Raw genomic sequence first — 54,995 nt, forward strand, 5'->3', positions numbered from 1 at the left:
GCATCTCTTCGTCGGAGGTGATGTAGGCGGGCATGGTATAAAGCCATCGGCCGAAGGAACGCAGCCACACTCCGCGTGAGCGGGCGATGTCTGCCGCATGGGCAAGAGCGGAGGCATCGTGCACTTCGATGACTCCGGTAGCTCCCAGCACGCGCACGTCAGCGACAGCAGGATGCTGGCGCAGACTGTCGTCGCCGGCAAGCTCACGGGTCAGGATGGCATTGAGGTGCGAGATCTTGCCCAGGTAGTTCTCCTCCTCGAACACTCGCAGGCTCTCCAGCGCGACCCGACAGGCCAGCGGGTTGCCCATGAAGGTGGGGCCATGCATGAAGGCATGCAGCTGGCTGTCACCGATGAAGGTGTCATGGACGCGGGTGGTGGCCAGGGTGGCGGCATGGCCCAGGTAGCCGCCGGTCAAGCCTTTGGACAGTACCATGATGTCAGGCGTGATATCGGCATGGTCGGCGGCGAACATCTTGCCGGTGCGGCCAAAGCCGGTGGCGACTTCATCGAACACCAGCAGGACATCAAACTCGTCACATAGCGCTCGTGCGCCGCGCAGATAGTGCGGTGACGTCATGTTGAGACCACCCGCCGCCTGCAGCAGGGGTTCCATCAGCAGGGCGGCTATCTCGTGGTGGTGCTGCTCAAGCACGCTGCGTAGCGCCGCCAGATCTGCCTCGACCTGTTGCGCAGTGGCGCCGTAAGGCGCCTTGGGTGCCGGCGCGAAGTGGTGTTCGGGCAGGTAGCCGGCAAACAGCGAGTGCATGCCTTCCTCCGGGTCGCACACTGCCATGCAGCCGGCGGTGTCACCGTGGTAAGCCTTCATCAATGACAGCATCCGGCGCTTGCCCGTATGGCCACGCAGATGGTGGTACTGGACGGCCATCTTCATGGCGACTTCCATGCCGACGGAACCGCTATCGGAGAAGAACACGTGCTCGAGTCCGTCGGGTGTGAGTCGCACCAGCTCCCGCGCCAGCTGATCGGCGGGATCGTGGGTCAGCCCGCCCAGCATGACATGGCACAGTGTGTCGGCCTGTTGCTTGATGGCGTCGACCAGGCGCGGATGACCGTAGCCATGAATCATGCACCACCATGAGCAGGTCGCGTCGAGCAGAGATTCGCCGGTGTCCAGGGTGAAGCGGGTGCCGCGCCCGCCGACCACCCTGGGGGCGGCGGCTTGTGTCTTGAGATGGGCGTAGGGGTGCCAGACGGGAGAGGGCATCTCGGCTCCTGAGGGTTTAGTAAACCAAAAATATTTCGGCGAGTTTACCATTGCTCCCGCGGCTCCCACCAGCCGGGTAGGCTCCGTCAGGCTATTCAGGGATGCTGGGCGTCGACGCGCTTGAGGAAACGCTCGAACAGAAAGGACTCCTCGTTCTTGAGGGACCGGCTGAGGCAGTCGATGAACTCCCGGCGTGGATAGGTGAAGACGCGCGGGGCCTTGTAGGCATCCAGATCGATGGCGATGATCGTACCGTCGACCACCAGGAAGTTGTCGGTATGCAGGCCTCGACAGTGAATGCGGTCACGATACAGCGCTTCCAGGATGTCCAGGTAGCGCTCCTGCAAGGCGGGATCATCGAGTACCAGCTGTTTCAGCGCCACACCATGGACGTTGGCGGTGACCAGACGGTAGCGCTGAGCGTCAAGAATGGTGGGCGTGTCGATTCCCAGGCGCTCCAGGCGACGGGCTACGTAGCGAAAGTTGTGTCCCGGGTAGCGGCGAATGCCCAGGCGGTAGCGCCAGCGATCGCTCGCCTTGGGTGTGAAGGTCTTGATAAAGGCATCCTGGTCCGGGTCGTAGTGGACCTCGGTGTACTTGCCAGTCTGGATAAGCTGCATGATGTCCTTTGAAGCGAGGCGAAATCGGAGGGTAGGGCAGGGTCAGCGTAGTGGCCGAGGGCCTTAGGCGTCTTCGTCGAAGCGTGCGACGAACAAGGCCTCAAGGGCGTCGAGCACCGCATCGGCGTCGGGACCTTCTGCTTCCAGGGTCAGCACGGTGCCGCAGGGGGCTGCCAGCATCAGCAGGGACATGATGTTGGCGGCATCCCCACAGCGCTGACCGTGGTGCACGGTCACGGAGGCGTCGAACGCCTGACAGCAGGTGACCAGGCGAGTGGCCGCCCGAGCGTGCAGCCCGCGGCGGTTGGTAAGGGTCAGTTCGCGTCTGGCCACGCTCATTGTGCCCCGCTGTCCAGACGACGTTGCTGGCCAAGCTCGCGGTGGCGCAGGCGTATTCTCGGGTGGTCATCGACCAGCGCCGCGGCGATGCTCTCGGCCAGATAGACCGAGCGATGCTGACCCCCGGTGCAGCCTACGGCCACCGTCAGATAACTGCGCTGGCTGGCCTGATAGCGTGGCAGCCAGTTGCGCACCCAGGTCAGGATGTCGCGCTTCATGTCGGCGACGTCTTGATAGTGCTCAAGGAAGGTGATCACGCTTTGATCGCAGCCGTTGGCATCCCGCAGCGATGGTTCCCAGTAGGGGTTAGGCAGGCAGCGTGCATCGAACACGATGTCGGCGTCGGGGGGCACGCCACGCTTGAAGCCAAAGGACTCGATGGTCAGGCTCAGCTGGCCGCTGCGATGATCGGCCACCTGCTCGGCGATGCGTGAACGCAGCTCATGTACGGACAGGCGGGAGCTGTCGATGATCAGATCTGCCAGGTCGCGAATGCCAGACAACGCCTTCTGCTCGGACTCGATGGCCTCGGCCAGGGTCATGTCGGTATTGCGGGTCAGCGGGTGGCGGCGTCGAGTATGGGAGTAGCGTTCCAGCAGAATCCGCGCGTCGCTGGTGAGATAGACGACCTGACAGTCGATGGGACCTTGCTTCAGCCCCGTCAGCTGCGCGGGAAAACGCTCCAGCGCCTCGGGCAGATTGCGCGCATCGACACTGACGGCAATGCGCTGTGAATGTCCATTCTCCAGCTCTTCGACCAGTGACCCCAGCAGCGTCGCTGGCAAGTTGTCGATGGCATAGAAGCCCAGGTCTTCGAGAGCCTGAAGCGCCACGGACTTTCCCGAGCCAGAGCGACCACTGATGATCACGAGCTGCATGTCCTGTCTCCTTGGCAGGGGGCGATAAGAGGGCAGTTGGTGTCAACCGCGCGGTGACGGCCAGATCACGCTCGATCAGAGCGTACTATCTAGCTAGATGGTGATCAGCTAGATGGTAATCAGCTAGAGGTTAATCAGCGAGGCGCCATTCCTTCAAGGCGCCAGGCAAGGCGTGCGCCATCAAGACATAGGATCAAGGCGCTTTCGCTGCGTGCCGTCAGCTCGTGGCGTCGCCCGGGGCTTGCTGGCGAATCGCTTCCTGCAAGCGCTCGTGCAGCTCGCGCTGGGACGTCGCGTGGCGCAGACGATGTCGGGTATCGGCGTCATTCATGACCCCGGCCACCTGGCCCAGCAGGGCTAGGTGAGCATCATCCGCTTCTTCAGGCACCAGCAAGACAAATACCAGGTCCACCGGTTCGCCGTCGATGGCGTCGAAATCAATCGGCTCTGCCAGCTTGAGAAAGCCAGAGATAGGGGCCTTGCAGTGAGGGTTGCGAGCATGCGGAATGGCCACGCCATTGCCGATGCCGGTGCTACCCAGACGTTCGCGGCCGATCAGGCGACTGAAGACTTCCTGGCTATCCAGGCTTGGTGTGTTCTGCGCAATGAAGGTGCTGAAAAATTCCAGCACCCTCTTCTTGCTGCCCCCCGGGACGTCAAATAGCGTGCGCTCGGGGGGGAGAATGGCATCCAATGTCATGAGAGGTCAGCGAATTCCGGCGCCTTGGGCGCGGGCTTGGGATTTTTCCTTGTGCTTGACGAGCTGGCGGTCCAGCTTGTCGGCAAGGGCGTCGATGGCGGCGTACATGTCGCCGTCCTGGGCTTCTGCATGCAGGTCTGCACCGGCAGCGTGAAGCGTACAGGCAGCCTGTTGGCGCTCCTTCTCCACCGAGAGGGTGACCTGCACATTGGTGATGTTGTCGTAATGGCGCTCCACACGGGCGAGCTTCTCTTGTACGTAGTCACGCAGGGGATCGGTCAATTCGACGTGGTGGCCGGTAATGTTGACTTGCATGACAAGGCTCCTTGCTCTTGCGGGTGGTAGCTCGATTGTAACCCTTTTTCCGATCCTGCAAACCCCCCTGCTTCTACGCATTAAGACGCAGATGTCGTGCGATATTTCAAGCGCTTGCGCTTTTCATGCAACTGCGCTACGCACTCTGCTCGCCGCCTGTCTCGAGCCTTCTGACCGGGCTCAGCGCAGGCGCTTGCGCTCGCTCGAAGAGGGAATATTCATCGCTTCTCGATACTTGGCGACGGTGCGTCGGGCGACGTTGACACCGTCTTCGGCGAGCAGCTCCACCAATTTGCTGTCAGACAGCGGTTTGCGAGGCGGCTCCTGCTGGATCAGCGACTTGATCATGGCGCGTATGGCAGTGCTGGAATGGGCATCCCCATCCTGGCCCACCTGGCTGGAAAAGAAATACTTGAGCTCGAACACTCCCCGTGGCGTATGCACGAATTTCTGGGTCGTCACCCGTGAGATGGTCGATTCGTGCATCTCCACCTTGGCCGCAATGTCTGCCAACACCAGTGGTTTCATGGCGGCTTCACCCTGCTCGAGGAAGTCGAGCTGCCGCTCCATGATTTCGCGTCCGACCCTCAACAGGGTGTCGTTGCGGCTTGCCAGGCTCTTGATCAGCCAGCGCGCCTCCTGCAAGTGGTCCTTCAGAAACTGGTTGTCCTGGCTCTTGTCGGCCCGTCGGATCAACGCCGCATAGTCGGGTTGAATGCGCAGGCGTGGCATCGCCTCAGGGTTCAGCTCGACGCGCCAGCCTTCTTCGGTGTGGCGGACCACCAGATCGGGAATGACATAGTCGTTGTCGCTGTCGCCGTACTGGCTGCCAGGCCTAGGGTCGAGGCCACGGATCAGTTCGATGACATCGTCCAGCTGCTCTTCGGTCAGGCTCAGGCGGCGCTTCAGCAGACGGCGATCACCGCTGGCCAGCGCCTCGAGAAACTGGCGTACCAGTCTTCCCGCCTGGGGCAGAAGGGGGGTGTCACGGGGCAGGCTGTCCAGTTGCAGCTGCAGGCATTCGCGCAAATCTCGGGCAAATACACCGGTAGGTTCGAATTGCTGCAGCCTGGCCAGCACCGACGCCACGTCCTGCAGGGGCGGGGCAGCAGCGTCGTCATCGGCCAGGCCCTGGGCGATATCGTCAAGGTGTCCTACCAGGTAGCCATCGCCGTTGACCGCGTCAATCAGGCACTCTGCGATGCGCCTGTCATTATCATTGAGGTCCAGCAGGGCCAGCTGCCAGCTAAGGTGGCCATGCAGGGATTGCCCGCTGGCCTGGCGCTCGAAGTCAGGCGCCTCGGCGCTGCCGGCCGGGGCGGTGCCAAGGTCTTGATAGGTATCGGACCAGTCGCTGTCGACCGTTAGCTCGGAGGGGATCTCGTCGGCCCAGTCGTCGTCCTTGCTGTCCTTGACCTGCAGCTCGCCGAATTCATCCTCCAGCTCGAGCATCGGGTTGGCCTCGAGCGCCTGCTGGACTTCCTGGCGCAGGTCCAGCGTGGAAAGCTGGAGCAGGCCAATTGCCTGTTGCAGCTGAGGGGTCATGGTCAGCTGGGTGCCGATCTTCAGCTGCAGTGACGCCTTGAGGGCCATGATGTGACTTCCGTTCGTGGAGCTGAAAAGCCTTACCCTAACGGCGGGTCAGGTACCATGCAAGCTTCTTGCCAACTTGTGGGCAGGGGGTGGCGCGCAGGGCTTGCAGTGCCCCGCATGCGTGTCAGTGCAAGGTCGAGCGGGCGCCATGAAGACCCTGCCAACATAGCGGCCCGGCAGCGCCCATGGTGGTTAAAGGCGAAAGTTTTCGCCGAGATAGACTTCCTTGACGCGCTGGTTGGCAAGGATCGACTCGGCACTGCCTTCGGCGATGATCTGGCCGTCGCCGACAATGTAGGCGCGGTCACAGATGTCCAGCGTCTCGCGCACGTTGTGGTCGGTGATCAAGACGCCGATGTCACGAGCCTTGAGCTGGCGAATGATCGACTTGATCTCGCCAACGGAGATCGGATCCACCCCGGCAAAGGGTTCGTCGAGCAGAATGAAGGCGGGTTCTGTGGCCAGGGCTCGGGCGATCTCGACCCGACGTCTTTCCCCGCCGGACAGGCTCATGCCCGGGTTGTCGCGAATGTGGCTGACATGGAAGTCTTCGAGCAGTTGCTCAAGGCGCGCCTGGCGACCTTCCCGGTCGAGGTCCTTGCGGGTCTCGAGGATCGCCATGATGTTGTCGGCTACGGACAGCTTGCGGAAGATGGAGGCTTCCTGTGGCAGGTAGCCAATACCCGCCAGTGCCCGCTGGTGCATGGCCGCGCGGCTCAGGTCGTCATCGTCGATGCTGATGGTGCCAGCATCCGCCCTGACCAGTCCGACGATCATGTAGAAGGAGGTGGTCTTGCCTGCGCCGTTGGGGCCCAATAGGCCCACGATGCTGCCCTGTTCGATGGACAGGCTGATGTCCTGGACGACGCGGCGCTTCTTGTAGCTCTTGGCCAGATGGCGAGCGTGGAGAGTCTTCATCAGTTTCCTTGGCTTTCCGGCTCGAGGGTCATGCGAATGCGCTGCTGGCCGTCGACACCCTGTGCGCTGGAGCGAGCCTGGACGACGCGGCGATCCAGAAAGTACTCCAGGTAGGCGCCGTCGAAGGTGTCATTGGCCTTGTGCAATTCCGCCTGGTCGATGAGTTCCATGCGGCGCTCGGCAACATGGTAGACCACCTTCTTGCCCCAGCCCTTGACCACCGGCTCTTCCGGCGAAGGCTGCTGCTCCAGATAGGCACGGGAGCCAGTCGCCGTGGCGCGGGATAGCTGACCCTGGTCGTTGCGCTGAATTTCCACACGCTCACCGGTCAGCAGCATGCTGCCCTGCTGAATACGCACATCGCCGGTATATACCGCTGTGCCTGCGCGGTCATCCAGGTCCAGTTGGTCGGCCTCTACCTGAATGGGGGCGCTGCGGTCGCTTTCCAGCGCCAGGGTGACGGTGCTGGTGGCGACGCTCGTCAGGCCCAGGGCCAGGGCGAGCAGTAGCGCGGGACGGGGACGCATCATGGAAGTGACTCCTTGTTAGGGCTCGGGCTGAGTGTGGCTCTGGCTTATTGAGGCTCTGGCGGATGATAGCCGGTGACATTGTCGGTCAGACGGGCGGTATTGTCATGGATCCAGGCATCGAAGCGCTCGCCTCGCATTTCCTGGGGGGGCTGGCGCAATACCGCAGGCGTCTCACTCCAGGCGTGGCCTGAATCGCTGTCATAGACCAGTACCTCGGTATCCAGCTGCCAGCGCTCGGCAGGGGCCTCAAGGTGGGCATCTCCGGTCAGTGTCAGAGGGTTGCCGTCCGGGCCAAGTTCGCCGTCGGTGGCAGTGGCGATCCACAGGCGGCCACTGTCATCGACAAGCTCCATGTCAGGTTGGTCGACGCGGGTGATGTCATCCAGCGGGGTGTGCACCAGACGTGGGGTCGTGATGCGTTGATGGGGCGCACCCTCGGTGTCGAAGCGCGTCAGGGTGGCATCGATCAGGTAGTAGTCCGGCTCGCCGGCCTGATCGTCGGTGATCAGGTCGGGCACAGTGCCGTCCCGCGGGTCGAGCAGGGCCAGACCACCGCCCAGCACCAGCAGCAGGATGACCAGCCAGAAACGGAAACCGGGCCGCAGTGCACGCCATGTCATATCAGGGGTCCGTCCTTCAGATAGCTGTCCACCACGCCGTCGAGGCGGCCCTGGGCCGCCAGCAAGGTATCCGTGATTTCGCGTACTGCGCCATGACCGCCGCAGCGCTCGGTGACCCAGCGGGCGCGTTCGCGAATGTAGAACGGGGCGCCTGGCACGCTGATGCCCACGCCACAGCGGTCAATGCACGGCAGGTCGGGCAGGTCGTCTCCGCAGTAGGCCACCTCTTCCAGTGACAGCGACAGCTCGGCGCACAGCGATGCCAGCGCCGGCAGCTTGCGTTCGACACCTTGCTGGACGTGCTGGATGCCCAGCGCCTTGGCGCGCTGGGAGACCATGGGTGAGCTACGCCCGGTGATCAGGGCGACGTCGATTCCCGCGCGCCTGGCCAGCTTGATACCGTGGCCATCGAGGGTATTGAAGGCCTTCAGTTCCGTACCGTCGGCATGAAAGATAAGCTGCCCATCGGTCAGCACGCCGTCCACATCCAGCGCCAGCAGCTTCACGCGGCCAAGTCGTTGCACCAGGTCAGGGGAGAGTGAGGCAAGTGGGTCGTGGGCCATCATGGCGATCCTTGATGTTGAGTGGGCAGAAGGTGTGACGGCAGCTGCCCGGCGGTAGCGCCCGGAGTGCCGCCAGGCCAGGCGTCAAATGACACCTGCTGCCAGCAGGTCATGCATGTGTAGCGCGCCAACCGGGCGCTGCTGGTCATCCACCACCGCCAGAGCGGTGATGCGACTGTCTTCCATCAGCTTGACGGCTTCCGCCGCCAGGGTGTCGGGACGGATGCGCCGTCCGGGACTGGTCATGACATCGTCCACGCTCAGGGTGCTGAAATCCTGGTGGCGGTCAAGGGTTCGGCGCAGGTCGCCATCGGTATAGACGCCCGCCAGGGTACCGTCATCGGCCACTACGCAGGTGAAACCGAGGCCCTGGCGGGTGATCTCGAGCAGAGCATCCCTGAGCGGTGAGCCAGTCGCCACGACGGGAAGTCTGTCGCCGGTATGCATCAGGTCTGCCACCGTCAGCAGCAGGCGTTTGCCCAGGCTGCCGCCGGGGTGGGACAGCGCGAAGTCTTCCGCGGTAAAACCGCGGGATTCAAGCAGTGCGACGGCCAGGGCGTCACCGAGGGCAAGCGCTGCCGTGGTAGAGGACGTGGGGGCGAGGTCGAGCGGGCAGGCCTCGCGTTCGACGCCGGCATCCAGGTGAGCCTCGGCGTGGCGCGCCAGGGTCGATCCGGGCCTGCCGGTCATGCTGATCAGCGGAATGCCCATACGCTTCAATAGAGGCAGCAAGGCGGTAACTTCGGCAGTCTCGCCGGAATTGGACAGCGCCAGGACCACGTCACCTGGGGTGATCATGCCAAGGTCGCCATGGCTGGCCTCACCGGGATGAACAAAGAACGCCGGGGTGCCGGTGCTGGCCAGAGTGGCGGCAATCTTGCCGCCGATGTGGCCGGATTTGCCCATGCCTGTCACCACCACCCGTCCTTGGCAGGCCAGGATCAGCGTGCAGGCGCGCTCAAAGGCCTCATCGAGGCGCTGAATCAACGCATCGACCGCGTCGCGCTCCAGCTCCAGCGTGCGTCGGGCGATAGCGCGAACATTGATGGGTCTCGAGGGCGACGCCCCGTCGGGAAATTTGGTCATGGCCATGATTGTTGCCGTTTACCACCGTTGTCACAAGGGTCAGGCTGTCAGGGAGGTACCCAGCCAGAACAGATAGAAGGCGTAGCTGGCTGCCAGCAGCGCGCCGACGATGCGTCCGACGCGCCCGCGGCGCTGCCACAGCAGGATGGCCGCCAGCGCCAGCGTCAGGCCGAGCATGACCGGGAAGTCGCGCCCCGCGGCGTCAGGGTCGGTGGCCCCCGGTGCCAGCAAGCCAGGTACGGGCAGCACGGCCAGCATGTTGAACAGGTTGGAGCCGATGACATTGCCGATGGCGAGGTCGTGGTGACGCTTCAGGGCGCTGGCAACACAGGCGGCAAGCTCGGGCAGGCTGGTGCCGATAGCGACGACGGTCAGGCCAATGACCAGCTCGCTCACCCCGAAGGAGCGTGCCAGCTCGGTTGCGCCCCAGACCAGCCCGCGGGAGCTGGCGATCATCACCGCCAGGGTCACGACCAGCCAGACAAGGGCCTTGCCCAGCGCCATGCCGGGGATCTCGCCGGCGACCGCCTGCTGCCCTTCGTCTGCGCGAAATAGCCACCAGATGCTGAACACCAACAGGGCCAGCAGAAGGGCCGCGTCGACGCTGTTCAGCTGGCCATCGGCCAGGGCATAGCCGGCCAGTCCGGTCGCGCCCAGCAGTAGTGGCAGTTCGCGACGAACGATGCTGAAACGCACCGGAATCGGCACGACCAGGGCGGTCACGCCCAGTACCAGCGCGATGTTGGCGATGTTGGAGCCCAGCGCATTGCCGGTAGCAAGGTCAGGCGTGCCATCCAGGGATGCCATCACCGACACGACGATCTCCGGGGCGGAGGTGCCGATAGAGACGATGGTCATGCCGACCAGCATGATGCTCATGCCGGCGCGATACGCGGTTGCAGCGGCCGCGCCAACGAAGCGATCGGCGCTCCATAGCAGGCCAACAAGACCAAGAGCGACAGCGACGAGCGGTAACAACATGCGGACAACCTGATGGTGAATATCGAGGGCGCCCATTGAACCCTGCCAACATCCTGCGCGCAAGCGCGCAGCCGCTGCACTGGCGTGGCATGTTTCAGTTAAGATACGATGTTCGAAAACCGAGCGCATGGCAACGCGCTCTATCATGTTTCCTGGTTCCATGGTCGTGGCGGAGCCCGTCTGCGTTTTGCAGCGAGCGAGGCAACGGCGTTTGTTTCATGGCGACCATCATTGTTTGGGGACTGCGATGACGGCTTCCTCCTTGGTGGAGGTGGAGAACCTGCATTTCACGCGCGGCGATAGAGATATCTTTCGTGGCGTGGATCTCTCCATTCCCCGCGGCAAGATCACGGCCATCATGGGCCCCAGTGGTACCGGCAAGACCACTCTGCTGAAGTTGATCGGCGGGCAGCTGGCGCCGAGCGCCGGCAGGGTGCTGATCGACGGGCACGATGTGCACCGACTGTCGCGCAAGGATCTGTTCCAGATGCGGCGACGCATGGGCATGCTGTTCCAGAGCGGTGCGCTGTTCTCCGACCTTAGCGTGTTCGAGAACGTGGCGTTTCCGCTGCGCGTGCATACGGATCTTCCGGAGAGCATGGTGCGCGATGTGGTGCTGATGAAGCTCGAAGCGGTCGGGCTGCGTGGTGCTCGCGATCTGATGCCTTCGGAGCTGTCTGGCGGGATGACGCGGCGAGTGGCGCTGGCGCGTGCGGTGGCCCTCGACCCCGAGCTGATTCTGTATGACGAGCCATTCGTCGGTCAGGATCCGATCTCGATGGGTGTGCTGGTTCAGCTTATTCGTCGTCTCAACCAGGCGCTGGGCTTGACCTCGGTGGTGGTCTCCCATGATATCAAGGAAACCTTGTCCATTGCCGATTATGTCTATGTGGTAGCGGACGGAAGAGTCATGGCCCACGGTACGCCCGCTTCTCTGGACGTCGAGCAGGACCCCCGCGTCAGCCAGTTTGTGCATGGCGAGCCGGATGGGCCTGTCCCGTTCCATTATCCGGCCAATGATTTCTATGACGATATTCTGGGGCAGGAGGAAGCATGATCGAGCGGATCAGTCGCCTTGGGCGGCGTGGCTGTGACCTGCTCGAGGCAGTGGGCCGGGCAGGGCTATTTCTAGCGCAATCGATGTTTGGCCGTCCCACCATGGGGGGCATCAGTCTGTGGATTGCCCAGGTCTACATGGTCGGTGTGCTGTCGCTGGCGATCATTCTGGTATCTGGTCTGTTCATCGGCATGGTGCTGGCGCTGCAGGGCTACACCATTCTGGTCGACTTTGGCGCGGCGGATGCGCTGGGGCAGATGGTGTCCCTGGCCTTGCTTCGCGAGCTGGCGCCGGTGGTGGCGGCACTGCTGTTTGCGGGACGCGCGGGGTCAGCGTTGACCGCCGAGATTGGCCTGATGAAAGCCACTGAGCAGCTGACCAGCATGGAAATGATCGGCGTTGATCCGCTGCGTAGAATCGTGGCGCCCAGACTGTGGGCTGGCTTTGTCTCGCTGCCGCTGTTGACCATCGGTTTCAGTGTAGTGGGCATCTATGGCGGTTATCTTGTCGGCGTCGAGTGGCTGGGGGTGTTCGAGGGCTCCTATTGGGGCAACATGCAGGCCAGCGTCGGGTTCTTCAACGACATTGGCAACGGCATCGTCAAGAGCCTGATGTTTGCCTTGGTAGTGACCTGGATCGCCGTGTTTCAGGGTTACGACCTGATCCCGACCTCCGAAGGTATCTCGCGGGCGACCACCCGGACCGTAGTGTATTCCTCCCTGGCCGTACTGGGCTTGGATTTCGTGTTGACCGCCGTGATGTTCGGCGGGCTTTCCTGATTTTTCGGAGACTGCCCATGAAGCGCAGCAAGACAATGGAATTGAGTGTTGGCCTGTTCATGCTGGCCGGCATATTGGGCCTGGTGTTCCTGGGGCTCAAGGTCAGCGGGCTCGACCTGCAGCGCGCCGACGATACCTTCGAGCTACGTGCCAACTTCGCCAACATCGGCGGTCTCAAGCCGCGGGCGCGGGTGACCATGGCGGGCGTTACCGTGGGTCGGGTCGAGAGCATTGACCTGAATACCGAGTGGTATGACGCCGAAGTCGTGATGTCTCTCGATAACGAACTTTCCGGCATGCTGCCGGACGACAGCACGGCGGCCATCTTGACGTCCGGCCTGCTGGGCGAGCAGTACATCGGTTTGTCCGTCGGCGGATCGCCGGAGATGATCGAGGACGGCGGTGTCGTGCGAGACACTCAGTCCGCGCTGGTGCTAGAGGAACTCATACAGCAATTCGTGTCCAACCTGACGAAAGACTGATCCGGCAGTTTCCGGACTGACAAGGAGGCTTCAATGACCCGTTCTCTGCACGCCATGGTTCAGCTGCGGCGCTGGATGGTAGCGCTGATGATGGTGCTGGTCAGCTTGCCCGCTCTGGCCCAGCAATCTCCCGAGCAAATGATTCGCGACAGCATCGATGGCTTGATGGGCAAGATCGATGGCCGTGAGTCGTACTATATGGAGCACCCTCAGGAGCTCAAGCAGGTGGTGGACGATAGCCTGCGCGGTGTTGCCGACTTTCGCTACATAGGCGCCAGCGTGATGGGGCGGTACTTCAACAACGCCACCCCGCAGCAGCGCTCTCGCTTCGTCGACGTCTTCAAGCAGACGCTGCTGGATACCTATGCCAAGGGCCTGGTGACGTTCGAGTATGACTCCATTCGGGTGCTCGATAACCAGTCGGCGGCTCGCTACGAGGATCAGGCCAGCGTCGACATGGAGGTGGTGGCGACCGATGGCACGGTGTACCCGGTCAGCTACACGCTGCGTCAGTCCAACGGCAAGTGGCAGGTGGTCAATGTGATCGTCAATGGCATCAACCTGGGCCTGACATTCCGCAATCAGTTTGACCAGGCGATGCGCCAGTACAACCGCGACTACGACGCAGTCATCAACAACTGGAGCCCCGACGTGGGTGTCGACGAGCTGGAGCGTGGTGCGTGAGCGTATTGATCGAAGTGGCGTCGGCCCGGTTGCTTGAGGACGAAGGCACCCTGAGGGTCTGCGGCAAGGTCAACTTCGAAGGCGCTGCCGAAATGGCGGAAGCAGGGCGTGAGTGGCTCGAAGAGCGGGCGCCGGGCTCCCCTGTGTGTCTCGACCTCAGTGAGGTCGAGCACGTGTCCAGCGCCGCGCTGACGATGATGCTCGAATGGGCGCGAACCATGCGTCGCGCAGGACTGTCGTTGAACAGCATCAAGCTGTCGCCGCCGCTATGGCAGTTGACGGAGCTTGCGGGACTCGACGATCTGTTGCCGTCGACCTGCGCACGCGCCTGACCGCTGTCGTCACTATCGTGCATGCCGCGCCCCCGAATGCGATGCGTATTCGGGGGCGCGCTGCTTTCGGGAGTCATCAGCGACAGGCCCCGTCGTGCCGTAGCCGGCTTGACCGCCGGCGGCACGTACCGAGCCTGGGGAAAGTGTCTACGTCATCGCCAAGCGCGTCGCTTTTCTTTACCATATGCCCTTTGTGTTTTTTCGGGCGCGGCGCACCCTCGTCGGCGCACCGTGTCTTACGCCAGTTGAAGGAGCAGGGGCATGCAACCCAGCGACGTTAAAGCGCTGCTCGAGAGCCGAGTCGACGGCTGCGAATTTCATATCCAAGGTGAAGGCTGCAACTTTCAGGTCATCGCCGTGGGCGAATGCTTCGCCGGACTGACGCCGGTCAAGCGTCAGCAGGTTATCTACGGCGCATTGTCAGAGGAAATTGCCTCTGGTGCCCTTCACGCCGTCAGTATCAAGACGTTTACCCCTTCCCAGTGGCAATCGGCCGCTGAGAACACTGGAGCCTGATGGTAGCGCCCGCATGGACAAATTGATCATTACCGGCAACGGACCCGCCGAGGGCGATGTCTGGGCCAGCGGTGCCAAGAACGCGGCTCTGCCGATTCTGTGTGCCACCTTGCTTTCCGAAGAGCCGGTAACCATCGGCAATCTTCCTCATCTTCAGGACATCACGACCACGCTTGAGCTGCTTGGCCATATGGGCGTGCAGGCCGTGATGGGCGAGAAGATGTGTATCCAGCTCAATGGGGCTCAGGTCAGCGATTGTCATGCGCCCTATGAGCTGGTCAAGAAGATGCGTGCATCGATTCTGGTGCTGGGTCCGCTCCTGGCCCACTTCGGCAAGGCGGATGTGTCGCTGCCAGGTGGCTGTGCGATCGGCTCGCGTCCGGTGGACCTGCATATTCGTGGCCTGGAAGCCATGGGTGCCGACATTCGGGTCGAGGGCGGCTACATTCGCGCCAGCAGTGATGGACGGCTGAAGGGTGCCACCATCTTTTTCGATGTGGTCACCGTCACCGGCACCGAGAACCTGTTGATGGCGGCGACGCTGGCCGAAGGTACCACCATTCTGGAGAACGCCGCCAAGGAACCCGAGGTGGTGGATCTTGCCGAGTGCTTGATCAAGATGGGTGCGCGTATCCGCGGTCATGGAACCGACACCATCGTGATCGAAGGTGTCGAGCGCTTGCACGGGGCGCATCATGATGTGATGCCTGACCGTATCGAGACCGGAACCTTCCTGGTGGCAGCGGCGTTGAGCCGAGGTCGCGTCAGGGTCCGGCGTACCCGTGCGGACATCCTCGAGGCGGTGCTGGCCAAGCTTGAAGAGGCCGGTGCCAAGATCACCACCGGGGACGACTGGATCGAGCTGGACATGGAAGGGCGGCGACCGCGAGCCGTCAATATCCGCACCGCGCCTTACCCGGCCTTTCCCACCGACATGCAGGCCCAGTTCGTGGCCATGAATGCCGTTGCAGAGGGTTCCTCGCGGGTGGTGGAGACGATCTTTGAAAATCGCTTCATGCACGTACAGGAACTGAATCGCATGGGCGCGAAAATCGCCCTTGAGGGAAATACCGCGGTGATCACCGGCGTCGAACGTCTGTCTGGCGCCCCGGTAATGGCCACCGACCTGCGCGCTTCGGCGTCGTTGGTCATCGCTGCGATGATGGCAGAAGGTGAGACCCTGGTGGATCGGATCTACCACATCGACCGCGGCTATGAGTGCATCGAGGAAAAGCTGCATCTTCTGGGTGCACGCATCAAGCGCGTTCCAGGTTAAATGCGTTGGCGGGGGCGCCCCCGCCCCACGCGCGACACGCCACCTCGACATCCATCCCGACAACCGGGCGAGATCATGAGTAAGCAATTGATAGTGGCGCTCTCCAAGGGGCGCATCCTCGACGAGACCCTGCCGTTGCTGGCCGATGCGGGCATTCGTCCGGCGGAAGACCTGCGCAAGAGCCGTAAGCTGTTGTTCGACACCAACCTGCCGGACGTTAAGCTGGTGGTGATTCGAGCCACCGACGTGCCCACCTATGTCCAGCTTGGGGCTGCCGACCTTGGCGTCGCCGGCAAGGATGTGCTGCTTGAGCATGGTGCGGAGGGGTTGTACGAGCCGCTGGACTTGAACATTGCGCGCTGCAAGCTGATGACGGCAGGCATCCAGGGGGCTGAGCCGGCTCGGGCCAGGCGCCGGGTGGCGACGAAATTCGTCAATGTGGCACGACGTTACTATGCCGAGCAGGGTATCCAGGCAGAGGTGATCAAGCTTTACGGGGCGATGGAGCTGGCGCCGCTGATGAACCTTGCCGACGAAATCGTCGATATTGTCGATACCGGCAATACCCTGCGTGCCAACGGCATGGAGCCCAGGGAGCTGATGGCGCATATCAGCACCCGGTTGGTGGTGAACCAGGCCTCGATGACGATCAAGCATGATCGGATCAAGCCGTTGATCAAGCGCCTGAGTGATGCGGTGGACGCGCGTCGGCAAGCCGCTGGCTGATCGGCGGGCTTGAGCGCCGGGATCAGGTGGTATGCCCCTGCTGACACGGTGGCAAGTGACGTGATAGAGCGTGACACGAAGGCGGGTGAGAGAAGGTGGTTGGACAAGACTGCGGAGATGACCAGATGGCCCAGCAAGCGCCGATAGTGGCAAGACTTTCGACCAGTGATGGCGATTTCACAGCGCGGCTTTCCGAGCTGCTGGCGTGGGAGGGGGTATCCGACCATCAGGTGCAGCAGACGGTCAGCGATATCATCACCCAGGTTCGCGAACAGGGTGATGAGGCGCTGGTAGAGCTCAGTCGGCGCCTGGATCGTCTCGAGGTGTCGAGCATGTCTGAGTTGGTGCTCGGGCCGGAACGCCTGCAGGCGGCCTACGACGGCCTGGAGAGCACTCAGCGAGATGCGTTGACCACCGCTGCCGACCGCATCCGCCGCTATCATGAGCGCCAGAAGCCAGAGTCGTGGCAGTACACCGAAGCCGATGGCACCGTGCTGGGGCAGAAAGTCACTCCGCTGGATCGTGCTGGCGTCTACGTGCCTGGTGGCAAGGCAGCGTATCCCTCATCGGTGTTGATGAATGCGGTGCCTGCCAAGGTGGCGGGTGTGGGCGAAATCGTCATGGTCGTTCCTACCCCGGATGGCGTGGTCAATGACCTGGTGCTGGCAGCTGCCCATCTTGCTGGGGTCGACAAGGTGTTTACCCTGGGTGGCGCCCAGGCGGTGGCTGCGCTGGCCTATGGCACGGCCAGCGTGCCCAGGGTCGACAAGATTGTCGGGCCAGGCAATATCTATGTCGCCACCGCCAAGCGCGCGGTGTTCGGGCAGGTCGGCATCGACATGATCGCTGGCCCGTCGGAAATCCTGATCGTCTCGGATGGCAAGACGGACCCGGAGTGGCTGGCCATGGACCTGTTTTCCCAGGCCGAGCACGACGAGATTGCACAGGCGATTCTGGTCAGTTGGGACGAACAGCACCTGGCCGAGGTAGAGCAGGCCATGCAGCGCTTGCTGCCCAGCCTGGAGCGGGAAGAGATTGCCAGGGCGTCTCTGGCCAACCGCGGTGCGCTGATTGCCTGTCGTGATGAGGCGGAAGCGATTGAGCTGATCAACCGCATTGCCCCCGAACACCTTGAGCTGTCGGTGGAGAAGCCGGAGCTGATGGTCGACCAGGTGCGGCATGCGGGGGCGATCTTCATGGGACGTCACACGGCAGAGGCGCTGGGAGATTACTGTGCTGGCCCCAATCACGTGCTGCCTACCTCCGGCACGGCCCGCTTCTCCTCGCCGCTAGGGGTCTACGACTTCCAGAAGCGGTCGTCTCTGATCCAGTGCTCGCCAGAGGGGGCGTCAGTACTCGGTGAGACGGCGTCGGTGCTGGCCCGGGGCGAGTCGCTGACGGCTCACGCGCGCTCGGCAGAGTATCGCATCAAGCGCTGATCCTGGCGTCCAGGCAGGCGCTGCTCTGCTTGGTGGTAGAACACAAAAGGCCCGGAATTTCCGGGCCTTTTGTGTTCTTGGGCGTTGTTGCCTGAGCGTTGTGGTCAGAGCTTTTTATCAACGCCTTGTTGTCAGCGCTCTGGAGGGGGCAGGGCGCGCTGGGCAGACGCTGGGGCTGGCCCAGGGACGGTCCGCGCGGTTGTCCGCAAGGAATTTTCTACAGCGGCCTTTCCACAGCGGCCTTTCCACGACGGGCCTGGAGACTGCCCGCACAGGAGGTTCAGAGAGCAGAGGGGTGCCGGCAAGCCCCCGTCAGTTGTCGGGGGCGGTTTCCTCATCCTGCAAGGCCTGTGACTGTGGTGTGGGGCGCTCGCCGACTTCCAGCGTGACGTTCAGTCGCTGACCCTTGCGTGCGACGCTGACGCTGAGTTCGGTTCCCGGTGCAACTGCGGCGATATCGCTCATGGTCCGCCGGGGGTCGATAACGGCGCGTCCGTCGACCTCCAGCAGCACATCCCCGGGTTTGAGACCCGCCTGATCGGCAGGGCCGTCGGAGACGACGCCGGCGATGATGACCCCAGCGGGGACCTGCAGTCCGAAGGAGGTCGCCAGCTCCTGGTTGAGCTCCTGGGCCTCGATGCCGAGCCAGCCGCGGATCACGCGACCGTGGGTCACCAGCTCATCCAGGATGCTGCGCGCCAGATTGGCAGGGATAGCGAAGCCGATGCCCTGGGAGCCTCCGGAACGCGAAAAGATGGCGGTGTTGATGCCGACCAGTGCCCCTTCAGGATTGACCAGGGCGCCCCCGGAGTTTCCTGGATTGATAGCCGCGTCGGTCTGAATGAAATCCTCGTAGGCATTGAGCCCCAGATGACTGCGTCCTGTGGCACTGATGATGCCCATTGTAACGGTCTGGCCTACTCCAAAGGGATTGCCGATCGCCAATGAAACATCGCCCACCGCCACTTGGCGTGAGTCGGTCAGCTCGATCACGGGCAAATCGTCGAGATCGATCTTGAGCACCGCCAGGTCGCTTTCCGGGTCGGTGCCAATGACCTGGGCCAGTGTCTCGCGGCCATCGCGCAGGGCCACCTGTACCTGGTCCGCGCCGCTGATGACGTGGTGGTTGGTCAGGACGTAGCCGTCGGCGCTGACGATGACGCCAGAACCCAGGCTCGACAGCATGCGCTGACGGGAAGGGACGTCATTGTTGCCGAAGAACTGACGGAAGAAGGGGTCCGACATAAGAGGGTGTGTGTCGCGCTCGACCACCCGAGACGAATACACATTGACCACCGCGGGCGCCGCTTTTTCGACCGCCTCGGCGTAGCTGACCGGTCCGCCCTCGCGGCTGAGGGGCGCTGCCTCGCGCACTTCCGGCGCGGGCCGCGGGGACGTCGTCGGCTCGACCGAGAGGGGTTGTTCGGGTGGGGTCAGTACCGGCGGCGATGTCAGCGTGGAGGGCGTGCGGCCCAGTCTCTCCGGGAAGGCATTGATCAGCACAATGGCCAGGAGGATGCCGGTGAGGACTGGCCAGAAATAGAGGGAAAGGGTGCGTCGCATGCGGCGGAGGTCCTTGTTTGGCGGTCGCGGGCTGGCGAGGCGGTGCGTACAATGTGCGGCATTGTAGCATCGCTGAGGTGATGCTTGTCTGGACCTGCTTCAGGAGAACCTGCATGACGCAACGTGATGAGCTGGTGGCGGCCTGTGACCAGCTGCTGAATGTGTCCCGCTTCAAGGACTACACGGAGAATGGCCTGCAGGTCGAGGGCCGTGCCAGCGTTACCCGGGTCATGTCAGGCGTGACTGCATCCCAGGCGCTGGTCGATGAGGCGGTGCGCTGGCAGGCAGATGTGCTGCTGGTGCATCACGGCTACTTCTGGAAGAACGAGCCGGTGGCGATTACCGGCATGAAGCGCAAGCGGTTGGGTGCGCTGCTGGGCAGTGACATCAATCTGCTGGCGTATCACCTGCCGTTGGACGCTCACCCTGAGCTTGGCAATAACGCCATGTTGGCGCACCGACTCGGCCTTAGCGTGGCGGGTACCCTTGATGCCCCCATGGGGGAAGGGTTGCTGTGGCACGGGCAATTGAAGCGTCCGTCGACGATCGCTGAGCTGGCTGGGGCAGTGGGTCAGGCGTTGGCGCGGGAGCCCTTGTTGGTCGAGGCACCGTCCCAGGCGCCGGTCAGTCGGGTCGCCTGGTGCACCGGTGGTGCGCAGGACATGATTGCTCAGGCAGCGGCGGCGGGGGCCGAGGTCTTTATCTCGGGTGAGATCTCCGAAAGAACCACGCATATGGCCCGAGAGTTGGGTATCCACTACTTGGCGGCAGGCCACCATGCCACCGAGCGTTATGGGGTCGAGGCGCTTGGGGAGTGGCTGAAGCAGCGCTTCGGGGTGGAGCACCGCTTTGTGGATATCGACAATCCTGCCTGACGCCATGTCGTAACAGGAAAGATAGCAAGGGATGCGCTATATGAGCGTCTGGGCGGACCATGTGGTGCGGGCCCGGCGTCACCCTCGGCTTATGTCGACAGCCCTACGCAAGAGCCCGCATTATGCGGGCTCTTGCTGTTATGCGGGCGGGAGTGCGGTTAGCGGCTAGGGTCAGAAACGAGGCGGACGCGGCTCGTCCTCATTGGCGCTGCGCAGGCCGAAGTCTTCGGACAGTGTGCCACGGTTGCCGTCGGCGTAATCGCGAGGAATCGATAGATCTTCCTCGGCGGCAGCGGTGGGCTGCACGGTGTTCTCCTGGCTGATGGCCGTGCTGCCCAGCTGTTGGGCGGAGTCATGCAGCTGGCGGTTGAGTGCCTGTGCGTCCTGGCAGACTTTTTGTGTTAGCTGCTCCATGCGCTGAAGGTGCTCATCAACACCGTCCTTCCACTCGGTCAGCTGGCGTTCGCGTTCGGTCAGCTTGAGGCGCATGCGCTGGGCGCTTCGGGCGCCACCATTGAGCAGGTGGTAACCCAGTGCGCCGAGGCCGATGCCTGCCACCAGGCAAGCCGCTGCCAGGATCATGTTGAGGTTGCTTGGTTCCACTTGGTTCTCCCTGAGCACTTTCTGACGGCCGGGCGTCTCGCCCCGGGCGTCGGGCCATTATAGAGGCTTTGTCTCATAAAGGGTCAATGCCGTGTCCTGACCGTGGGCCCCGCCTGGGTGGTTACTCTCAGCACGGCGGTCCTGCCATTCTGTCGTGGTCTGCGTATAATGCGGCTCCGAACTTGTTGACAGCCAGGACGCTACATGAGCTCTTCTGTGTCGAGCGCAGGCCGCCCAGAAACCCCGCAGGAACGCTATCAGCGTGACCTGCAGCGCGCTGATTTTACCGAAGACGCCGCCCAGGCCAACGCAGTGGCGCAGCTGCAGCGGCTGTATGACGAGCTGGTCGCGGCGCCGACACCGCGAGCACCTCAAGCGGCGCAGCGAGGTCTGACATCGCGTCTAAAGGGGTTGTTCGGGCGTGACCAGGCGCCGGAGAAGCCGCCGGTGCCCGACATTCGCGGTCTGTACTTCTGGGGAGGCGTCGGCCGCGGCAAGACGTATCTCGTCGATACGTTTTATGAGGCCTTGCCCTTTCCGCAAAAGATGCGGACGCATTTCCACCGGTTCATGCAGCGCGTCCACAACGAACTCGACCATTGCAAGGGCGAGAAGAACCCGCTGCGGCTGGTCGCCGGCAAGTTCGCGGAAGAGGCGCGAGTGATCTGCTTTGACGAGTTCTTCGTCAAGGACATTACCGATGCGATGATTCTGGCGAATTTGCTGGAAGCGCTGTTTGAGCGGGGGGTGGTGTTGGTGGCCACGTCCAACATCGTCCCTGATGACTTGTACAAGGACGGCTTGCAGCGGGCCCGTTTCCTGCCGGCGATCGACTTGCTCAATCGCCACTGTGAGGTGGTCAATGTCGATTCAGGCGTGGACTACCGTCTGCGTGCGCTGGAGCGGGCCGAGATCTTCCATCATCCCCTGGACGATGCGGCAGATCAGGAGCTAGAGCGCAGCTTTCGCGAGATCGCAGGCCAGGAGGGTGAGCATCAGGTGCCCGTCGAGGTCAATCATCGGGTTCTGCATGCCCGTCGTCTTCACGAGGACGTTGTCTGGTTCGACTTCCTCGAGCTATGCGACGGACCGCGCAGTCAGAACGATTACATCGAGCTGGCGCGCGAGTTCCATACGGTGCTGGTGTCCTGTGTGCGCAAGATGGACGGTGCCACCGATGATCAGGCACGCCGGTTTATCAACATGGTCGACGAGTTCTATGATCGCGGCGTGAAGCTGCTGATGTCGGCTGAGGTGGAGGCCGAAGCGCTGTATCACGGGGGTAAGCTCGAGTTCGAGTTTGAGCGAACGCTATCGCGGCTGCAGGAAATGCAGTCACGGGAGTATCTGGCCTTGCCGCACAAGCCGTGAGCCACCGCCGTTGGCTGTCAGGAAAAGACCCCGCTGGAGAAACAGAGGGTGACGTCGAGCGTGTGGTTGTGTAGAATGCGCGCTCGCTCGACCGTTGTGCCGACACCCCGATGGGTTGTGGTGTCGGGCAACCAAGAAAAATAGGGATGATCTCTGCACGGTGCTGCCTGGTATCGCGAGTATTCAAGCGCTATCAGGAGAAGGGCCGGGAGATCCAACACATCGAATTGGTGATTTCATCCATGAAGACGTTCAGTGCTAAGCCGCAGTCCGTCCAGCGCGACTGGTATGTCGTCGATGCCGCGGACAAGACGCTCGGTCGTCTGGCTACCGAAATTGCTCGCCGCCTGCGTGGCAAGCACAAGCCGGAATACACTCCCCATGTGGACACCGGTGACTACATCGTCGTCATCAACGCCGAGAAGGTGAAGGTGACTGGCAACAAGGCCAGCGACAAGATGTACCACCGTCACACCGGTTACCCGGGTGGCCTGCGCTCCATGACCTTCAATCAGCTGATCGACCACGCTCCTGAGCGTGTCATCGAAGGCGCCGTCAAGGGCATGCTGCCGAAGGGGCCGCTGGGTCGTGCCATGCACGCCAAGCTCAAGGTCTACGCCGGTTCCGAACATCCGCACGCTGCCCAGCAGCCGCAAGAACTGAACATCTGAGGGAATCTTCGCCATGACACAGCAGTATTACGGTACCGGGCGCCGCAAGACCTCTACCGCGCGCGTCTTCCTGAAGCCGGGCACCGGCAAGATCACCGTCAACAGCCGTGACCTGAACGAATACTTCGGCCGTGTTACCGGTCGCATGGTGGTTCGTCAGCCGCTGGAACTGACCGAGACTCTCGAGCAGTTCGACGTCTACGTCACCGTCAAGGGCGGCGGCGGCAGTGCCCAAGCTGGCGCTATCCGTCACGGCATTACCCGTGCCCTGATGCAGTACAACGAAGACTTCCGCAAGCCGCTGCGCGCAGCTGGCTACGTCACTCGTGACGCACGTGAAGTCGAGCGTAAGAAGGTCGGTCTGCGCAAGGCGCGTCGTCGCCCGCAGTTCTCCAAGCGTTAATCGATACGCTTGCCGATCGCACAGCGCCCGGGCCATTGGCCCGGGCGCTGTCGTTTTCAGATGCGGTTTTTGCGCGTGTGCGCGTGGCGTCTACGTCGGTAGCGAGCCCGAGTTCGGTCCCAGGGGCTGTCGCTCCGTGCATTTCTCGTGTCCTCTCTGCGTCTCCCGCTTCTTGTCGCTCTTCTTGTGCTTCTTCTTGTGTCTCTTCCTTTTATCCCTTCCTATCGCTTTTTCTCTAGCTCGACCTCTGATGGTCTCCTTGCGCTGCCCCCTTCTTGCTAGCGTGCATCCCTCTTGGTTTCCAGTGCGCTACCCCTTTTACCACGCTGCGTCTGCCGCGAGTGCTGTACTAGACCAGGCCGGGCGTGTGCCTGGCGTGTTCCGCGATGCGACCGTTGGTGACGCTTCGATGGGGACTTTTGTGCTGATCCGCTAGCCGTCCTGTGAGACTGGAGTTGCGGCCTTGATGCGCTTGAGGCCCTTCTTTTGCCGCAGGGCGCTCGGGCACATCGTCATAAAGTTGTTCCATGTCAAATGTATGGGGCTTGCACGGGGGGTCTTGCCCGGAGGTCTTCTTGTGCGGGTGGGGGGGATTTCCTAACATACAAGCCACTTGTATCCGTGGTCACGGACATTCAAGGGACCGTGAAAACAACAACGGATAAAGTCTGATGGGAGAAACCAGATCATGGCAGACAACGGCGTGAACAAGGGGCGGCGCCGTTTCCTCGTGGGTGCTACCTCCGTGGTTGGGGCGGTCGGCACTGTCGGGGTAGCGGTTCCCTTTGTGGCATCCTGGCAGCCGAGTGCCAGAGCGCGGGCGGCAGGGGCCCCCGTTCAGGCGGATATCTCGAAGCTCGAGCCGGGGCAGAGAATGACCGTCGAGTGGCGCGGGCGGCCTGTATGGGTCATCAATCGCACTCCAGAGATGATTGAGCGCACCGAGGCGCTGGGAGAAGACGTGCTGGCCGACCCCGAGTCTGCCAAGCCGCAGCAGCCCGGCTATGCCGGAGGCCATTTGCGCTCCATTCGGCCTGAGATCGGGGTGCTGGTAGGGATCTGTACGCACCTTGGCTGTTCGCCGCTGTTCAAGCCCGAACCCAATGCCGAAGGGGTGGGGGTAGAAGACTGGCCGGGCGGCTTCTTCTGTCCTTGCCACGGTTCGCGTTTTGATCTGGCGGGCAGGGTCTTTCGCAACGTTCCCGCTCCCGTGAACCTGGAGGTTCCGCCCTATTACTTTGTCAACGAGTCGGTCATCGTGGTCGGTGAAGACGGGGAGGGTGCGTAATGGCAAATCCCAACAAGGCCAAGGCCGAGCGCGGTCTCATGCGCTGGATCGACGATAGATTTCCGGCGACCCAGATGTGGCAGGAACATCTGTCAGAGTATTACGCGCCCAAGAACTTTAATTTCTGGTACTTCTTCGGATCCCTCGCTCTGCTGGTGCTGGTCAATCAGATTCTGACCGGCGTCTGGCTGACCATGAGTTTCAATCCCAGCGCCGAGGGCGCCTTTGCCTCCGTCGAATACATCATGCGGGATGTGGAGTACGGCTGGCTGATCCGCTACATGCACTCCACCGGTGCCTCGGCATTCTTCCTGGTGGTCTATCTGCATATGTTCCGTGGTCTGCTCTACGGCTCCTACAAGGCGCCCCGTGAGCTGGTCTGGATCTTCGGCATGGCAATCTACCTGGCGCTGATGGCCGAGGCTTTCATGGGTTACCTGCTGCCCTGGGGGCAGATGTCCTACTGGGGCGCTCAGGTCATCATTTCCCTGTTCACCGCCATCCCCGGCATCGGTCCGGATCTGGCCCAGTGGGTGCGCGGAGATTACTTGATCTCCGGGATTACCCTGAACCGCTTCTTTGCCCTGCACGTGGTGGCGCTGCCGATCGTGATCCTGGCATTGGTGGTGCTGCACATCATTGCTCTGCATGAAGTGGGCTCCAACAATCCTGATGGCATCGACATCAAGGCCAAGAAGGATGAAACCGGCAAACCGCTGGACGGGATACCCTTCCATCCCTACTACACGGTCAAGGACATCGTGGGTGTCGCCGTGTTCCTGTTTGTCTTCTGTGCGGTGATCTTCTACTTCCCCGAAGGTGGCGGGTATTTCCTCGAGAAGCCCAACTTCGAGCCGGCGAATCCCTTGAAGACCCCGGATCATATCGCGCCGGTCTGGTACTTCACGCCGTTCTACGCCATCCTGCGCGCGATTACCTTCTCGCTGTTCGGTCTTGATGCCAAGTTCCTCGGCGTCATCTTCATGGGCGCAGCCATTGCGGTGCTGTTCGTGCTGCCCTGGCTTGACCGCTCACCGGTGCGTTCCATTCGCTACAAAGGCTGGATCTCGAAGATCATGCTGGTGCTGTTTGCCATCAGCTTCGTGATTCTTGGTGTGCTTGGGGTGTTGCCACCCACGGCAGGCCGCACGTTGCTCGCCCAGGTCTGCACGGTGATCTACTTTGCCTTCTTCCTGCTTATGCCGATCTATACCCGGCTGGAGAAGACCAAACCCGTTCCTGAAAGGGTGACTGGCTAATGAAAAAGCAACTGTTCGCACTGCTCTTCGCGCTAGTCCCCATGGCCGCCTTGGCCGCGGGCGGAGAGGGGGTGCATCTGCGCAGCATGTCACCGGACCTGGAAAACCAGGCGTCTCTGCAGAGCGGGATGAAGCTTTACGTGAATTACTGCATGGGCTGTCATTCGCTCGAGTACCAGCGGTTTTCACGGGCTGCAGAAGACCTGGATATGCCTCAGGATCTGGTCGAGGATAATCTGATCTTTTCGCCGGATCTCGGCTACAACGATCAAATGCACAAGGCCATGAGCGCCGAGGATGCAGAAGTGTGGTTCGGCAAGGCGCCACCTGACCTGACCTTGGAGGCAAGGCTGCGGGGCACCGATTGGATCTACACGTACCTGCTGAGCTTCTATCGCGACAGCGAGCGGGCGACCGGGGTGAATAATGTGGTGTTCCCGTCTGTGGGTATGCCCAACGTGCTGGAGCCTCTGCAGGGGGTTCAGGAGCAGGTCTGCGCGGCGTCTGATCATGCGGTAGGCGACGCCGAGCTGGACCCGCTGACGGGCAAGTTCCAGTCCTGCGAGACGCTGCAGATCACCTCGCCCGGCAGCATGGAGCCCAAGGAGTTCGAGCAGGCCGTGTATGACCTGACCAACTTCCTTGCCTACGTCGGCGAGCCGTCCAAGCTTCATGCCCAGGCGCTGGGCCCCAAGGTGCTGATCTTCATATTTTTGTTCGGCATCGTGGCGTACTTCCTCAAGCGTGAGTATTGGCGCGACATTCATTGAGGCAGTGACAGCACGGGCGGGCGTATGGGAGACCATGCGCCCGCCGTGCGTTGTGCGCTATGATGTGGCGCCCCGTGTGGCGAAAACGCTCGCGCGAGGGTGAAAGATGTCCCCTTCTTGCCCCCCGTACAGGGGGTTGTCGTGTTATCATCCCGGCTTGAACTGATGCGAGGATTGTTTCATGGGTGTAGTGGCCAAGCGGTCGTCGATGATCTTCTATTCCGGTGGCGAGGACCATTTCAGTCACCGTGTGCGGATCGTGCTGGCTGAAAAGGGCGTCGCAGTGGATATTGTCGAAGTGACTGACGACAAGCATCCCGAGGAGCTTGCGGACCTGAACCCGTACAACAGCGTGCCGACGCTGTTGGATCGTGACCTGGTGTTGTACGAGTCCAAGGTCATGATGGAGTATCTGGACGAGCGTTTTCCGCATCCGCCGCTGCTGCCGGTCTACCCCGTTGCGCGTGCTCAGAGCCGTCTTTGGATGCACCGCATCGAGCGCGAGTGGTGCCCGATGGTCGATCGCATCCTGTCCGGCAGCAAGAAAGAAGCCGACAAGGCGCGTAAGGAACTGCGGGAGAGCTTGATAGGGATCTCGCCGATCTTCGAAGACATGCCGTTCTTCATGAGTGAAGAGTTCACTCTGGTGGACTGCTGCCTGGCGCCGATTCTGTGGCGTTTGCCCGCGCTCAACATCGAGCTGCCGGAGAAGCAGGTGCGTCCGTTGATGAGCTACATGGAAAAAGTGTTTGCTCGTGATGGCTTCCGCGCTTCTCTGTCCGAAGCCGAGCGCGAAATTCGTCCCTGAAGGCAACCTGCCCGGTGAGAGTCGGTGCTGGGTGGCGACGCGCCGTTCGGGGCCGCGAGCGGTCCCGAAAGAATGACGGCGAGAGCGCTGCGGCCTCTCGCCTTTCTGCATGTTGCCGTGGTGCGGCTGCCTGGTTGCAGGCACGGAGTACGCCCAGTGTGGCGACACCCCGGGTAGCCGGCCTCGGTCGGGACGACCCGAGTTCCCATTTGCCAACCAAGAGGGCCAAAGTATGAAGTCCAGTCGACCCTATCTGGCCAGGGCGCTCTATGAGTGGCTGCTGGATAACGAATTGACCCCCTATATCGTCGTTGATGCCGAGTACGACAATGTCGAGGTGCCGAGACAGTTTGTCCAGAATGGGCAAATCGTGCTGAACCTTGGCCCAAGTGCAGTGCGTGACCTGCATATGGGCAATGACATGATTCGGTTTTCCGCGCGTTTCAGCGGCAAGTCAGAGCTTCTCTTTGTTCCCATCCCTGCATTGATCGCGCTGTACGCTCGCGAAAACGGTGTGGGCATGGTGTTTGGTCATGAGCCTGAGTTGCCGACCGATGAGGCCAACGATGTCGATGAGGCGCCTGTGCTTGAGAGTGTCAAGCGCCCACAGGCAGACGCCGAGCCGTCGGACCAGCAGAACGCTGAGTCCAGTGGCGAGGAAGAGCGGACCTCGGCGGCAGAGGCTGACGAGACCGGCGCCGAGAGCGATGCCAAGAGCGACGCCAAGAGTGATGGGCAGGCGAAGCCTCCACGCAAGGGGCGGCCTTCGTTGCGGGTCATCAAGTAACGCTGGGGCTCACCCCTGGTAGTGCGCCGCGCTGTCACCAGGGTGTGGGTATCAGGCGGTAGCGCTGGCATTATTGCCATAAAAACGGCGTCCCCATGGGGACGCCGTTTTTTTTCGCGGTGCCGGCAGCATCAGTCGATGTAGTCGAATACCTTGACGATGCGCTCCATTCCGCCCGCGTTGGAGACAATATTTACCGCACGGTCCGCCTCGGCGTGGGTGACCAGTCCCATCAGATAAACGGTGGCGTTTTCTGTCACCACGGTGATTCTTCCGGAGTCCACCTGATCGCTGGTGGCCAATGCGGTGCGTGCCTTGGTGTCTAGCCAGGCGTCATTGAGGCGCTGGCTGGTGGGCAGGTTTGCTGCCACGGTCAGTTCGTTGTGCACGCGGCGCACGTTGCGCACTTGGCTGACCACCTCTTCGGCGCGCTGCTTGAGTTCAGCACTGGGCACCTGGCCGGTCAGCAGGACAACGCCGTTGTAGCTGTCGACGTTGATACGGGCGTCGGCCAGTCGAGCATCGGTGCGTCCCAGGTTGTGAGCCGCCTTGGTCTCGATGCTCTCGTCTTCCACCGTGGCACCCAAGGTGCGTTCGCCGTAGTCCTCGTCAATGGTGCCGGGGTTGGTCACCGAGGTGACGGTGGTGCATCCCGCCAGGGCAACGGAGAGCAGCAGGGCGGCCAGCAAGGGGCGTGTGGGACGGGTGTGGGGTTGTTTCATGATATTCACTCGTTACTCGCTTGCACCAAAAAGTTGTTCGTCGATCAGATCGCACAGGCAATGGATGACCAGCAGGTGCACCTCCTGGATGCGCGCCGTGGACGTCGCTGGGACGCGAATCTCGCAATCATCCTGTCCCAGCAGCGAGGCCATGTTGCCGCCGTCGCGGCCAGTCAGGGCCACAACGGTCATGTCGCGATCATGGGCCGCCTGGATGGCCTGGATGACGTTGGCGGAGTTGCCGCTGGTAGAGATGGCCAGCAGCACGTCGCCGGGCTGTCCCAGGGCGCGAATCTGCTTGGAGAAGACCTCGTTGTAGCTGTAATCGTTGGCAATGGAGGTCAGCGTCGAGGTGTCAGTGGTCAATGCCAAGGCTGGCAGGCTGGGACGTTCGCGCTCGAAGCGGTTCAATAGCTCAGATGAGAAGTGCTGGCTATCACCGGCGCTGCCGCCATTGCCGCAGGCCAGGATCTTGCCGTCGGTGACCAGGCACTGGACCATCATCTGGCTGGCGACCTCGATGAACGGAGGAAGCACTTCGCTGGCATAGGTCTTGGTGTCGATGCTGTCGTTGAATTGTCCGAGAATTCGGCTCTGGAAATCCATGCTGCCTTCCTGGTCCATGGGGGCATCCGCGGGGACGCCCGGTGTGTCAGTTCGCTTCGAATGCATTGGCCAACCACTCGGTCTCAAGCTGTGGCGGGGCGCCGGTGATCGCCAGAACATCGAAGCGGCAGGGACATGATAGCCCGTTGTGCTGCAGATAAAAACGCGCCGCCCGGATTAGGCGGCGCTGCTTGGTCGTCGTGATGGTTTCCGCGGCCGAGCCGTGGCGGGTGGTGCGGCGATGGCGAACTTCCACGAAGACCAGGATGTCGCCATCGCGCATGACCAGATCGAGCTCTCCTCCCGGAAAGCGCTGGTTGCGCGCTACCGGGAGCAGGCCTTGCTGCTCAAGCCAAGCTTGTGCATAGCGCTCGATGGCCTGGCCGCGCTGAACGGCGTCCCTGGGGTCAGGGGGCCGCATTGGCATTGCTGGCGCCAGCGCTATCGCCGAGTCCGTCGCTGAACACCGGGGCCGGCACGCCGTCGCTGAACTGTGCCCATGGCAGCTCACGGTAGATGCGGCCGTCACCTGTGGTGCTCAGGGTGCCGGTAGCGCCCTGAATCCGCGAACCAGGCAGTGCCTGGATCTGGGGCATGCGACGAGCCAGCTCATAGGCGTCGACGCCCATGGCCATCAGGCGGAACATGGAGGGCGATCCTTGTTCCTTGAGTTCGCGGTAGCTGTCGTAGTAAGGCAGTGCCTCGGCGCCGCCCACCGCTGCGTCGGGGATGTTCCAGGGAATATCGGCGAATTGAACGCCGTTGAGGTCCTTGTCGAGGCGCGGCTGAGGGGAGCCTTCGTACAGGTGGGACGTCGCGTATACCGGCAGGTTGGAGGCCGAATAGTACTCCATGGTCGGCGGAACCTGGCGCGCGTAGTCTGGTAGAGCCAGCAGGAACAGCATGTCCGGACGCGGATTGCTGATGGCGCGGCGGGTGCTGTCGGTGGCCGGCGCCCCCGGGTTGTAGCGAACCGCGGTGGCAATGTCGCCGCCGAGCTCGCTCCAGGTGTTCCAGAAGGCTTCGCCAACACGCTGCCCCCAATCGTTGTCAGGCACCAGCATGGACGCACTGCGATGGCCATCCTGCCAGCCCCGGCGAGCCGCCTGGCGCGCTTCGTCTTCGGCAGACAAGCCGTACTCGTACAGGTTCTTGGTCTGGTTGGCGGCGGATTGACCGTAGTTGAGGGCCAGAGTGGGCAGCGGCAGCTCGGCCCGGCTTTCCAGCTGAGTCACGTCGCTCTTGTCGAGCGGACCGATCACCACCTGGGCACCGCTGCTCTGGGCCTGCTGGTAGAGTTGGTCGAGGCTTGCGCTGGAGGCATCCAGGAAGCTCAGCTGGGCACCGTTGCCGCCACCGTTGACAACGTTGGACTGCTGGGTGCGGATGCCTTGCTCGATGGCGTCGGCAACTCCCGCCAGCGGGCCGGATTCAGGCAGCAGGACGGCGATGTTCTGCACGCTCTGGCCGCGCAGTTCGCGTAGCTTGCCAATCTGGCTGGGCAGGCGGCGATTGGCCGGGTGGTCCGGGTTGGCGACGCGCCAGTCATCAAGGCGGGCAAAAAGCCCCTGGATGTCGCCGCCGCTGCTGTTGACCAGGCGGGTCAGCTCCAGCCAGCCCGTCACGATGGCGTTATCGGGCTGGGACAGGGCGTCCAGTTGGCGGTTGTTGAGCGCGCTGAGCTGGTCCCAGATGGCGTCGTTGATGTCTTCCCGGCCGGTATCGCTCTGCACCTGCATCAGCGCTTGGGCGGCCTCCTGGGGCTGGCCCAGCTGACCCAGGGCGAGTCCCTGGCGCAGGCGCAGCAGGTTGGCATCGTCGCTGGCCAGCTGCAGGTCATCCAGCACGCCAGCCGCCTTGATCACTGCCTGGGGGTTGCCCTCGCTGTCACCCAGCTCAGAGAGCAGCATCGCCCAGTCACGCAGGCTCTCGCCAGAGAGCTGGCTTGCGTCCAGGTTGTTCAGTACCTCGAGCGCCTGGGGGCGCCGCCCGGAGCGTGCTAGGATATCGCCCGCTCGCAAGCGGGTCTCGGCGGCCTCTGTGCCTTGTTGCTGTGCGGCCTGAGCAAGAAGCTGATCCGGGTCGTCATCCATGGCCCGTTGCACGATGCTTGGTGTGAAACTGCAGCCGGCCAGAGAGATGGCCAGTACAGCAGCGGCCACGGGGCCGCGAGTCAAAGTCCTCATGAATCCTTCCTTGTCCGTGTTCCGGATGGCAGCCCAGGGAGCCAAGATGTCAGAAGTGAAAGCCGGTTCATTGTACGTGGTCGCCACGCCAATTGGGAATCTGGAAGATTTGAGTCCGCGAGCAGCGGCGGTGCTGGGGCGGGTGGCCCTGGTAGCTGCAGAGGATACTCGGCACAGCGCGCGCTTGATGCGCCACCTCGGTGTCGCGCCTGCGATGGTCTCCGTGCATGACCATAATGAGGCGTCCCGGGTAGAGCTGCTGAAGCGCCGCCTGCTCGAGGGTGATGACGTGGCGCTGATCAGTGATGCGGGGACTCCCTTGATCAGTGATCCGGGGTTCGTGGTGGTGCGTGAGCTGCGCCAGCAGGGCTTCTCGATCGTGCCGATTCCCGGTCCCTGTGCCCTGATTACCGCCTTGAGCGCCGCGGGGCTGCCCACCTCCTCCTTTACCTTTCATGGTTTTCTGCCCGCCAAGGGCAGCGGTCGGCGAGCCCGGCTCGAGACCTGGCGTGCCGATACAGGTACGCAGGTGTGCTATGAATCGCCACACCGCATCAAGGATCTGCTGGCGGACCTGGCCGCGTTGCTGGGCGATCGTCAGGTAGTGCTGGGGCGTGAATTGACCAAGACCTTCGAAACCTTCCTCGATGGCACGGCGGCGGAGCTTCTTGCGGTGATCGAGGAAGATCCCAATCAAGCCCGCGGCGAGTTCGTGGTGATGGTGGCCGGAGCGACTGAGGTGGCGTCCGCAGGGCAGGCGGTGGAGGAAGATACCTTGCTGCGAGCGCTTCTCGACGAAGGTGTCGGTGTGAAGCAGGCGGCGGGTGTCGCCGCGCGGGTGCTGGGCGGAGCCAAGAAGACATGGTATGCCAAGGCCCAGTCACTGAAGGACGGGGATTGAGGGGGTGGCGGGGCACTGGTATGCTTGCCGCGGGAGTTGGCCAGACAGTCGCCGCCGCCGCAAGGCGGGGGAGGAAAGTCCGGGCTCCATAGGGCAGAGTGCCAGGTAACCCCTGGGCGGCGTGAGCCGACGGAAAGTGCAGCAGAGAGTAGACCGCCTACGTCTCCTCAGGGAGGCCGGCAAGGGTGAAAGGGTGCGGTAAGAGCGCACCGCGCGCCTGGCAACAGTGCGTGGCACGGTAAACCCCACTCGGAGCAAGACCAAATAGGAACCCGTTGGCGTGGCCCGCGCTGGGTTCGGGTAGGTTGCTTGAGGGCAGTGGTGACACTGCTCCTAGAGGAATGGCTGTCCACGACAGAACCCGGCTTATCGGCCGACTCCCCCAGATGTTCTGTGCTCGGGTCTGCGGCCCGGGCATTGCCTCATGAATCTGTGCGGCCAGGAGCCCAGTGGCGAGAGAGTTCCACCGCTGACGGCGTCGTTGGCTGGCCGCGCGTTGGAATATCATCGTCGAACGAGAGCTGCATGCCGTCACCCTCCTCAGAAACGTCCGTGCGCGGCTTCGCCCATGAAAGCGTCTTGCTCGACGGTGCCGTCGATGCCCTGGTACATGATGCCGGCGGTACCTACCTGGACGGCACGTTTGGGCGTGGCGGACACTCCCGCGCCATCCTTTCGCGATTGAACGATAATGGCAGCCTGCTGGCGCTGGACCGTGATCCCCAGGCCATCGCCGAAGCTGCGTCCATCGATGACCCTCGTTTCAGCATTGAGCAGACCGAGTTCGCGCGGCTCAGGGAAGTGGCCCAGGCGCGCGGCCTGGATGGTCGTCTGTCGGGCATTTTGCTGGATATCGGGGTGTCGTCGCCTCAGCTGGATGATCCCGAGCGGGGTTTCAGCTTTCTACGCGATGGTCCGCTGGACATGCGCATGGATCCGACCCAGGGCGAAAGTGCTGCTGACTGGTTGGCGCGCGTTGATGAAGCCGAGATGAGCTCGGTGTTCAAGCGCTATGGTGAGGAGCGTTTTGCGCGACGCCTCGCCAGGGCGGTGATCGAGCGCCGTCAGCAGCGTCCCTTCACGCGCACAGCTGACCTGGCCGAGGTGATCAAACAGGCCCATCCGGCCTGGGAAAAAGGCAAGCATCCGGCCACCCGGGTGTTCCAGGCCATGCGCATCCACGTCAATGGCGAGCTGGATCAGCTTGAACTCGCCCTTGACGCCGCACTCGAGGCGTTGGCGCCGGGTGGCCACCTGGTGGTGATCAGCTTTCATTCGCTGGAAGACCGTCGGGTGAAGCGCTTTATCCGCGACCACGTCAAAGGGGATACCAATGTGCCCAAAGGTATACCGTTGCGGGATGATCAGATCGCTCGTCGACTGGAATCCGTGGGCAAGGCCATGAAGGCGAGCCCGCAAGAGGTCGAGGCCAACCCGCGTGCGCGCAGTGCCGTGATGCGTGTGGCGCGCAAGCGCTATTGAGGAAAGCAGATGGCTCAAGGACGACAGGATCTCAACGCCTTTGGCTGGCCGCTGCCGACAGCGCTGTCACCGAGGCTGTTGCTGGTGGCCGCGCTGCTGCTGGCGTGCCTGATGTCGGCGCTTGCCGTCATCAGCGTCAGTCATCAAACCCGCCAGCACTATGCGACCCTTCAGGAGCTCGAGCGAGAGCAGCAGCAGCTGCAGACCGAATGGGGGCAGCTGTTGCTGGAAGAGAGCGCCTGGTCGACTCCTTCGCGGATTGAGCGATTGGCGGTAGAGCGGCTCGAGATGCGCTTGCCGGATATCCATGACATCGAGGTGATTGGGCCATGACCGCGGAGCTCCCTCGGGGTGTGACGCCGCGACGACCTCCGCCCATGGAGCCGATGGGTCGTGCGCGTTACATCGTCATGATGACGCTGATCCTGGTCGGGCTGGGGCTACTTGCCGGACGCATCGTCGACCTGCATGTGATCAATCGAAACTTTCTGCAGGTGCAGGGCGACGCGCGTACCCTGCGCACCGACCCGATACCCGCCCACCGGGGCATGATCACTGATCGCCACGGGGAGCCGCTGGCGATATCCACGCCGGTTGTCACGCTCTGGGCCAATCCCCAGGACCTGCCGGATGACAACATCCAGCGACTGAGGCTGGCTCAGGCACTGGGCCAGGACCTGGATGCGCTCAACGATCGCATCGAGCGGTATAGCGAACGAGAGTTCATGTATCTGCGGCGTCGGATGACCCCAGCCCAGGCCGAGGAAGTGCTGAAGCTGAGGGTGCCCGGGGTCCATGCCCGGGAAGAGTACAAGCGCTACTACCCGGCGGGAGAGGTGATCGCCCAATTGCTGGGAGTGACCAACGTCGACGATCAGGGGCAGGAGGGGCTGGAGCTGGCCTATCAGTCCTACCTGTCGGGAGAGCCCGGCAAGCGCCGCGTGCTCAAGGATCGTCGTGGCCGCCTGGTGCGGGATCTCGAGGTTCTTCAGGAAGCCGAACCGGGCGGCAACCTCACGCTCTCCATCGACCAACGCCTGCAATACATGGCATACCGCGAGCTGAAGGCTGCGGTGGATGAAAACGATGCCGACGGCGGCGTGCTGGTGATGATGGACGCACGCACCGGCGAAGTGTTGGCCATGGCCAACCAACCCTCGTACAACCCTAACAATCGCGCAGGCCTGGATCCTCAGGGCTTGCGCAACAGGGCCATGGTGGACGTGTTCGAGCCGGGATCGGTGATGAAGCCCTTGGCCATGTCGGCGCTGCTGGAAACCGGTCGGTTTCCCCCCGACTTGGTAGTCGATACCTCCCCCGGCTGGATGCGCATCGATCGCTACACGATCCGTGACGTATCCAACAACGGTGCCTTGACCCTGGCGGGTATCCTGCGCAAGTCCTCCAATATCGGCATGGCCAAGCTGACCTTGCAGCTCGATGATCCGGTGGTGCCTGACCGCTACCGCGCACTGGGCTTCGGGCAGGCGCCGGGCACCGGCTTTCCCGGCGAGGCCACGGGCAACATGCCGGCTCCCGCGGTCTGGTCGAGCAGTCAGTGGGCGGCCTTGTCCTACGGTTACGGTCTGTCGGTCACGGCGCTGCAATTGGCCAGCGCCTATACCTCCATTGCCAATCACGGCGAACGTCTTCCGCCCTCTCTGCTGCGCCTCAGTCGCGAGCCCCAGGGGGAGCAGGTGGTCCAGCCGGACGTGGCTGACCGCGTCCTGGCCATGATGGATGAAGTCGTGGCACCGGGTACCGGCGCTCGCCGGGCCCTGGTTCCCGGTTACAGCGTGGCCGGCAAGACCGGTACCGTGCGCAAGAGCGGCAGTGGCGGTTACGAACAAAATGCCTACCGCGCGCTGTTTGTCGGCATCACGCCGGTGTCGGATCCGCGGATCATCACCGTGGTCATGATTGACCACCCACGGGGCGACGCCTATTACGGTGGTGCCATCGCCGCGCCGGTATTCTCGCGGGTGGCCGGCAGCGCCCTGCGAATTCTCGACGTACCGCCAGATCGCCCCGATGAGGAGGCCGGTACCCCATGATGCAGACCTCGACGGAGCCTGGCATGACCCTTTCTCTGGCACGCCTCAAGGGCGTGCTGCTGCAGTGTTGGCAAGACCTTCCGCTGACGCAGGACGATCAGGACGAGGCGCTGGCGGTGACGCTCAGCACCGACAGTCGCGAGATCGCCGAAGGCGATGTCTTTATCGCGATCCCTGGCGTGGCGGGTGACGGTCGAGCCTTTGTCGACCAGGCTCTGGCCCAGGGGGCACTGATGGTCCTCGCCGAGGCGAAGGAGGACCAGCCCAGAATCGATGGTCGAGTGCTGTGGCTGCCAGAGCTCGCTGACAGGCTCGGCGAGTTTGCTCGCAGCGTCTACCAGGTACCCGACAGCCTGGAGCTGATCGGGGTGACCGGGACCAATGGCAAGAGTTCAGTGACCCATTATATTGCCGAGCTGTCAGCGGCCATCGGTGTCGACTGCGGGGTGATCGGCACCTTGGGTCACGGGCGTCCTGGCGCTCTTGCGCAGGGCATTCACACCACCCCCCAGCCCTTGGCGCTGCAGCGCCAGCTGGGTGAGTTGGCGGCCTCGGGGCTGCAACGGGTGGCCATGGAAGTGTCCAGCCACGCTCTCGAGCAGGACCGCGTGGCGGGATGTCGCTTCCATGCTGCCGTGTTCACCAATCTCAGTCGTGACCACCTGGACTATCACGGCAGCATGGTGGCCTATGCGGCGGCCAAGGCAAAGCTGTTCAAGCGTCCTGAGCTCGGGCTGGCGGTGGTCAATGGTGACGATCCTCTGGCGCGATTGATGCTGGCCGGGGTGTCCCGTGATACCCGCGTACTGGCCTGCGGTGAGGCGTCTGACGTGTCGCTGCGAGTGCTGGACGTAGAGCCGCATGCCAGCGGCCAGCGCGCGTTGATCGCGACCCCCGACGAAGAGCGAGTGCTGCAGCTGCCGTTGTTGGGGCGCTTCAATCTCGACAACGTGCTGCTGGCGATGGCCAGCCTCTATGGGCTGGGCGCGGGCATCGACGAGCTGGTGGCTGCCGCCGAGCGCTTGACCCCGGTGCCCGGGCGGATGCAGGCCATCCTGCGCGAGCATGCACCGGTGGTGGTCATCGACTACGCCCATACGCCAGATGCCCTGGACAACGCACTGGCAGCGCTCAAGGCGCATCTGCCTGGGCGTGGCAAGCTATGGTGTCTGGTAGGCTGCGGTGGCGACCGTGACAGCGGTAAGCGCCCGTTGATGGCACAGGTGGCTGCCCGTCACGCCCAAGCTGTGGTGATCACCGATGACAACCCACGCAGCGAGGATCCTGCTGCCATCCGTGAGGCCATGCTGGAGGGGCTGACCGCCGAACAGCGCGCCAGCGCCTGGAACATTGCTGGTCGTGGCGTTGCGATCGCCCGAACGGTGGCGGAAGCGGGGCCCGATGACGTCATTCTGGTGGCCGGCAAGGGGCACGAGACCTACCAGGAAGTGCTTGGCGTACGCCATGACTTTTCTGACCTGGATGAGGCGCAAGCCGCCCTCGACCAGCGCCCAAGGAGGCTCTAAGCATGCGTCGTGATGAGCTCACCACGCTGTCAGGCGTCTGTCGTGCGCTAGGCCTGTCCGAGGCGGATGTTGAAGACAGCGAGATGGCTTCGATCGTCACCGACACGCGTCAGCTGGTTTCCGGCTCGCTGTTCGTGGCGTTGCGAGGGGAGCGCTTCGACGCTCACGACTTTGTGTCCCAGGCGCGCCAGGCCGGTGCGATCGCGGCAGTGGTCGAGCGCGCGGTGGACGATCCGCTGCCACAGCTGGTGGTGGGGGATACGCGGATGGCGCTGGGGCTGCTGGCCAGAGCCCATCGTCGGGCATGGAAGGGTCCCATCGTCGCGGTGACGGGTAATAGCGGCAAGACGACCGTCAAGCAGATGCTGGCGACGCTGCTCGGCCGCGCAGGCTCGACCCTGGCGACCCAGGGCAATCTGAACAACGATATCGGCGCTCCATTGACGCTGCTGCGGTTAGCGCCCGAGCACCGCCAGGCGGTGGTGGAGCTTGGGGCCAACCATCTCGGCGAGATTGCCTGGACAACGGCACTGACTGAGCCCCAGGTGGCGGTGATTACCAATGTGACGGGTGCCCACGTCGGTGAGTTTGGTGGCATGGGACGGATAGCTCAGGCCAAGGGGGAAATCCTGGCCGGGCTGGCAGACTCCGGGATCGCCGTGCTGAATCGCGATGATCGCTACTTCTCGATGTGGTCAGCCTTGGCGGCGCCGCGCGAGGTCATCGGTTTCGGCTTGACCCGAGAAGCACGCATGAATGCCTCGGAACTGGTCTGTGATGAGCTCGGGCGCTATGCTTTCACGCTGAATTTCGATGGCGGTGTGCTGGGGCGGGTGCAGCTCCCCCTGATGGGCCTGCACAATGTGTCAAACGCTCTGGCAGCCGCCGCAGCGGCCATGGCAATGGGGCTTTCCGGGGAAGAGGTGGTGGCTGGTCTTGCGCTGGTCACCCCGACGGCCGGGAGACTGACGGTCGAGCAGGGGCTGCGTGACAGTCGGCTGCTGGATGACACCTATAATGCCAACCCAGGGGCAGTCAAGGCGGCGATCGATGCGCTGTTGGGTCTGCCTGGCCCTCATTGGTGTCTGCTCGGCACCATGGGTGAACTGGGAGCCGCGTCCGATGAGCTGCATGCGGACATCGGGCGCTACGCGCGGGAACGCGGTATCACATTTCTCGGCACCCTGGGAGAGGCGGCCAACCCTGCCGCCCAGGCCTTCGGTGAAGGTGGGTGCCATTTTTCTGATCAGGCGGCGATGGTCCGCCACGTGCAGCAACATTTGCCCCAAGGCGCCAGCGTGTTGGTGAAGGGCTCCCGCTCTGCGGGGATGGAGACTGTCGTGGCAGCCTTGCGCCCAGATGTTTCAAGGTGAACCTGATACATGTTGCTTTTCCTGGCTGAAGTGTTGGCGAACTATCAAAGCGCCTTCAACGTCTTTGGTTATCTCACTCTGCGGATGATTCTGGCGACCATCACTGCGCTGGTGCTGTGCCTGTGGTTCGGGCCGCTGATGATCCGCCGGTTGGTCGAACGTCAGATCGGGCAGGCGGTTCGCGATGACGGTCCGCAGTCGCATCTGTCCAAGGCGGGGACACCGACCATGGGCGGTGCGATGATCCTGATGGCCATGGCGGTGAGCACGCTGTTGTGGGGGGACCTGACCAACCACTATGTGTGGGTGGTGCTGCTGGTGACCCTCGGCTTCGGTGCCATCGGTTGGGTCGACGACTATCGCAAGGTCGTGGAGAAAAACCCGCGGGGCCTGCCTGCTCGCTGGAAGTACTTCTGGCAGTCGGTGATTGGTCTGGCGGCTGCGGTGGTGCTGTACGTGACGGCGGCATCGCCGGTGGAAACCAGCCTGATCCTGCCCCTGTTCAAGGACTTCGTCCTGCCCCTGGGCCTGTTCTATATCCTGTTGACCTACCTGGTGATCGTCGGTGCGTCCAACGCGGTGAACCTGACCGATGGCCTGGACGGCCTGGCGATCATGCCCACGGTCATGGTGGCCATGGGGCTTGGGGTGTTTGCCTATGCCAGCGGTAATGCGGTGTTTTCCAGCTACCTGCAGATTCCGATGATTCCCGGTGCCGGTGAGCTGGCCGTGTTCTGCGCCACCATCTCCGGCGCTGGCCTCGGTTTTCTCTGGTTCAACACCTATCCCGCCCAGGTCTTCATGGGCGACGTGGGTGCGCTGGCCCTGGGGGCTGCGCTGGGTGTGGTCGCGGTGATTGTGCGCCAGGAGGTGGTGCTGTTCATCATGGGCGGCGTGTTCGTCATGGAAACCGTGTCGGTCATTCTTCAGGTGGGCTCGTACAAGCTGACCGGGCGGCGGATCTTCCGCATGGCTCCGCTGCACCATCACTTCGAATTGAAGGGATGGCCTGAGCCGCGTGTGATCGTGAGGTTCTGGATCATCACCGTGGTGCTCGTGCTGCTGGGTCTCGCAACCCTCAAGATTCGCTGAGGCTGACATGAACGCGAGTCGCTCACGCTTGCCGCAGCACCTGGTGGTGCCGGCGTCGATGACGGTGGTGGTGGGTCTTGGGGTATCGGGGATGGCTATCTGTCGCCATCTGGAGCGCCTTGGCCGAGAGTTCATGGTGGTGGATACCCGCGACGCCCCGCCTGGACTCGATGCGTTTCTGCGTGAGTTTCCCAAGGTGCCGTACCGCCTAGGCCCACTAGCGGGGCTCGTCCTCGATCACGCGCGGGAAGTCGTGCTCAGCCCTGGTGTCGACCCCCATCAGCCGTGCTTTACAGCCCTTGCCGAGGATCGCCGGGACGATACGGGAGAGCCACGGCTGATCGGCGAGATTGCACTGTTTTGCCGCGCCTGCCAGGCACCGATCGCCGCCATCACCGGCGCCAATGCCAAGTCCACGGTGACCACCCTGGTAGGCGAGATGGCGCGTGAGGCCGGTCGCAAGGTCGCGGTGGGAGGCAATCTCGGTACCCCGGCCCTCGACCTGCTGATACAGGAGCCGTCGGCGGACCTCTACGTGCTGGAGCTGTCCAGCTTTCAGCTCGAGACCACCCCTTGGCTTGGCGCCGAGTCCGCTGCCTTTCTCAACCTGAGTGAGGACCACCTCGATCGCCATGGTGATATGGCGGGCTATCGTCGAGCCAAGCAGCGGATTTTCCGCGGTGCCTCCCATGCGGTCATCAATGCGGAAGACCCTGAGACCTGGCCGGAGTCGTCACTGCCTGCGGTGTCGCGCTTTGGGGTCATGGATCCCGCGCCCGAGCATGATGACTGGGGCGTGGCAGAGCACCAGGGCGAGCCGTGGTTCATGCATGGCCCGCGCCCGTTGTTCCCGGTTTCCCGCATGCGTCAGGTAGGACGCCATCATCAGGCCAACGCCTTGGCCGCCATGGCCATGGGGTATCGGCTCGGATTTCCGCTGGAGGACATGGCCAGCGTGCTGGAGAGGTTTACCGGGCTTGCGCACCGCAGTGAGTGGCTGGCAACGGTAGGGGAGGTCGACTGGATCAATGACTCCAAGGGCACCAACGTCGGCGCCACGCTGGCCGCCATTGCCGGTCTCGGGCCGACCCTCAAGGGGCGGCTCATCCTGCTGGCCGGCGGTGTGGGCAAGGGGGCTGACTTCAGTCCCTTGGCGCAGCCGCTGGGGCACTACGCACGGGAGGCCGTGCTGTTTGGTCAAGACGCGCCGCAGCTGGCACAGGCGTTGGCCGAGCGGGTGCCGGTGACGCGGGTCGACGATCTACGCGCTGCGGTTGAGCGTGCCCGGCACATCGCCGAGCCGGGAGACGTGGTGTTGCTGTCGCCTGCCTGCGCCAGCCTCGACCAGTTCCCCAACTATCTGGCTCGCGGCGAGGCCTTCCGCTCGCTTGTTCACGCTCTGGCCAATGGAGGCCGCACATGAGTCGCCTGTCCCGAACCCGGCATCGTTTCGGTGTCCTGCGCGAGCACCTGTCGACTCGTGATCACAGCTTTGATGGCTGGTTGCTGGTCGCCACCCTGTCGCTGCTGTTGATGGGGTGGATCATGGTGACCTCGGCGTCTACCGAAGTAGCGACCAGCCTGACCGGCAATGCCTGGTACTTCAGTATTCGACACGGCATCTTTGTGCTGGGTGGCCTGACGGTTGGCGCTCTGGCACTGCGAGTCCCGCTGGCCTGGTGGAAGGCCAATGGCCCGCTGCTGCTGCTGGTCGGGCTGGTGCTTCTGCTGCTGGTGCTGCTGGTGGGGCGTGAGGTCAATGGCAGCCGTCGCTGGCTGTCGATTCCCGGAGTGCCGTTCAATTTGCAGGCTTCCGAGGTAGCCAAGCTCTGCCTGATCACCTACATGGCCGGTTATCTTGAGCGGTTCTTGCCCCAGGTGAGGCGTCAGTGGGGAGCGTTCCTGCGTCCTCTGGTGGTGGTGGGCGTGGTCGCGGTGCTGCTGATTCTCGAGCCGGATTACGGCGGTGTCGTGGTCATGACCAGCTGTGTCATGGGGATGCTGTTGATGGCGGGGGCGCCCTGGGGGCGTTTCATTCTGCTGTTTATTCTGGTGGGGTCTCTCGGCGCCATCCTGGCGGTGGCCGAACCTTACCGGATGGCACGCCTGACCAGTTTTATCGATCCCTGGGCGGACCAGTTCGCCAGTGGTTATCAGCTGACCCAGGCGTTGATCGCCTTTGGGCGCGGCCATTTGATCGGCATGGGCCTGGGAAACAGCGTGCAGAAGCTGTTCTACCTGCCGGAAGCACACACCGATTTCGTGTTTGCGGTGCTGGCTGAAGAGCTCGGCATGATCGGGGCCATCGCCGTCGTTGGCCTGTTCGCCCTGCTGGTATGGCGGGCAATGGCGGTGGGTCGCCGGGCGGAGCTTGCCAGAATGCCCTTCGCTGCTTACCTCAGTTATGGCATTGCGCTGGTGATTGGCGCCCAGGCATTTATCAATATTGCGGTCAGTACCGGCATGCTGCCGACCAAGGGGTTGACCCTGCCGCTACTGTCCTACGGCGGGTCCAGCCTGGTGGTGAGCTGTGTCATGGTGGCACTGCTGCTGCGGGTGGATGTCGAGACCCGCGAGCGATTGCGCCGGCAGTCTCCGACAGCCAAGCGCGAGTCGGGGCGCAGGGCGCCGAGACGAACCCAGGCTGCAGGAGTGAAGCCGTGAGCGAGCAACAGGGAAGGCGAGCATTGATCATGGCCGGCGGCACCGGGGGACATGTTATTCCCGCATTGTCGCTGGCGCGGGGCCTTCAGGCTCAGGGCGTTGAGGTGGCCTGGCTGGGTAGCCCCAGGGGCATAGAGAATCGTCTGGTTCCGGAGGCGGGCATCCCGCTTCACCAGATCGCTGTCAGCGGCTTGCGCGGTAACGGCGCTGCCGGCTGGTTGTTGGCGCCGGTGCGGCTGTCCCGTGCAGTGTGTCAGGCTCGCCAGGTCATTCGTGAATACGACCCCCAGCTGGTGGTAGGGCTGGGCGGCTTCGCCAGCGGCCCCGGTGGGCTGGCGGCGAAGTGGTGTGGCAAGCCACTGGTGATACATGAACAGAACGCGGTCGCCGGCTTGACCAACCGAGCGCTGTCGCGCTTGGCGCGGCACGTCTATGCCGCCTTTCCCCAGGCCTTTGGCGGCAGGGCAGAGGTGATCGGCAATCCCGTGCGTGAGGATATTGCCGCGCTGGGCGACACCCTGCGCCAGGCCAGCGAGATGCGTGGCCGGCGACTGCGCCTGTTGGTGGTGGGCGGATCCCTGGGTGCCTTGGCGCTCAATCAACAGATGCCCGAGGCGCTGGCCTCGCTCCCGGAAGAGATGCGTCCCGAGGTCCGCCATCAGGCGGGGCGAGACAAGGACCAGGCGACCCGCGAGGGCTACGCCGCCAGCGGCGTCGAGGCACAGGTCAGTGACTTTATCGCGGATATGGCGGCGGCCTACGACTGGGCCGACCTGGTGGTCTGCCGTTCCGGTGCCCTGACCGTGGCCGAGCTGGCTGCGGCGGCAAAGCCAGCCTTGTTCGTGCCATTTCCCCATGCGGTGGACGATCACCAGACGGCCAACGCCCAGGCATTGGTCAGTGCTGGCGCGGCGGCACTGATTCAGCAACGAGACATGAACCCGACGTCTCTGGCACAGCGCCTTGAGACGTTGCTTGAGCCCGACACACTGGCGAGCATGGCGAGCAAGGCACGGGCTGAGGCCCATCTGGACGCCGTGGATCGACTGGTAGCGGGCTGTATGGAGACAGGCTTTGAGTAATCAGACCCAAGGGCCGGTACCCGGCCAAGTGACCCCATCTCCTCTTGCCGGACAAGGCCCGGCACCCGCACGTGGCCTGGGCATGCGCCGGATTCGTCGCATTCACTTTGTGGGTATCGGTGGCGCCGGCATGTGCGGTATCGCGGAGGTGCTGGCTAACCAGGGCTATCACGTCAGCGGCAGCGATCTGCGACGCTCATCCGTGGTAGCTCGCCTGGAAAGCTGCGGCGCGCGGGTGTTCATCGGACATGCCGCTGAGCACGCCGATGGCGCGGACGTGGTCGTCGTGTCCACCGCAGTGGCCGAGGACAACCCAGAGCTCAAGTGGGCCCACGAACATCGTGTTCCGGTAGTGCGCCGGGCGGAAATGCTGGCCGAGCTGATGCGCTTTCGGCACGGCATCGCGGTTGCCGGCACCCACGGCAAGACCACCACGACGAGCTTGACGGCTACCCTGCTGGGTGAAGGCGGGCTGGATCCCACCTTCGTTATCGGCGGCAAGCTGACCAGTGCTGGCACCAACGCCCAGCTAGGCCAGGGTGACTACCTGGTGGCCGAGGCGGACGAATCCGACGCATCCTTCCTGCACTTGCAGCCCATGGTCAGCATCGTGACCAACATCGATGCCGACCATATGAGCACCTATGGTGGGGATTTCGAGCGGCTGAAGCACACCTTTATCGAGTTTCTGCACAACCTGCCGTTCTACGGCCTTGCAGTGTTGTGCATCGATGATGACAACGTGAGAGGCCTGCTGGACCGTATCAATCGCCAGTTTGTTACCTATGGCTTCTCTGCTGACGCTGACTACCGCATCGAGAACTTCGAGCAGAGTGCTGGTGAAGTCCGCTTTACCGCGGTGCGCCCGGGGGATCTTGAAGATCTCGAGGTGAGGCTGGCCATGCCGGGCCGTCATAACGCGCTGAATGCACTGGCCGCGATTGCCGTGGCGACGGATGCCGGGGTCGAGGCTGGCGCTATCCTCCGAGGGTTGGCCGGGTTTGCCGGTGTCGGGCGTCGGTTCCAGGTTCACGGCAACTTCCCTGCACCCCGGCGTGAGGGTGACGGCGAAGCCGAAGCTGACGTTATGCTGGTCGATGACTATGGCCATCATCCCCGTGAAGTGGAAATGGTGATCAAGGCGGTGCGTGATGGCTGGCCCAGCCGTCGTCTGGTCATGGTGTACCAGCCACACCGTTATTCCCGTACACGGGATCTCTACGAGGACTTCGTGCGCGTGCTGTCCAGCGTCGACACACTGGTGCTGCTCGACGTCTACAGCGCTGGTGAAGCGCTTTTACCCGGTGCCGACGGGCGCAGCCTGGCCGGATCGATCCGCCAGCGCGGGGAAGTGGACCCGATCTTTGCCCAGGACAAGACGGAGCTGCCGGCGTTGCTGGCCAAGGTGGTCAAGCCTGGCGATATTCTGATCACTCAAGGCGCGGGCGACGTGGGGGGTATTTCCCAGCGACTGGCCGATGCTCTGCTGCAGTTTGATGAGGTGACACTGTGAACCAACACGCGCAATCCCTTGGCCATGTTGTGGTTGTCTATGGCGGCCACAGCGCCGAGCGTGAGGTCTCCCTGAAGAGTGGTGCAGCGGTGCTGGCCGCTTGTCAGCGCCTGGGTCTGAACGTGACCGGCTACGACCTCGCCGACGGCGGCGTCGCCGGGCTTGAGGCGCTGAGCCCTGACCTGGTATTCATCGCTCTGCACGGCCGGGGCGGTGAGGACGGCTGTCTGCAAGGGGCGCTGGAACTGGCAGGCATTCCCTACACCGGTAGCGGCGTGCTGGCGTCGGCGCTGGGCATGGACAAGATGCGCACCAAGGCGCTGTGGCAGGCGCTGGGGATGCCCACCCCCGAGAGCGTACTGCTGACACCCTCAGCTGACTGGGATGAAGTCGTCGCGAAGCTGGGTCTGCCACTGGTCGTCAAGCCAGTGCATGAGGGGTCGACCATTGGCATCAGCATCGTCAAGAGCCGTTCCGAGCTCGAAAATGCCTATCACGAGGCCGCCAGATTCGACGCCCGAGTGATGGCCGAGCGTTTTGTGAGCGGAGACGAATTTACCTTGTCGGTTCTTGGCGACAAGGCGTTGCCGGCCATTCGCGTCGAGGTGCCCAGCGGCTTCTATGACTATGAGGCCAAATACCTGTCCGACGAGACGATCTACCACCTCCCGTGCGGCTTGAGCGAGGCCGAAGAGACGGCGCTGGGCGAGCTGTGCGTCGCCGCTTTCGAAGCCATTGGTTGCCAGGGCTGGGGGCGTGTCGACGTGATGCGGGACGGCGACGGGCGTTTCTGGCTGCTTGAGGTCAATACGGTGCCGGGCATGACCGATCATAGTCTGGTGCCTCAGGCGGCAGCCCACGCCGGGATGAACTTCGACCAGTTGGTACTGGGGATCATCGATACCGCCAGGGAGCGCGGCTGACATGACCCGACGCGGCTCGTCGCTTGGCATCTTTCTGCTCGTCGTCCTGCTGGGGGCGGGCGGTCAGGCGTTATGGCTATGGCTTGATCGTCCCATCGAAAGAGTGTCCATTGGAGGTGAGCTGCATCATGTGGACGCCTCTTATCTCAAGCGACAATTGGCACCCTTGGTACAGGGCAAGACCTGGCTGTCGGTGGATCTGGAGGCCCTGCGGGAAGAGGCGCTCAAGGTCGGCTGGTTGAAGGAAGTGCGCATTCGTCGCGAGTGGCCGAATGCGCTCACCTTCGAGCTGGAAGAGCAGCGCCCGGTGGCCCGTTGGAACGATGACAAGCTGTTGAATGCCGAGGGCGAGCCCTTCGCCTACGCTCCGGTAGCGCCCCCTGATGGTCTGCCGGATATGGCGGGTCCGGTGGGGGCGGGCGCAGAGGTGCTGGCCTACTTCGCCACCCTGGAGCAGCGCTTGGAGCGGATGGGGCTCGACGTGCAGCAGCTGCGCCTCGAGCCACGCGGTGCATGGCGCTTCCAGTTGGCCAGTGGGGTCTGGATCATGCTCGGGCGTGGCGATCTCGAAGCACGCCTCGGGCGTCTCGAAGCCGCTTGGCGAGGTGAGTTGGGCAGTGTGGCGTCGCACATTCGCTACATCGATCTGCGTTACCCCAACGGGGTCTCCGTGGCCTGGCATGGTGAGACGGAACCGGTCGATGGGGGCGAATCGTCCAATGGCTGAGCGTCGCCTTTAATCGACAAAAGAACGACGGCGATTAAAAGTGGCGACACTCTTGCTGCTCAAAGACAGGTTTTCGAGGTTTCTTTTGTTTAAATGAGCCCGTATCGTGGAATGAATGAACGTCCTGGGCTGGCCGAACAAGTGCACTTGTTTCTATAATCGTCCCAGGTTTTTTTATAACAGCGGCAGGTTCCAAGGTTACGGAATCCGTTCAAGGAGATTTCCCGGCTCATGGCAGGTCCATCCAACGTGTCCAATATGGTAGTCGGGCTGGATATCGGAACATCCAAGGTCGTAGCGATCGTGGGTCAGCCCACCGACGATGGTGGCATCGAAATCGCCGGTATCGGCTCTCACCCTTCCCGAGGTATGAAAAAGGGAGTGGTGATCAATATTGAGTCCACGGTTCAGTCTATTCAGCGTGCGGTGGAAGAAGCGGAATTGATGGCAGGTTGCGACATTCATTCCGTGTATGTCGGCATTGCAGGAAGCCACATCAGTTCCATGAATTCCGACGGGGTCGTGGCCATCAAGGAGCGGGAGGTCGCGCCATCGGATATTGATCGCGTCATCGACTCCGCCAGGGCCAGGGCTATCTCAGAAGGGCAGCGTGTCCTGCATGTATTGCCCCAGGAATTCGCCATCGACACCCAGGGCGGAATTCGCGAGCCGCTGGGCATGTCCGGTGTGCGCCTGGAAGCCCGTGTTCACCTGGTCACCGCGGCGCTCAATGCGGTGCAGAATATCGAAAAGTGTGTGCGTCGCTGTGGCCTGGATGTGGACGCCATTATTCTCGAGCAGTTGGCGTCCAGTCATGCGGTGCTGACCGAAGACGAACGCGAGCTGGGTGTGTGCATGGTGGATATTGGTGGCGGTACCACCGATATTGCCGTATTCACCGAAGGCGCCATCCGTCATACTGCAGTGATTCCGATTGCCGGTGACCAGGTCACCAACGATATCGCCATGGCGCTGCGCACACCCGCGCAGTACGCCGAGGAGATCAAGGTCAAGTATGCCTGCGCTCTGACTCAGCTGGCCTCCAGCGACGAGATGATCAAAGTGCCGAGCGTTGGCGACCGTCCTGCACGGGACCTGTCACGCCAGTCCCTGGCCGAGGTGGTAGAACCTCGCTACGAAGAGCTGTTCACCCTGGTGCGTGACGAACTGCGCCGCAGCGGCTTCGAGGATCTGGTGGCTGCTGGCGTCGTGTTGACCGGCGGAACCTCGCGCATGGAAGGTGTGGTGGAGCTTGCCGAAGAGATATTTCACATGCCGGTCAGGGTGGCCTGTCCGCAGAATGTGAGAGGTCTCGCCGATGTGGTGCGAAATCCGATTTATTCGACGGGTGTCGGTTTGTTACATTACGCTCTACATGAAGCCCGTCAGGGTCGTGCTCACCAAGGGCAGGGTGGCACCACCTCGGCGCAACCGAGGCGCGAGGACGTCTCCCGGCGTGGACCAGAGGAAAGGATTCCGGCGCTGGAAAAGATAAAAGGCTGGTTCAAAGGAAATTTCTGAAAGGGCCGCTCAAGCGGCTCAGGAGACGGGGCAAATGTTCGAAGTCGTAGATAGCGCGCCCTCAAGCAGCGCGGTCATAAAAGTCATCGGTGTCGGTGGCGGCGGCGGCAATGCTGTCAACCACATGGTCGAGAGCAGCATCGAAGGGGTGGAGTTCATCTGCGCCAACACTGATGCTCAGGCGCTCAAGCGGGTGTCAGCCAAGACCGTTCTGCAACTTGGTGGCGAGATCACCAAGGGTCTCGGCGCCGGTGCCAATCCGGAAGTCGGCCGCCAGGCGGCCATGGAAGACCGTGAGCGCATCGCCGAGCTGCTTGGCGGTGCCGATATGGTCTTCATCACGGCTGGCATGGGTGGCGGTACCGGCACCGGTGGCGCGCCAGTGGTCGCCCAGGTGGCCAAGGAACTCGGCATTCTGACCGTTGCCGTGGTCACGCGCCCGTTCCCCTTCGAAGGTCCCAAGCGCATGCGCGCAGCCGAAGAGGGAATGAAGGAGCTGTCCGAGCACGTCGACTCGTTGATCACCATCCCCAACGAAAAGCTGCTGTCCGTTCTGGGCAAGAGCGCCACTCTGCTGACCGCCTTCAGCGCCGCGAATGATGTGCTGCTGGGTGCGGTTCAGGGGATTGCCGAGCTGATCACCAGTCCGGGCATCATCAACGTCGACTTTGCCGACGTCAGAACGGTGATGTCAGAGATGGGCATGGCGATGATGGGAACCGGTGGAGCCACCGGTGAAAATCGCGCTCGCGAAGCCGCCGAGAAGGCCATTCGCAGCCCGCTGCTGGAAGACATCGACCTGCACGGCGCCCGGGGCATTCTGGTCAACATCACGGCAGGGCCAGATCTCTCCATTGGCGAGTTCAACGACGTCGGTGCCACTGTTCAGGAGTTCGCTTCCCAGGACGCCACCATCGTCGTGGGTACCTCCATCGACATGGACATGACCGACGAGTTGCGCGTTACCGTGGTGGCTGCGGGCCTGGATGCTCAGGTGTCGCGTCAGCAGAAGCCTGCCAGCCAGCAGCAGACTCGACGTCCTGAGGCGCGTCAACGCCCCCAGCAGGGTGCGATCAATCGCAGCCAGGGTGGCGCCGGCGTCGCGGCAGCGAGTAAGCCTGAGCCGCAGGAGTCCGCGCGACCCCAGGCCGAGAAGCGCAAGTCACAAGAGCTCGACGATTATCTGGATATCCCGGCGTTCTTGCGTCGGCAGGCGGATTGATCGAAACGAGCGTAGGGTTTTCCGGGTGCGGGCATCGGAAGGCAAGGTTTTTTTGTTGAAACGTCCGTTCGGTGTTATAGTGAACGGTGTTTCATAACCAACGACTGCCTGGCGACTGCACAATGATCAGACAACGCACCCTGAAAAACGTCATCCGCGCGACGGGCGTGGGACTGCACTCCGGCAAGAAGGTGTATCTCACCCTTCGTCCTGCGCCGGTGGACACGGGCATTGTGTTCGTGCGCACCGACCTCGAGCCGGAAGTTCGCATCCCGGCCCAGGCGATGAACGTCACCGACACTACCCTGTGTACTGCCCTGTCCCAGGATGGTGAAAAAGTTGCGACGGTGGAGCACCTGATGTCCGCCTTCGCGGGTCTCGGTATCGACAATGCCTACGTGGATGTCAGCGCGCCGGAAGTGCCCATCATGGACGGCAGCGCTGGACCCTTCGTGTTCCTGATCCAGTCTGCGGGTATTCAGGAGCAGAATGCGGCCAAGAAGTTCATCCGCATCAAGAGCGAGATCAAGGTCACCGAAGGCGACAAGGAAGCGATCTTCCTGCCCCACAAAGGGTTCAAGGTGTCCTTCGCGATCGATTTCGACCATCCTGTGTTCGAAGATCAGAAGCAGACGGCCATGGTGGACTTTTCCACCACCTCGTTCGTCAAGGAAGTGTCCCGCGCGCGGACCTTCGGCTTCATGCGTGATCTCGAGTATCTGCGGTCCAACAATCTGGCCCTTGGCGGTAGCCTCGACAACGCCATCGTGGTGGATGATTACCGCATCGTGAACGACGGTGGTCTGCGTTACGACGATGAATTCGTCAAGCACAAGGTGCTGGATGCCATCGGCGACCTTTACCAGTTGGGACACAGCCTGATTGGCGAGTTCCGCGGCGTGAAGTCCGGGCATGCGCTCAACAATCAGCTGTGCCGTGCCCTGATCGAGCAGCCGGAGGCCTGGGAAATCGTGACCTTCGAGAGCGAGGCCGAGCCCGCTCCGATTTCCTACGCAGCGCCCGCCATGGCGTGATGTCGCGGGTGGCAGGGTGATGTGAGCGTCCCGCAGATCGCCAGTCTCACCTCGCTTGCCATTGCCTGTTGTTGCCCGTGCCCGTACTCGTGACCTGCATCGACGCCGCCCCCAGGGGCGGCGTTTTGCTGTTTGAGAGTTCCGTGGCGAAGGGAGAGTTCCGTGTCGAAGGGGGCGGGCGAGCAATGCCGCAAACCGAGTGGACGTCACGAGTGCGCGTCGAGCGTGCTTGCCGCGGCTGGTCGCTAGCGCAGTGTGGTAGGTGGGGTGGCCGGTCGATGGGTTCGTTGCGCGGCCGTGGGCGACGCGCTGCTAGCGGTCGGAGCGGGATTCTGCATGGGCGGCCAGCCGTTCGAGGGCACGCTTCAGACGAGGGTCTTCGATGTCTGCCGCACAGCTCGACAGCTCATCTCCGGCCTCGGCCGGCAGTCGCCTGACCTGTCGGGGGGCGACCTTGGCAGGGCGTACCGGGCGGACCTTGAAGTGAAAGCCGGTGACCGCCTGAAACTCCGGCAGCTGGTGCAGGCTCTCCAGAAGTCGTGGCTGTTCGTAGCGCAGTCGTGTGAGCCAGGCCGCGCCATCGGTGATCAGGGTCAGGCGTCCGTCACGAAAGCCGCCGACAAACAGATGGTCGGCCAGGGGGGGTGTCAGCTCGCTACGCAGGTGCTCCTGGGCACGCTCGATCAGTCGTGCCATGCGCATCAGTCCGCCCAGTTCCCCGCGGCCTCCAAGAAGGCCGGTCATGGACTGGGCGCGGAACCGCTTAACCTTTATACTCATGAGCTTGTGTCTTGGGGTTTCCCAGGATCAATGGAGAGTGTGTCGTTGCCAATGGGTGGCACCGAGACTAGCACGCGACGGAGTTGCCCGACAGCATGACAGCCCTGGAATCACATCGTAGCTGCCCCCGCGAGGCGAGTGCCCGGCGTGTAGCGCGGTGGTGGCTGGCCGGTTTGCTGGTAGGGTGTCTGTTACCGGCCAGCCTGGCGGCGGCCGAGTCGCCCAGAGCGACCGAGCGGCTGGTGCAGATATGTATCATGGCCCCGGCGGTCATACGCGCGCATACCATGCTCAAGGCCTGTCGGCATCGGCTGGCCACTCACCCTCGAGTCTCCCTCACCTATCACCCGGTACGCGCTGATCTGCGCCGGGATACCTTTTATTTGCCTGCGGCCGCTGCACTGGATGTACGCGCGCCAAGGGCTCCCCCTGTCGTTGGCTGACATCAAGGACGTCGTTATTGCGTGAGTTTTCCGATGAGCGGAGAGCTCACTTCAGCCAGTCAATGTCAGGAAGTGTCATGATCAATTCCCTGTTGCGTAAAGTGGTCGGTTCCAAGAACGACCGTGACGTCAAACGTATGTTTCGCCAGGTGCGCGCCGTCAACGAGCTCGAGTCGAGCCTGGAGAGCCTGGACGACGCTGCCCTGAGTGCCCGCACGGCGGAATTCCGTGAGCGTCTGGCCGGGGGCGAGTCGCTGGACGCGCTGCTGCCGGAAGCCTTTGCCACCGTGCGCGAGGCCAGTAAGCGGGTCATGGGCATGCGCCATTTCGATGTACAGCTCATTGGTGGCATGACCCTCAACCGCGGTCGGATCGCCGAGATGAAGACCGGCGAGGGCAAGACCCTGGTAGCCACGCTGGCGGTGTATCTGAATGCGTTGCCCGGCAAGGGCGTGCATGTCGTCACCGTCAACGATTATCTGGCACGGCGTGACGCCAACTGGATGCGCCCTCTGTATGAGTTTCTGGGGCTGTCGGTGGGGGTGATCTACTCCGGCCAGACGTCTGAAGAAAAGCGTGATTCCTACGCCTGCGACATCACCTATGGCACCAACAACGAGTTTGGTTTCGACTACCTGCGCGACAACATGGCGTTTTCGCTGGAGGACAAGGTTCAGCGTGACCTCTACTTCGCCATTGTCGATGAGGTCGACTCGATCCTGATCGATGAAGCTCGCACACCGCTGATCATCTCCGGTGCAGTGGATGAAAACACCGAGCTCTACAAGGTGGTGGATCGCCTGGCCCAGGAGCTTGCTCCGTGCACCGACGAGGAAGATCCCGAGAGCGGCGACTTCACTCTGGACGAGAAGCAAAAGCAGGTAGAGTTGACCGAGGGTGGCCACCATCGAGTGGAGGAGCTGATGCGGGCCCAGGGGCTGCTGGGCGAGGAGGACTCTCTCTACGCCGCGCAGAACCTCAACCTGCTGCAGCACATGCACTCGGCCCTGCGTGCACGACACCTGTACCACGTCGACGTGGACTATATCGTCAGTGACGGTCAGGTCGTGATCGTCGATGAGCATACCGGTCGTACCATGCCCGGCCGCCGCTGGTCGGAAGGCCTGCACCAAGCTGTCGAGGCCAAGGAGGGCGTGACGGTTCAGCGTGAAAGTCAGACGTTGGCCTCGACGACCTTCCAGAACTACTTCCGCCTGTACGAAAAACTGTCCGGCATGACCGGTACTGCGGATACCGAGGCCTTCGAGTTCCGTCAGATCTATGGGCTCGACGTGGTGGTCATTCCCACCAATCGCCCGCTGGCGAGAAAGGACATGAATGACCTGGTGTACCTCAGTGCTGAAGAGAAGTACGAGGCCATCATCGAGGACGTCAAGGTACAGGTCGAGGCCGGTCGTCCGGTGCTGGTGGGTACCGCATCCATCGAGACGTCGGAGTATCTGGCAGAGCTGATGCGCAAGTCGGGCATCGACTTCAACGTGCTTAATGCCAAGCAGCACCAGCGCGAAGCCGACATCATCGCCCAGGCCGGTCGTCCTGGTGCCGTCACCATTGCCACCAATATGGCCGGTCGCGGTACCGACATCATGCTGGGGGGCAACTGGGAAGCGGAAGCTGCCACCCTGGACAACCCCTCCGACGCCGATGTCGAAGCGCTCAAGGAGGCTTGGAAAGAGCGTCACGAGGCCGTGCTGGCGGCCGGTGGCCTTCACGTTATCGGTTCTGAGCGCCACGAGTCGCGGCGTATCGACAACCAGTTGCGCGGCCGCTCCGGTCGCCAGGGCGATCCGGGCTCCACGCGCTTCTTCCTGTCCCTCGAAGACAATCTGATGCGTCTGTTCGGCTCCGAGCGTGTGCAGAAGCTCATGCAGGCGCTGGGACTCGAGCGGGGCGAAGCCATCGAGCACAAGATGGTATCCAATGCGGTGGAGCGTGCCCAGAAGAAGGTCGAGGGTCGCAACTTCGACATCCGCAAGCAGCTGCTTGAATATGATGATGTGGCCAATGACCAGCGCCGTGTGATCTACGAGCAGCGCAACGAGATTCTGGCGGCCAGTGACGTGTCCGAGAATGTGATGGGCATTCGCGAAGAGGTGCTGGACGAGGCGATCAGTGCCTTTGTGCCGCCTCAGAGCCTGCCGGAGCAGTGGGACCTGGCCGGTCTTGAGGCTCACCTCAAGAGCGAGTACCAGCTCGAGGCGCCGGTGGTGCAGTGGGCGGAAGAGGATGACCGGTTCCACGAGGAGCAGCTGCGCGAACGCCTGCAGACTCAGCACCGCGAGACCTATCAGGCCAAGGTGGCCATCGCCGGTGAAGAGCTGATGCGTCGGTTCGAGAAGCAGGTCATGCTGCAGGTGCTGGACACTCGCTGGAAAGAGCACCTCCAGTCGATGGACCACCTGCGTCGCGGCATTCACCTGCGTGGTTATGCGCAGAAGAATCCGAAGCAGGAGTACAAGCGCGAGTCCTTCGAGCTGTTCCAGAATCTGCTGACCAACATCAAGGCCGACGTCACGCGTATCCTCAGTCACGTCCAGGTGCGTGCGCCAGAGGAAGTCGACGCACTCGAGCGCCAGCGGCGCGAAGCCTTGGCTCGGGAAAGCGCCCAGGCGGCCAGTCGGCATGACGAGGCGCCGGCAGCGGAGGACGATGGCCAGCGGCACGTGAATGAGATGGCTGACCAGCGTCCAGTGCGCCGCGATGCCCCCAAGGTCGGTCGCAACGACGCTTGCCCGTGCGGTTCTGGCAAGAAGTACAAGCAGTGCTGCGGCAAGCTCAGCTGAGCAAGCTGCACCGCCGATGATGACGACGACCCCGGGCAATGTCCCGGGGTCGTCTCGACAGCAGGAGACTAACGATGGCAGTGGGTGACAGCAGTTTTCCAGCAATGACGCCGATCGCTGGCGTGCGTCTCGGTACCGCCATGGCCGGGATCAAGAAGCCTGGCCGGCGGGATCTGGTGCTGATTGAGGTGGCCGAAGGGGCCTCTGTGTCGGGCACGTTCACCCGCAACGCCTTCTGCGCTGCGCCGGTGCATGTGGCCAAGGCGCATCTGGCCAGCGC

General features: G+C 62.7%; 57 protein-coding genes and 1 other RNA gene (2 of these 58 only partly in view). 38 read left to right on the forward strand and 20 right to left on the reverse strand.

Features of this window, described 5'->3' with window-relative positions:
* The 13 genes from bioA to KUW18_RS12735 form a co-directional block, all read right to left on the reverse strand.
* Nucleotides 1–1,228 carry the 5' portion of an adenosylmethionine--8-amino-7-oxononanoate transaminase gene (gene bioA / locus KUW18_RS12675; RefSeq protein ID WP_222486640.1) on the reverse strand. 47 nt of this gene lie to the left of the window's left edge, so 1,228 of the gene's 1,275 nt are visible here — the first part of the coding sequence; its start codon is at nt 1,226–1,228; the stop codon falls past the left edge of the window.
* Between the two features lie 95 nt (nt 1,229–1,323).
* Nucleotides 1,324–1,848 carry a hypothetical protein gene (locus KUW18_RS12680; RefSeq protein WP_206937188.1) on the reverse strand — a complete coding sequence of 175 codons (525 nt, stop codon included), beginning with the start codon at nt 1,846–1,848 and terminating at the stop codon, nt 1,324–1,326.
* A gap of 63 nt (nt 1,849–1,911) precedes the next feature.
* Nucleotides 1,912–2,181 carry an HPr family phosphocarrier protein gene (locus KUW18_RS12685; RefSeq protein ID WP_222163229.1) on the reverse strand — a complete coding sequence of 90 codons (270 nt, stop codon included), beginning with the start codon at nt 2,179–2,181 and terminating at the stop codon, nt 1,912–1,914.
* 2 nt (nt 2,182–2,183) lie between these two features.
* Nucleotides 2,184–3,065: an RNase adapter RapZ gene (rapZ, locus tag KUW18_RS12690; protein WP_222561570.1), complete on the reverse strand. Its 882-nt coding sequence runs from the start codon at nt 3,063–3,065 to the stop codon at nt 2,184–2,186.
* A gap of 217 nt (nt 3,066–3,282) precedes the next feature.
* Nucleotides 3,283–3,765 carry a PTS IIA-like nitrogen regulatory protein PtsN gene (gene ptsN, locus KUW18_RS12695; protein WP_206937193.1) on the reverse strand — a complete coding sequence of 161 codons (483 nt, stop codon included), beginning with the start codon at nt 3,763–3,765 and terminating at the stop codon, nt 3,283–3,285.
* Between the two features lie 6 nt (nt 3,766–3,771).
* Nucleotides 3,772–4,080 carry a ribosome hibernation-promoting factor, HPF/YfiA family gene (gene hpf / locus KUW18_RS12700; RefSeq protein ID WP_206937196.1) on the reverse strand — a complete coding sequence of 103 codons (309 nt, stop codon included), beginning with the start codon at nt 4,078–4,080 and terminating at the stop codon, nt 3,772–3,774.
* Nucleotides 4,081–4,260: 180 nt separating this feature from the next.
* A complete protein-coding gene (locus KUW18_RS12705) occupies nt 4,261–5,673 on the reverse strand; it encodes an RNA polymerase factor sigma-54 (RefSeq protein WP_222162995.1) in 1,413 nt (470 codons plus the stop codon).
* 192 nt (nt 5,674–5,865) lie between these two features.
* Nucleotides 5,866–6,591 (reverse strand): LPS export ABC transporter ATP-binding protein, encoded by a 726-nt coding sequence (gene lptB / locus KUW18_RS12710; RefSeq protein WP_206937201.1) that lies wholly within the window; start codon nt 6,589–6,591, stop codon nt 5,866–5,868.
* Nucleotides 6,591–7,121, reverse strand: coding sequence for a lipopolysaccharide transport periplasmic protein LptA (gene lptA, locus KUW18_RS12715; protein ID WP_206937203.1), 531 nt, complete (start codon nt 7,119–7,121; stop codon nt 6,591–6,593). The genes lptB and lptA overlap by 1 nt, the downstream gene beginning before the upstream one ends.
* Before the next feature lie 44 nt (nt 7,122–7,165).
* Entirely contained in the window at nt 7,166–7,741 is a 576-nt protein-coding gene (gene lptC, locus KUW18_RS12720) for an LPS export ABC transporter periplasmic protein LptC (protein ID WP_222238127.1), read from the reverse strand.
* Nucleotides 7,738–8,304 (reverse strand): KdsC family phosphatase, encoded by a 567-nt coding sequence (locus KUW18_RS12725; protein ID WP_222561571.1) that lies wholly within the window; start codon nt 8,302–8,304, stop codon nt 7,738–7,740. The genes lptC and KUW18_RS12725 overlap by 4 nt, the downstream gene beginning before the upstream one ends.
* Before the next feature lie 84 nt (nt 8,305–8,388).
* Nucleotides 8,389–9,396, reverse strand: coding sequence for a KpsF/GutQ family sugar-phosphate isomerase (locus KUW18_RS12730; protein ID WP_409995832.1), 1,008 nt, complete (start codon nt 9,394–9,396; stop codon nt 8,389–8,391).
* 33 nt (nt 9,397–9,429) lie between these two features.
* Nucleotides 9,430–10,371 (reverse strand): calcium/sodium antiporter, encoded by a 942-nt coding sequence (locus KUW18_RS12735; protein WP_222561572.1) that lies wholly within the window; start codon nt 10,369–10,371, stop codon nt 9,430–9,432.
* A gap of 247 nt (nt 10,372–10,618) precedes the next feature.
* On the opposite strand from KUW18_RS12735, the gene KUW18_RS12740 reads away from it, so the two are divergent.
* From KUW18_RS12740 to hisD, 9 genes are all read left to right on the forward strand, one after another.
* Nucleotides 10,619–11,428, forward strand: coding sequence for an ABC transporter ATP-binding protein (locus tag KUW18_RS12740; protein WP_206937225.1), 810 nt, complete (start codon nt 10,619–10,621; stop codon nt 11,426–11,428).
* Nucleotides 11,425–12,207: a lipid asymmetry maintenance ABC transporter permease subunit MlaE gene (gene mlaE / locus KUW18_RS12745; RefSeq protein WP_206937228.1), complete on the forward strand. Its 783-nt coding sequence runs from the start codon at nt 11,425–11,427 to the stop codon at nt 12,205–12,207. Before KUW18_RS12740 ends, mlaE begins: the two co-directional genes overlap by 4 nt.
* A gap of 17 nt (nt 12,208–12,224) precedes the next feature.
* Complete coding sequence (gene mlaD, locus KUW18_RS12750) at nt 12,225–12,689, forward strand: outer membrane lipid asymmetry maintenance protein MlaD (RefSeq protein WP_206937232.1); 465 nt, start codon at nt 12,225–12,227, stop codon at nt 12,687–12,689.
* A 33-nt stretch (nt 12,690–12,722) separates the two neighbouring features.
* Entirely contained in the window at nt 12,723–13,373 is a 651-nt protein-coding gene (locus KUW18_RS12755; RefSeq protein WP_222162998.1) for a phospholipid-binding protein MlaC, read from the forward strand.
* The gene (locus KUW18_RS12760; protein WP_222162999.1) at nt 13,370–13,705 is read left to right on the forward strand and encodes a lipid asymmetry maintenance protein MlaB; all 336 of its coding nucleotides are present in this window, start codon (nt 13,370–13,372) and stop codon (nt 13,703–13,705) included. The genes KUW18_RS12755 and KUW18_RS12760 overlap by 4 nt, the downstream gene beginning before the upstream one ends.
* A gap of 261 nt (nt 13,706–13,966) precedes the next feature.
* Entirely contained in the window at nt 13,967–14,221 is a 255-nt protein-coding gene (locus tag KUW18_RS12765) for a BolA family protein (protein ID WP_222561573.1), read from the forward strand.
* A gap of 13 nt (nt 14,222–14,234) precedes the next feature.
* Nucleotides 14,235–15,497, forward strand: a complete 1,263-nt coding sequence (gene murA / locus KUW18_RS12770; RefSeq protein WP_222561574.1) for a UDP-N-acetylglucosamine 1-carboxyvinyltransferase — start codon at nt 14,235–14,237, stop codon at nt 15,495–15,497.
* A 75-nt stretch (nt 15,498–15,572) separates the two neighbouring features.
* On the forward strand, nt 15,573–16,223 hold the full coding sequence (gene hisG / locus KUW18_RS12775; RefSeq protein WP_206937245.1) for an ATP phosphoribosyltransferase: 651 nt from the start codon (nt 15,573–15,575) through the stop codon (nt 16,221–16,223).
* Nucleotides 16,224–16,348: 125 nt separating this feature from the next.
* The gene (gene hisD, locus KUW18_RS12780) at nt 16,349–17,662 is read left to right on the forward strand and encodes a histidinol dehydrogenase (protein ID WP_222561575.1); all 1,314 of its coding nucleotides are present in this window, start codon (nt 16,349–16,351) and stop codon (nt 17,660–17,662) included.
* Nucleotides 17,663–17,974: 312 nt separating this feature from the next.
* On the opposite strand, the gene KUW18_RS12785 is transcribed toward hisD, so the two are convergent.
* The gene (locus KUW18_RS12785; RefSeq protein WP_222163002.1) at nt 17,975–19,225 is read right to left on the reverse strand and encodes a Do family serine endopeptidase; all 1,251 of its coding nucleotides are present in this window, start codon (nt 19,223–19,225) and stop codon (nt 17,975–17,977) included.
* 113 nt (nt 19,226–19,338) lie between these two features.
* On the opposite strand from KUW18_RS12785, the gene KUW18_RS12790 reads away from it, so the two are divergent.
* Nucleotides 19,339–20,100, forward strand: coding sequence for a Nif3-like dinuclear metal center hexameric protein (locus tag KUW18_RS12790; protein WP_206937261.1), 762 nt, complete (start codon nt 19,339–19,341; stop codon nt 20,098–20,100).
* Nucleotides 20,101–20,271: 171 nt separating this feature from the next.
* On the opposite strand, the gene KUW18_RS12795 is transcribed toward KUW18_RS12790, so the two are convergent.
* The gene (locus tag KUW18_RS12795) at nt 20,272–20,703 is read right to left on the reverse strand and encodes a YhcB family protein (protein ID WP_206937263.1); all 432 of its coding nucleotides are present in this window, start codon (nt 20,701–20,703) and stop codon (nt 20,272–20,274) included.
* Nucleotides 20,704–20,907: 204 nt separating this feature from the next.
* Between KUW18_RS12795 and zapE the strand changes: the two genes are divergently transcribed.
* From zapE to KUW18_RS12835, 8 genes are all read left to right on the forward strand, one after another.
* On the forward strand, nt 20,908–22,074 hold the full coding sequence (zapE, locus tag KUW18_RS12800; RefSeq protein WP_206937266.1) for a cell division protein ZapE: 1,167 nt from the start codon (nt 20,908–20,910) through the stop codon (nt 22,072–22,074).
* Between the two features lie 242 nt (nt 22,075–22,316).
* A complete protein-coding gene (gene rplM / locus KUW18_RS12805; RefSeq protein WP_206939133.1) occupies nt 22,317–22,745 on the forward strand; it encodes a 50S ribosomal protein L13 in 429 nt (142 codons plus the stop codon).
* Nucleotides 22,746–22,758: 13 nt separating this feature from the next.
* On the forward strand, nt 22,759–23,148 hold the full coding sequence (gene rpsI, locus KUW18_RS12810; protein WP_206937268.1) for a 30S ribosomal protein S9: 390 nt from the start codon (nt 22,759–22,761) through the stop codon (nt 23,146–23,148).
* 688 nt (nt 23,149–23,836) lie between these two features.
* Nucleotides 23,837–24,436: a ubiquinol-cytochrome c reductase iron-sulfur subunit gene (petA, locus tag KUW18_RS12815; protein WP_222163004.1), complete on the forward strand. Its 600-nt coding sequence runs from the start codon at nt 23,837–23,839 to the stop codon at nt 24,434–24,436.
* A complete protein-coding gene (locus KUW18_RS12820; protein WP_222561576.1) occupies nt 24,436–25,695 on the forward strand; it encodes a cytochrome b in 1,260 nt (419 codons plus the stop codon). The genes petA and KUW18_RS12820 overlap by 1 nt, the downstream gene beginning before the upstream one ends.
* Nucleotides 25,695–26,465 (forward strand): cytochrome c1, encoded by a 771-nt coding sequence (locus KUW18_RS12825; RefSeq protein ID WP_222163005.1) that lies wholly within the window; start codon nt 25,695–25,697, stop codon nt 26,463–26,465. The genes KUW18_RS12820 and KUW18_RS12825 overlap by 1 nt, the downstream gene beginning before the upstream one ends.
* A 181-nt stretch (nt 26,466–26,646) precedes the next feature.
* Nucleotides 26,647–27,273, forward strand: a complete 627-nt coding sequence (gene sspA / locus KUW18_RS12830; RefSeq protein ID WP_206937280.1) for a stringent starvation protein SspA — start codon at nt 26,647–26,649, stop codon at nt 27,271–27,273.
* A gap of 232 nt (nt 27,274–27,505) precedes the next feature.
* On the forward strand, nt 27,506–28,060 hold the full coding sequence (locus KUW18_RS12835) for a ClpXP protease specificity-enhancing factor (protein ID WP_222561577.1): 555 nt from the start codon (nt 27,506–27,508) through the stop codon (nt 28,058–28,060).
* 131 nt (nt 28,061–28,191) lie between these two features.
* Here KUW18_RS12835 and KUW18_RS12840 read toward each other — a convergent pair whose 3' ends face one another.
* From KUW18_RS12840 to KUW18_RS12855, 4 genes are read right to left on the reverse strand one after another with little or no spacing between them, the layout of a single operon-like run.
* Nucleotides 28,192–28,782 carry a BON domain-containing protein gene (locus KUW18_RS12840; protein WP_222163007.1) on the reverse strand — a complete coding sequence of 197 codons (591 nt, stop codon included), beginning with the start codon at nt 28,780–28,782 and terminating at the stop codon, nt 28,192–28,194.
* 12 nt (nt 28,783–28,794) lie between these two features.
* Nucleotides 28,795–29,388, reverse strand: a complete 594-nt coding sequence (locus tag KUW18_RS12845; protein WP_206937288.1) for a phosphoheptose isomerase — start codon at nt 29,386–29,388, stop codon at nt 28,795–28,797.
* A gap of 46 nt (nt 29,389–29,434) precedes the next feature.
* The gene (locus KUW18_RS12850) at nt 29,435–29,815 is read right to left on the reverse strand and encodes a YraN family protein (RefSeq protein ID WP_261389696.1); all 381 of its coding nucleotides are present in this window, start codon (nt 29,813–29,815) and stop codon (nt 29,435–29,437) included.
* Nucleotides 29,796–31,574, reverse strand: a complete 1,779-nt coding sequence (locus KUW18_RS12855) for a penicillin-binding protein activator (protein WP_222561578.1) — start codon at nt 31,572–31,574, stop codon at nt 29,796–29,798. Before KUW18_RS12855 ends, KUW18_RS12850 begins: the two co-directional genes overlap by 20 nt.
* 46 nt (nt 31,575–31,620) lie before the next feature.
* Between KUW18_RS12855 and rsmI the strand changes: the two genes are divergently transcribed.
* The 17 genes from rsmI to lpxC all read left to right on the forward strand — a co-directional run bounded on the left by rsmI (nt 31,621) and on the right by lpxC (nt 50,688).
* Entirely contained in the window at nt 31,621–32,475 is an 855-nt protein-coding gene (gene rsmI, locus KUW18_RS12860) for a 16S rRNA (cytidine(1402)-2'-O)-methyltransferase (RefSeq protein ID WP_222561579.1), read from the forward strand.
* Nucleotides 32,476–32,507: 32 nt separating this feature from the next.
* Nucleotides 32,508–32,860: RNase P RNA component class A (gene rnpB / locus KUW18_RS12865), an RNA gene on the forward strand.
* 140 nt (nt 32,861–33,000) lie between these two features.
* Nucleotides 33,001–33,957 carry a 16S rRNA (cytosine(1402)-N(4))-methyltransferase RsmH gene (rsmH, locus tag KUW18_RS12870; RefSeq protein ID WP_222561580.1) on the forward strand — a complete coding sequence of 319 codons (957 nt, stop codon included), beginning with the start codon at nt 33,001–33,003 and terminating at the stop codon, nt 33,955–33,957.
* Nucleotides 33,958–33,966: 9 nt separating this feature from the next.
* A complete protein-coding gene (gene ftsL / locus KUW18_RS12875; RefSeq protein WP_206937299.1) occupies nt 33,967–34,290 on the forward strand; it encodes a cell division protein FtsL in 324 nt (107 codons plus the stop codon).
* A 53-nt stretch (nt 34,291–34,343) separates the two neighbouring features.
* Nucleotides 34,344–36,011, forward strand: a complete 1,668-nt coding sequence (locus KUW18_RS12880) for a peptidoglycan D,D-transpeptidase FtsI family protein (RefSeq protein ID WP_374107030.1) — start codon at nt 34,344–34,346, stop codon at nt 36,009–36,011.
* A 23-nt stretch (nt 36,012–36,034) separates the two neighbouring features.
* On the forward strand, nt 36,035–37,537 hold the full coding sequence (locus KUW18_RS12885) for a UDP-N-acetylmuramoyl-L-alanyl-D-glutamate--2,6-diaminopimelate ligase (protein WP_222238133.1): 1,503 nt from the start codon (nt 36,035–36,037) through the stop codon (nt 37,535–37,537).
* 2 nt (nt 37,538–37,539) lie between these two features.
* Nucleotides 37,540–38,910 carry a UDP-N-acetylmuramoyl-tripeptide--D-alanyl-D-alanine ligase gene (gene murF, locus KUW18_RS12890; protein WP_222561581.1) on the forward strand — a complete coding sequence of 457 codons (1,371 nt, stop codon included), beginning with the start codon at nt 37,540–37,542 and terminating at the stop codon, nt 38,908–38,910.
* 9 nt (nt 38,911–38,919) lie between these two features.
* Nucleotides 38,920–40,002 (forward strand): phospho-N-acetylmuramoyl-pentapeptide-transferase, encoded by a 1,083-nt coding sequence (gene mraY / locus KUW18_RS12895; protein WP_206937310.1) that lies wholly within the window; start codon nt 38,920–38,922, stop codon nt 40,000–40,002.
* Between the two features lie 7 nt (nt 40,003–40,009).
* Nucleotides 40,010–41,425, forward strand: coding sequence for a UDP-N-acetylmuramoyl-L-alanine--D-glutamate ligase (gene murD, locus KUW18_RS12900; RefSeq protein ID WP_222561582.1), 1,416 nt, complete (start codon nt 40,010–40,012; stop codon nt 41,423–41,425).
* A complete protein-coding gene (gene ftsW / locus KUW18_RS12905; protein ID WP_206937315.1) occupies nt 41,422–42,666 on the forward strand; it encodes a putative lipid II flippase FtsW in 1,245 nt (414 codons plus the stop codon). Before murD ends, ftsW begins: the two co-directional genes overlap by 4 nt.
* On the forward strand, nt 42,663–43,748 hold the full coding sequence (gene murG / locus KUW18_RS12910; protein ID WP_315900666.1) for an undecaprenyldiphospho-muramoylpentapeptide beta-N-acetylglucosaminyltransferase: 1,086 nt from the start codon (nt 42,663–42,665) through the stop codon (nt 43,746–43,748). Before ftsW ends, murG begins: the two co-directional genes overlap by 4 nt.
* Nucleotides 43,749–43,830: 82 nt before the next feature.
* Complete coding sequence (gene murC / locus KUW18_RS12915; protein ID WP_222163230.1) at nt 43,831–45,261, forward strand: UDP-N-acetylmuramate--L-alanine ligase; 1,431 nt, start codon at nt 43,831–43,833, stop codon at nt 45,259–45,261.
* Nucleotides 45,258–46,184, forward strand: coding sequence for a D-alanine--D-alanine ligase (locus KUW18_RS12920; RefSeq protein WP_222561583.1), 927 nt, complete (start codon nt 45,258–45,260; stop codon nt 46,182–46,184). Before murC ends, KUW18_RS12920 begins: the two co-directional genes overlap by 4 nt.
* Before the next feature lies 1 nt (nt 46,185).
* Nucleotides 46,186–46,911 carry a cell division protein FtsQ/DivIB gene (locus tag KUW18_RS12925; RefSeq protein WP_222238138.1) on the forward strand — a complete coding sequence of 242 codons (726 nt, stop codon included), beginning with the start codon at nt 46,186–46,188 and terminating at the stop codon, nt 46,909–46,911.
* 231 nt (nt 46,912–47,142) lie between these two features.
* The gene (gene ftsA, locus KUW18_RS12930; protein ID WP_206937323.1) at nt 47,143–48,432 is read left to right on the forward strand and encodes a cell division protein FtsA; all 1,290 of its coding nucleotides are present in this window, start codon (nt 47,143–47,145) and stop codon (nt 48,430–48,432) included.
* Between the two features lie 34 nt (nt 48,433–48,466).
* Nucleotides 48,467–49,654, forward strand: a complete 1,188-nt coding sequence (ftsZ, locus tag KUW18_RS12935) for a cell division protein FtsZ (RefSeq protein WP_206937325.1) — start codon at nt 48,467–48,469, stop codon at nt 49,652–49,654.
* A gap of 122 nt (nt 49,655–49,776) precedes the next feature.
* Nucleotides 49,777–50,688: a UDP-3-O-acyl-N-acetylglucosamine deacetylase gene (gene lpxC, locus KUW18_RS12940; RefSeq protein WP_222163017.1), complete on the forward strand. Its 912-nt coding sequence runs from the start codon at nt 49,777–49,779 to the stop codon at nt 50,686–50,688.
* 312 nt (nt 50,689–51,000) lie between these two features.
* Here lpxC and KUW18_RS12945 read toward each other — a convergent pair whose 3' ends face one another.
* Nucleotides 51,001–51,468: a DUF721 domain-containing protein gene (locus tag KUW18_RS12945; RefSeq protein ID WP_222561584.1), complete on the reverse strand. Its 468-nt coding sequence runs from the start codon at nt 51,466–51,468 to the stop codon at nt 51,001–51,003.
* 95 nt (nt 51,469–51,563) lie between these two features.
* On the opposite strand from KUW18_RS12945, the gene KUW18_RS12950 reads away from it, so the two are divergent.
* The 3 genes from KUW18_RS12950 to argJ form a co-directional block, all read left to right on the forward strand.
* Nucleotides 51,564–51,911: a hypothetical protein gene (locus tag KUW18_RS12950; protein ID WP_222561585.1), complete on the forward strand. Its 348-nt coding sequence runs from the start codon at nt 51,564–51,566 to the stop codon at nt 51,909–51,911.
* Between the two features lie 77 nt (nt 51,912–51,988).
* On the forward strand, nt 51,989–54,715 hold the full coding sequence (gene secA, locus KUW18_RS12955; protein WP_206937335.1) for a preprotein translocase subunit SecA: 2,727 nt from the start codon (nt 51,989–51,991) through the stop codon (nt 54,713–54,715).
* A gap of 74 nt (nt 54,716–54,789) precedes the next feature.
* A protein-coding gene (gene argJ, locus KUW18_RS12960) for a bifunctional glutamate N-acetyltransferase/amino-acid acetyltransferase ArgJ (RefSeq protein WP_222561586.1) crosses the window boundary here: on the forward strand, nt 54,790–54,995 show its 5' portion. Its footprint extends 1,012 nt past the window's final position; the window shows 206 of its 1,218 coding nt (coding positions 1–206); it begins with the start codon at nt 54,790–54,792; its stop codon lies off the right edge, out of view.

The sequence above is a fragment of the Halomonas sp. DP5Y7-2 genome (assembly GCF_019802025.1).
Lineage (GTDB): Bacteria > Pseudomonadota > Gammaproteobacteria > Pseudomonadales > Halomonadaceae > Halomonas > Halomonas litopenaei_A.

Excerpts from the sequence above, each read along its gene's own strand:
- KUW18_RS12680 (WP_206937188.1), bottom strand. The coding sequence starts at position 1,848 with ATGCAGCTTATCCAGACTGGCAAGTACACCGAGGTCCACTACGACCCG.
- rapZ (WP_222561570.1), bottom strand. The coding sequence starts at position 3,065 with ATGCAGCTCGTGATCATCAGTGGTCGCTCTGGCTCGGGAAAGTCCGTG.
- ptsN (WP_206937193.1), bottom strand. The coding sequence starts at position 3,765 with ATGACATTGGATGCCATTCTCCCCCCCGAGCGCACGCTATTTGACGTC.
- hpf (WP_206937196.1), bottom strand. The coding sequence starts at position 4,080 with ATGCAAGTCAACATTACCGGCCACCACGTCGAATTGACCGATCCCCTG.
- KUW18_RS12705 (WP_222162995.1), bottom strand. The coding sequence starts at position 5,673 with ATGGCCCTCAAGGCGTCACTGCAGCTGAAGATCGGCACCCAGCTGACC.
- lptB (WP_206937201.1), bottom strand. The coding sequence starts at position 6,591 with ATGAAGACTCTCCACGCTCGCCATCTGGCCAAGAGCTACAAGAAGCGC.
- lptA (WP_206937203.1), bottom strand. The coding sequence starts at position 7,121 with ATGATGCGTCCCCGTCCCGCGCTACTGCTCGCCCTGGCCCTGGGCCTG.
- lptC (WP_222238127.1), bottom strand. The coding sequence starts at position 7,741 with ATGACATGGCGTGCACTGCGGCCCGGTTTCCGTTTCTGGCTGGTCATC.
- KUW18_RS12725 (WP_222561571.1), bottom strand. The coding sequence starts at position 8,304 with ATGGCCCACGACCCACTTGCCTCACTCTCCCCTGACCTGGTGCAACGA.
- KUW18_RS12730 (WP_409995832.1), bottom strand. The coding sequence starts at position 9,396 with ATGGCCATGACCAAATTTCCCGACGGGGCGTCGCCCTCGAGACCCATC.
- KUW18_RS12735 (WP_222561572.1), bottom strand. The coding sequence starts at position 10,371 with ATGTTGTTACCGCTCGTCGCTGTCGCTCTTGGTCTTGTTGGCCTGCTA.
- KUW18_RS12740 (WP_206937225.1), top strand. The coding sequence starts at position 10,619 with ATGACGGCTTCCTCCTTGGTGGAGGTGGAGAACCTGCATTTCACGCGC.
- mlaE (WP_206937228.1), top strand. The coding sequence starts at position 11,425 with ATGATCGAGCGGATCAGTCGCCTTGGGCGGCGTGGCTGTGACCTGCTC.
- mlaD (WP_206937232.1), top strand. The coding sequence starts at position 12,225 with ATGAAGCGCAGCAAGACAATGGAATTGAGTGTTGGCCTGTTCATGCTG.
- KUW18_RS12755 (WP_222162998.1), top strand. The coding sequence starts at position 12,723 with ATGACCCGTTCTCTGCACGCCATGGTTCAGCTGCGGCGCTGGATGGTA.
- KUW18_RS12765 (WP_222561573.1), top strand. The coding sequence starts at position 13,967 with ATGCAACCCAGCGACGTTAAAGCGCTGCTCGAGAGCCGAGTCGACGGC.
- murA (WP_222561574.1), top strand. The coding sequence starts at position 14,235 with ATGGACAAATTGATCATTACCGGCAACGGACCCGCCGAGGGCGATGTC.
- hisG (WP_206937245.1), top strand. The coding sequence starts at position 15,573 with ATGAGTAAGCAATTGATAGTGGCGCTCTCCAAGGGGCGCATCCTCGAC.
- hisD (WP_222561575.1), top strand. The coding sequence starts at position 16,349 with ATGGCCCAGCAAGCGCCGATAGTGGCAAGACTTTCGACCAGTGATGGC.
- KUW18_RS12785 (WP_222163002.1), bottom strand. The coding sequence starts at position 19,225 with ATGCGACGCACCCTTTCCCTCTATTTCTGGCCAGTCCTCACCGGCATC.
- KUW18_RS12790 (WP_206937261.1), top strand. The coding sequence starts at position 19,339 with ATGACGCAACGTGATGAGCTGGTGGCGGCCTGTGACCAGCTGCTGAAT.
- zapE (WP_206937266.1), top strand. The coding sequence starts at position 20,908 with ATGAGCTCTTCTGTGTCGAGCGCAGGCCGCCCAGAAACCCCGCAGGAA.
- rplM (WP_206939133.1), top strand. The coding sequence starts at position 22,317 with ATGAAGACGTTCAGTGCTAAGCCGCAGTCCGTCCAGCGCGACTGGTAT.
- rpsI (WP_206937268.1), top strand. The coding sequence starts at position 22,759 with ATGACACAGCAGTATTACGGTACCGGGCGCCGCAAGACCTCTACCGCG.
- petA (WP_222163004.1), top strand. The coding sequence starts at position 23,837 with ATGGCAGACAACGGCGTGAACAAGGGGCGGCGCCGTTTCCTCGTGGGT.
- KUW18_RS12820 (WP_222561576.1), top strand. The coding sequence starts at position 24,436 with ATGGCAAATCCCAACAAGGCCAAGGCCGAGCGCGGTCTCATGCGCTGG.
- KUW18_RS12825 (WP_222163005.1), top strand. The coding sequence starts at position 25,695 with ATGAAAAAGCAACTGTTCGCACTGCTCTTCGCGCTAGTCCCCATGGCC.
- sspA (WP_206937280.1), top strand. The coding sequence starts at position 26,647 with ATGGGTGTAGTGGCCAAGCGGTCGTCGATGATCTTCTATTCCGGTGGC.
- KUW18_RS12835 (WP_222561577.1), top strand. The coding sequence starts at position 27,506 with ATGAAGTCCAGTCGACCCTATCTGGCCAGGGCGCTCTATGAGTGGCTG.
- KUW18_RS12840 (WP_222163007.1), bottom strand. The coding sequence starts at position 28,782 with ATGAAACAACCCCACACCCGTCCCACACGCCCCTTGCTGGCCGCCCTG.
- KUW18_RS12845 (WP_206937288.1), bottom strand. The coding sequence starts at position 29,388 with ATGGATTTCCAGAGCCGAATTCTCGGACAATTCAACGACAGCATCGAC.
- KUW18_RS12850 (WP_261389696.1), bottom strand. The coding sequence starts at position 29,815 with ATGCCAATGCGGCCCCCTGACCCCAGGGACGCCGTTCAGCGCGGCCAG.
- KUW18_RS12855 (WP_222561578.1), bottom strand. The coding sequence starts at position 31,574 with ATGAGGACTTTGACTCGCGGCCCCGTGGCCGCTGCTGTACTGGCCATC.
- rsmI (WP_222561579.1), top strand. The coding sequence starts at position 31,621 with ATGTCAGAAGTGAAAGCCGGTTCATTGTACGTGGTCGCCACGCCAATT.
- rsmH (WP_222561580.1), top strand. The coding sequence starts at position 33,001 with ATGCCGTCACCCTCCTCAGAAACGTCCGTGCGCGGCTTCGCCCATGAA.
- ftsL (WP_206937299.1), top strand. The coding sequence starts at position 33,967 with ATGGCTCAAGGACGACAGGATCTCAACGCCTTTGGCTGGCCGCTGCCG.
- KUW18_RS12880 (WP_374107030.1), top strand. The coding sequence starts at position 34,344 with ATGGGTCGTGCGCGTTACATCGTCATGATGACGCTGATCCTGGTCGGG.
- KUW18_RS12885 (WP_222238133.1), top strand. The coding sequence starts at position 36,035 with ATGACCCTTTCTCTGGCACGCCTCAAGGGCGTGCTGCTGCAGTGTTGG.
- murF (WP_222561581.1), top strand. The coding sequence starts at position 37,540 with ATGCGTCGTGATGAGCTCACCACGCTGTCAGGCGTCTGTCGTGCGCTA.
- mraY (WP_206937310.1), top strand. The coding sequence starts at position 38,920 with ATGTTGCTTTTCCTGGCTGAAGTGTTGGCGAACTATCAAAGCGCCTTC.
- murD (WP_222561582.1), top strand. The coding sequence starts at position 40,010 with ATGAACGCGAGTCGCTCACGCTTGCCGCAGCACCTGGTGGTGCCGGCG.
- ftsW (WP_206937315.1), top strand. The coding sequence starts at position 41,422 with ATGAGTCGCCTGTCCCGAACCCGGCATCGTTTCGGTGTCCTGCGCGAG.
- murC (WP_222163230.1), top strand. The coding sequence starts at position 43,831 with ATGCGCCGGATTCGTCGCATTCACTTTGTGGGTATCGGTGGCGCCGGC.
- KUW18_RS12925 (WP_222238138.1), top strand. The coding sequence starts at position 46,186 with ATGACCCGACGCGGCTCGTCGCTTGGCATCTTTCTGCTCGTCGTCCTG.
- ftsA (WP_206937323.1), top strand. The coding sequence starts at position 47,143 with ATGGCAGGTCCATCCAACGTGTCCAATATGGTAGTCGGGCTGGATATC.
- ftsZ (WP_206937325.1), top strand. The coding sequence starts at position 48,467 with ATGTTCGAAGTCGTAGATAGCGCGCCCTCAAGCAGCGCGGTCATAAAA.
- lpxC (WP_222163017.1), top strand. The coding sequence starts at position 49,777 with ATGATCAGACAACGCACCCTGAAAAACGTCATCCGCGCGACGGGCGTG.
- KUW18_RS12945 (WP_222561584.1), bottom strand. The coding sequence starts at position 51,468 with ATGAGTATAAAGGTTAAGCGGTTCCGCGCCCAGTCCATGACCGGCCTT.
- KUW18_RS12950 (WP_222561585.1), top strand. The coding sequence starts at position 51,564 with ATGACAGCCCTGGAATCACATCGTAGCTGCCCCCGCGAGGCGAGTGCC.
- secA (WP_206937335.1), top strand. The coding sequence starts at position 51,989 with ATGATCAATTCCCTGTTGCGTAAAGTGGTCGGTTCCAAGAACGACCGT.